Annotated in this window: 53 protein-coding genes (1 of these 53 running past the window's edge); 30 read left to right on the forward strand and 23 right to left on the reverse strand. The window is 39.4% G+C overall.

What is annotated here, in order from left to right; genetic code table 11:
• Positions 1–81 precede the first annotated feature (81 nt).
• The 9 genes from B4Z90_RS05715 (at position 82) to B4Z90_RS05755 (ending at position 13,395) form a co-directional block, all read left to right on the forward strand.
• A complete protein-coding gene (locus tag B4Z90_RS05715; protein ID WP_286778572.1) occupies positions 82–3,027 on the forward strand; it encodes a SusC/RagA family TonB-linked outer membrane protein in 2,946 nt (981 codons plus the stop codon).
• Between the two features lie 11 nt (positions 3,028–3,038).
• Positions 3,039–4,556, forward strand: a complete 1,518-nt coding sequence (locus B4Z90_RS05720) for a RagB/SusD family nutrient uptake outer membrane protein (RefSeq protein WP_286801568.1) — start codon at positions 3,039–3,041, stop codon at positions 4,554–4,556.
• Between the two features lie 78 nt (positions 4,557–4,634).
• Complete coding sequence (locus B4Z90_RS05725; RefSeq protein WP_083295791.1) at positions 4,635–6,107, forward strand: glycoside hydrolase family 30 protein; 1,473 nt, start codon at positions 4,635–4,637, stop codon at positions 6,105–6,107.
• A 57-nt stretch (positions 6,108–6,164) separates the two neighbouring features.
• A complete protein-coding gene (locus B4Z90_RS05730) occupies positions 6,165–7,505 on the forward strand; it encodes a DUF5125 domain-containing protein (RefSeq protein ID WP_070561730.1) in 1,341 nt (446 codons plus the stop codon).
• 190 nt (positions 7,506–7,695) lie between these two features.
• Positions 7,696–8,073: a hypothetical protein gene (locus B4Z90_RS05735; protein ID WP_075990767.1), complete on the forward strand. Its 378-nt coding sequence runs from the start codon at positions 7,696–7,698 to the stop codon at positions 8,071–8,073.
• A 384-nt stretch (positions 8,074–8,457) separates the two neighbouring features.
• Positions 8,458–9,363, forward strand: coding sequence for a hypothetical protein (locus tag B4Z90_RS05740; RefSeq protein WP_070561728.1), 906 nt, complete (start codon positions 8,458–8,460; stop codon positions 9,361–9,363).
• A 5-nt stretch (positions 9,364–9,368) separates the two neighbouring features.
• Positions 9,369–11,357 (forward strand): TonB-dependent receptor plug domain-containing protein, encoded by a 1,989-nt coding sequence (locus B4Z90_RS05745; RefSeq protein WP_070561726.1) that lies wholly within the window; start codon positions 9,369–9,371, stop codon positions 11,355–11,357.
• Positions 11,358–11,380: 23 nt separating this feature from the next.
• Positions 11,381–12,229: an MbnP family protein gene (locus B4Z90_RS05750; protein ID WP_070561724.1), complete on the forward strand. Its 849-nt coding sequence runs from the start codon at positions 11,381–11,383 to the stop codon at positions 12,227–12,229.
• A gap of 143 nt (positions 12,230–12,372) precedes the next feature.
• Positions 12,373–13,395, forward strand: coding sequence for a cytochrome-c peroxidase (locus B4Z90_RS05755; protein ID WP_070561808.1), 1,023 nt, complete (start codon positions 12,373–12,375; stop codon positions 13,393–13,395).
• Positions 13,396–13,402: 7 nt separating this feature from the next.
• On the opposite strand, the gene folP is transcribed toward B4Z90_RS05755, so the two are convergent.
• The 4 genes from folP to B4Z90_RS05775 are packed head-to-tail and all read right to left on the reverse strand — an operon-like array spanning position 13,403 to position 16,178.
• Positions 13,403–14,245, reverse strand: a complete 843-nt coding sequence (gene folP, locus B4Z90_RS05760) for a dihydropteroate synthase (protein WP_070561722.1) — start codon at positions 14,243–14,245, stop codon at positions 13,403–13,405.
• 30 nt (positions 14,246–14,275) lie between these two features.
• The gene (locus tag B4Z90_RS05765; RefSeq protein ID WP_070561720.1) at positions 14,276–14,755 is read right to left on the reverse strand and encodes a DUF4920 domain-containing protein; all 480 of its coding nucleotides are present in this window, start codon (positions 14,753–14,755) and stop codon (positions 14,276–14,278) included.
• 1 nt (position 14,756) lies between these two features.
• Complete coding sequence (locus B4Z90_RS05770; RefSeq protein ID WP_070561718.1) at positions 14,757–15,335, reverse strand: L-threonylcarbamoyladenylate synthase; 579 nt, start codon at positions 15,333–15,335, stop codon at positions 14,757–14,759.
• Positions 15,336–15,359: 24 nt separating this feature from the next.
• Positions 15,360–16,178, reverse strand: a complete 819-nt coding sequence (locus B4Z90_RS05775; RefSeq protein ID WP_070561716.1) for a 2,3,4,5-tetrahydropyridine-2,6-dicarboxylate N-succinyltransferase — start codon at positions 16,176–16,178, stop codon at positions 15,360–15,362.
• A gap of 177 nt (positions 16,179–16,355) precedes the next feature.
• On the opposite strand from B4Z90_RS05775, the gene B4Z90_RS05780 reads away from it, so the two are divergent.
• Together B4Z90_RS05780 and B4Z90_RS05785 are read left to right on the forward strand one after the other, a co-directional pair.
• The gene (locus B4Z90_RS05780; protein WP_070561714.1) at positions 16,356–16,766 is read left to right on the forward strand and encodes an RNA-binding S4 domain-containing protein; all 411 of its coding nucleotides are present in this window, start codon (positions 16,356–16,358) and stop codon (positions 16,764–16,766) included.
• Complete coding sequence (locus B4Z90_RS05785; RefSeq protein WP_286801569.1) at positions 16,759–17,808, forward strand: isoaspartyl peptidase/L-asparaginase family protein; 1,050 nt, start codon at positions 16,759–16,761, stop codon at positions 17,806–17,808. The genes B4Z90_RS05780 and B4Z90_RS05785 overlap by 8 nt, the downstream gene beginning before the upstream one ends.
• Positions 17,809–17,926: 118 nt before the next feature.
• On the opposite strand, the gene ytxJ is transcribed toward B4Z90_RS05785, so the two are convergent.
• From ytxJ to B4Z90_RS05810, 5 genes are all read right to left on the reverse strand, one after another.
• Entirely contained in the window at positions 17,927–18,265 is a 339-nt protein-coding gene (ytxJ, locus tag B4Z90_RS05790; protein WP_197084070.1) for a bacillithiol system redox-active protein YtxJ, read from the reverse strand.
• Between the two features lies 1 nt (position 18,266).
• Positions 18,267–19,007, reverse strand: a complete 741-nt coding sequence (locus tag B4Z90_RS05795) for a hypothetical protein (protein ID WP_070561712.1) — start codon at positions 19,005–19,007, stop codon at positions 18,267–18,269.
• Between the two features lie 287 nt (positions 19,008–19,294).
• The gene (gene ribH, locus B4Z90_RS05800) at positions 19,295–19,783 is read right to left on the reverse strand and encodes a 6,7-dimethyl-8-ribityllumazine synthase (protein WP_070561710.1); all 489 of its coding nucleotides are present in this window, start codon (positions 19,781–19,783) and stop codon (positions 19,295–19,297) included.
• Between the two features lie 88 nt (positions 19,784–19,871).
• Positions 19,872–20,543, reverse strand: coding sequence for a tetratricopeptide repeat protein (locus B4Z90_RS05805; protein WP_046674761.1), 672 nt, complete (start codon positions 20,541–20,543; stop codon positions 19,872–19,874).
• A gap of 78 nt (positions 20,544–20,621) precedes the next feature.
• Positions 20,622–22,547 carry a polysaccharide biosynthesis protein gene (locus tag B4Z90_RS05810; RefSeq protein ID WP_070561708.1) on the reverse strand — a complete coding sequence of 642 codons (1,926 nt, stop codon included), beginning with the start codon at positions 22,545–22,547 and terminating at the stop codon, positions 20,622–20,624.
• Positions 22,548–22,681: 134 nt separating this feature from the next.
• On the opposite strand from B4Z90_RS05810, the gene B4Z90_RS05815 reads away from it, so the two are divergent.
• Together B4Z90_RS05815 and B4Z90_RS05820 are read left to right on the forward strand one after the other, a co-directional pair.
• The gene (locus tag B4Z90_RS05815) at positions 22,682–23,893 is read left to right on the forward strand and encodes an alanine dehydrogenase (RefSeq protein ID WP_286767411.1); all 1,212 of its coding nucleotides are present in this window, start codon (positions 22,682–22,684) and stop codon (positions 23,891–23,893) included.
• A 112-nt stretch (positions 23,894–24,005) separates the two neighbouring features.
• Entirely contained in the window at positions 24,006–24,857 is an 852-nt protein-coding gene (locus B4Z90_RS05820) for an alpha/beta hydrolase (protein ID WP_286801570.1), read from the forward strand.
• Between the two features lie 9 nt (positions 24,858–24,866).
• On the opposite strand, the gene B4Z90_RS05825 is transcribed toward B4Z90_RS05820, so the two are convergent.
• Genes B4Z90_RS05825 through B4Z90_RS05835 form a run of 3 tightly spaced genes read right to left on the reverse strand, consistent with a single transcriptional unit; the run spans position 24,867 to position 27,906 of the window.
• Positions 24,867–25,913, reverse strand: a complete 1,047-nt coding sequence (locus B4Z90_RS05825) for an ABC transporter ATP-binding protein (RefSeq protein WP_075990783.1) — start codon at positions 25,911–25,913, stop codon at positions 24,867–24,869.
• Positions 25,914–25,929: 16 nt separating this feature from the next.
• Positions 25,930–26,340 carry a tRNA (adenosine(37)-N6)-threonylcarbamoyltransferase complex ATPase subunit type 1 TsaE gene (gene tsaE / locus B4Z90_RS05830; RefSeq protein WP_286732256.1) on the reverse strand — a complete coding sequence of 137 codons (411 nt, stop codon included), beginning with the start codon at positions 26,338–26,340 and terminating at the stop codon, positions 25,930–25,932.
• Positions 26,341–26,352: 12 nt separating this feature from the next.
• Entirely contained in the window at positions 26,353–27,906 is a 1,554-nt protein-coding gene (locus tag B4Z90_RS05835; RefSeq protein ID WP_286801574.1) for a PglZ domain-containing protein, read from the reverse strand.
• Between the two features lie 220 nt (positions 27,907–28,126).
• Here B4Z90_RS05835 and B4Z90_RS05840 point away from each other — a divergent pair, with 220 nt between their 5' ends.
• From B4Z90_RS05840 to B4Z90_RS05875, 8 genes are all read left to right on the forward strand, one after another.
• On the forward strand, positions 28,127–29,377 hold the full coding sequence (locus B4Z90_RS05840) for an HD domain-containing protein (RefSeq protein WP_120333046.1): 1,251 nt from the start codon (positions 28,127–28,129) through the stop codon (positions 29,375–29,377).
• 33 nt (positions 29,378–29,410) lie between these two features.
• Positions 29,411–30,451, forward strand: a complete 1,041-nt coding sequence (gene lpxD / locus B4Z90_RS05845; protein ID WP_075990787.1) for a UDP-3-O-(3-hydroxymyristoyl)glucosamine N-acyltransferase — start codon at positions 29,411–29,413, stop codon at positions 30,449–30,451.
• Positions 30,452–30,590: 139 nt separating this feature from the next.
• Positions 30,591–31,991: a bifunctional UDP-3-O-[3-hydroxymyristoyl] N-acetylglucosamine deacetylase/3-hydroxyacyl-ACP dehydratase gene (locus B4Z90_RS05850; protein WP_172840641.1), complete on the forward strand. Its 1,401-nt coding sequence runs from the start codon at positions 30,591–30,593 to the stop codon at positions 31,989–31,991.
• Positions 31,992–32,001: 10 nt separating this feature from the next.
• The gene (gene lpxA, locus B4Z90_RS05855) at positions 32,002–32,790 is read left to right on the forward strand and encodes an acyl-ACP--UDP-N-acetylglucosamine O-acyltransferase (RefSeq protein ID WP_075990789.1); all 789 of its coding nucleotides are present in this window, start codon (positions 32,002–32,004) and stop codon (positions 32,788–32,790) included.
• A gap of 17 nt (positions 32,791–32,807) precedes the next feature.
• Positions 32,808–33,437 carry an ABC transporter ATP-binding protein gene (locus tag B4Z90_RS05860; RefSeq protein WP_312208582.1) on the forward strand — a complete coding sequence of 210 codons (630 nt, stop codon included), beginning with the start codon at positions 32,808–32,810 and terminating at the stop codon, positions 33,435–33,437.
• 257 nt (positions 33,438–33,694) lie between these two features.
• Positions 33,695–34,255: an elongation factor P gene (gene efp / locus B4Z90_RS05865; RefSeq protein WP_046674772.1), complete on the forward strand. Its 561-nt coding sequence runs from the start codon at positions 33,695–33,697 to the stop codon at positions 34,253–34,255.
• A 253-nt stretch (positions 34,256–34,508) separates the two neighbouring features.
• On the forward strand, positions 34,509–35,093 hold the full coding sequence (locus B4Z90_RS05870; protein ID WP_286801576.1) for a 5-formyltetrahydrofolate cyclo-ligase: 585 nt from the start codon (positions 34,509–34,511) through the stop codon (positions 35,091–35,093).
• 327 nt (positions 35,094–35,420) lie between these two features.
• The gene (locus B4Z90_RS05875; protein WP_286801577.1) at positions 35,421–37,091 is read left to right on the forward strand and encodes a helix-turn-helix transcriptional regulator; all 1,671 of its coding nucleotides are present in this window, start codon (positions 35,421–35,423) and stop codon (positions 37,089–37,091) included.
• 122 nt (positions 37,092–37,213) lie between these two features.
• Here the strand turns inward: B4Z90_RS05875 and galE are convergent, their stop codons facing one another.
• A complete protein-coding gene (gene galE, locus B4Z90_RS05880) occupies positions 37,214–38,245 on the reverse strand; it encodes a UDP-glucose 4-epimerase GalE (RefSeq protein ID WP_286801578.1) in 1,032 nt (343 codons plus the stop codon).
• Positions 38,245–39,237, reverse strand: coding sequence for a UDP-glucuronic acid decarboxylase family protein (locus B4Z90_RS05885; protein ID WP_088160001.1), 993 nt, complete (start codon positions 39,235–39,237; stop codon positions 38,245–38,247). Before B4Z90_RS05885 ends, galE begins: the two co-directional genes overlap by 1 nt.
• Positions 39,238–39,302: 65 nt before the next feature.
• Here B4Z90_RS05885 and B4Z90_RS05890 point away from each other — a divergent pair, with 65 nt between their 5' ends.
• Positions 39,303–40,547: a 3-deoxy-D-manno-octulosonic acid transferase gene (locus B4Z90_RS05890; RefSeq protein WP_286801579.1), complete on the forward strand. Its 1,245-nt coding sequence runs from the start codon at positions 39,303–39,305 to the stop codon at positions 40,545–40,547.
• A 47-nt stretch (positions 40,548–40,594) separates the two neighbouring features.
• Here B4Z90_RS05890 and B4Z90_RS05895 read toward each other — a convergent pair whose 3' ends face one another.
• Together B4Z90_RS05895 and hemW are read right to left on the reverse strand one after the other, a co-directional pair.
• Positions 40,595–42,046 carry a glyceraldehyde-3-phosphate dehydrogenase gene (locus B4Z90_RS05895; RefSeq protein WP_286732274.1) on the reverse strand — a complete coding sequence of 484 codons (1,452 nt, stop codon included), beginning with the start codon at positions 42,044–42,046 and terminating at the stop codon, positions 40,595–40,597.
• A 134-nt stretch (positions 42,047–42,180) separates the two neighbouring features.
• A complete protein-coding gene (hemW, locus tag B4Z90_RS05900; protein WP_244294329.1) occupies positions 42,181–43,413 on the reverse strand; it encodes a radical SAM family heme chaperone HemW in 1,233 nt (410 codons plus the stop codon).
• Positions 43,414–43,683: 270 nt separating this feature from the next.
• Here hemW and B4Z90_RS05905 point away from each other — a divergent pair, with 270 nt between their 5' ends.
• Positions 43,684–44,805: a glycoside hydrolase family protein gene (locus B4Z90_RS05905; RefSeq protein ID WP_286801580.1), complete on the forward strand. Its 1,122-nt coding sequence runs from the start codon at positions 43,684–43,686 to the stop codon at positions 44,803–44,805.
• A 101-nt stretch (positions 44,806–44,906) separates the two neighbouring features.
• Here the strand turns inward: B4Z90_RS05905 and B4Z90_RS05910 are convergent, their stop codons facing one another.
• Positions 44,907–46,784 (reverse strand): M1 family metallopeptidase, encoded by a 1,878-nt coding sequence (locus B4Z90_RS05910; protein ID WP_286801581.1) that lies wholly within the window; start codon positions 46,782–46,784, stop codon positions 44,907–44,909.
• A gap of 160 nt (positions 46,785–46,944) precedes the next feature.
• Between B4Z90_RS05910 and B4Z90_RS05915 the strand changes: the two genes are divergently transcribed.
• A complete protein-coding gene (locus B4Z90_RS05915) occupies positions 46,945–47,802 on the forward strand; it encodes a hypothetical protein (protein ID WP_286732277.1) in 858 nt (285 codons plus the stop codon).
• 125 nt (positions 47,803–47,927) lie between these two features.
• On the opposite strand, the gene B4Z90_RS05920 is transcribed toward B4Z90_RS05915, so the two are convergent.
• The 6 genes from B4Z90_RS05920 to B4Z90_RS05945 all read right to left on the reverse strand — a co-directional run bounded on the left by B4Z90_RS05920 (position 47,928) and on the right by B4Z90_RS05945 (position 53,118).
• Positions 47,928–49,325, reverse strand: coding sequence for an MBL fold metallo-hydrolase (locus B4Z90_RS05920; protein WP_286801582.1), 1,398 nt, complete (start codon positions 49,323–49,325; stop codon positions 47,928–47,930).
• An 11-nt stretch (positions 49,326–49,336) separates the two neighbouring features.
• Positions 49,337–50,152: a sulfite exporter TauE/SafE family protein gene (locus B4Z90_RS05925; RefSeq protein WP_088160008.1), complete on the reverse strand. Its 816-nt coding sequence runs from the start codon at positions 50,150–50,152 to the stop codon at positions 49,337–49,339.
• 74 nt (positions 50,153–50,226) lie between these two features.
• The gene (locus tag B4Z90_RS05930; protein WP_088160009.1) at positions 50,227–50,640 is read right to left on the reverse strand and encodes a DUF6691 family protein; all 414 of its coding nucleotides are present in this window, start codon (positions 50,638–50,640) and stop codon (positions 50,227–50,229) included.
• Entirely contained in the window at positions 50,641–51,201 is a 561-nt protein-coding gene (locus B4Z90_RS05935) for a YeeE/YedE family protein (protein ID WP_198386026.1), read from the reverse strand. It lies immediately after the preceding gene.
• A gap of 83 nt (positions 51,202–51,284) precedes the next feature.
• Complete coding sequence (locus B4Z90_RS05940; RefSeq protein WP_286801586.1) at positions 51,285–51,725, reverse strand: hypothetical protein; 441 nt, start codon at positions 51,723–51,725, stop codon at positions 51,285–51,287.
• Positions 51,715–53,118 carry a WG repeat-containing protein gene (locus B4Z90_RS05945; RefSeq protein WP_286801588.1) on the reverse strand — a complete coding sequence of 468 codons (1,404 nt, stop codon included), beginning with the start codon at positions 53,116–53,118 and terminating at the stop codon, positions 51,715–51,717. Before B4Z90_RS05945 ends, B4Z90_RS05940 begins: the two co-directional genes overlap by 11 nt.
• A 400-nt stretch (positions 53,119–53,518) precedes the next feature.
• Between B4Z90_RS05945 and B4Z90_RS05950 the strand changes: the two genes are divergently transcribed.
• From B4Z90_RS05950 to ureC, 6 genes are all read left to right on the forward strand, one after another.
• Entirely contained in the window at positions 53,519–54,199 is a 681-nt protein-coding gene (locus tag B4Z90_RS05950) for a response regulator transcription factor (RefSeq protein WP_075990802.1), read from the forward strand.
• Positions 54,189–55,571, forward strand: a complete 1,383-nt coding sequence (locus tag B4Z90_RS05955; RefSeq protein WP_286732286.1) for a sensor histidine kinase — start codon at positions 54,189–54,191, stop codon at positions 55,569–55,571. Before B4Z90_RS05950 ends, B4Z90_RS05955 begins: the two co-directional genes overlap by 11 nt.
• Before the next feature lie 157 nt (positions 55,572–55,728).
• The gene (locus B4Z90_RS05960; RefSeq protein WP_286801589.1) at positions 55,729–56,919 is read left to right on the forward strand and encodes a porin; all 1,191 of its coding nucleotides are present in this window, start codon (positions 55,729–55,731) and stop codon (positions 56,917–56,919) included.
• 39 nt (positions 56,920–56,958) lie between these two features.
• The gene (gene ureA, locus B4Z90_RS05965) at positions 56,959–57,261 is read left to right on the forward strand and encodes an urease subunit gamma (protein ID WP_205399999.1); all 303 of its coding nucleotides are present in this window, start codon (positions 56,959–56,961) and stop codon (positions 57,259–57,261) included.
• 15 nt (positions 57,262–57,276) lie between these two features.
• Positions 57,277–57,648, forward strand: coding sequence for an urease subunit beta (gene ureB, locus B4Z90_RS05970; RefSeq protein ID WP_075990804.1), 372 nt, complete (start codon positions 57,277–57,279; stop codon positions 57,646–57,648).
• A 2-nt stretch (positions 57,649–57,650) separates the two neighbouring features.
• On the forward strand, positions 57,651–57,671 hold the 5' portion of the coding sequence (ureC, locus tag B4Z90_RS05975) for an urease subunit alpha (protein ID WP_075990805.1). Its footprint extends 1,830 nt past the window's final position; the window shows 21 of its 1,851 coding nt (coding positions 1–21); its start codon is at positions 57,651–57,653; its stop codon lies beyond the right edge, outside the window.

Genomic DNA, 57,671 nt, shown 5'->3' on the forward strand with positions numbered 1-57,671 from the left:
GGGTTTTGTTAAGGAACGACTAAACAATAACCAATTTTTTTATTTCATATGATTTACTTTACACGAAAAGTTGCCTTTTCAATGGGGCTAGCTTTCTTGTTTACTTTGGTGAATTTGGTATTTGCCCAAGACCGAGTTCAAGTCAGTGGACGTATCTTGGATGCTCAAGATCAGAAACCACTCTCTGGAGTAACCATTACACAAAAAGGAAGTAATAATGCAGTCTCCAGTAATGCAGATGGGCGTTTTCAAATTTCTGCTAGCATCGGCAGTATACTCCAATTTACGTTTGTTGGCTACGACAGCAAAGAATTACCTGCCAACAGTACCATGGTCGTCCAATTGAATTCATCAACCAATATGCTGGAGGATGTCATTGTAATCGGTTATGGTAGTGTTAAAAGAAAAGATGTCACGACTGCAATCTCTTCTGTTTCCACGAAAGACCTTGAAAAGCGACCTGTGACTAATTTTGGACAAGCCATTCAAGGTAAGGCTGCCGGCGTCACTGTTATTCAACCGAGTGGCCAGCCTGGTGCAGCACCTCAGATACAAATTCGGGGGATAACGTCTTTTAATAGTAATACCACTCCTTTATATGTTGTTGATGGAGTTCCTGTGGAAGATATTAAGTTCTTGTCTCCCAATGACATCACGGACATTCAAATTCTAAAGGACGCCTCATCGGCAGCGATCTACGGCTCGCGTGGTTCAAACGGTGTCATCTTGGTTACGACAAAATCAGGAAAAGCCGGCGAAGCAAAAATTACGCTTGGAACACAGTGGACGGCCAATGTTGTCAATAACACGGTTAAAGTTTTAAATACCAGTCAATACAAAGACTTACAGGATGAAATAGGTATGATCAATCTGCCGGAGGGATTGTTGGATCAAACGGATTGGTTCAAAGAAACCTACAAGACAGGTATTCAACAAAATCATCAAATATCCATCTCGGATGGTAATGAGAAGCTTCGTTACTATTTAGGTGGAGGGTACTTGAACGAAAAAGGAACATTACAAGGATCCTTTTTTAGACGATATAATTTTCGTGCTAATATTGATAACCAAGTTCGAAAATGGCTAAAGGTGAATGCGAATATCAATTATTCCGATAACAATGATAATGGAATTACCTCCGGATTGGGTTCTAACCGTGGTGGAGTAGTTACATCTGTAATCACAACACCTACTTACGCCCCTGTATGGGATCCAACAAATCCAGATCGATTCTATAATAATTTTTATGGGATCAACAACATCACCAGTCCTTTGGAAAACCTAGCCCGGACAAGAAATAATAATAACCGCGAAAACCGTCTTGTTGCCACAGGAAGTGCATTGATTTCCTTTATGCCTAACTTAACATGGAAAACTTCATTTTCATTAGATCGAAGATCCGGGGTGATGACCACCTTTTTGGATCCTTGGACGACAGCGTGGGGAAGAAATCAATTCGGGGAAGCTTCGGATATTCGTAATACAAATACCGTGTTAACGTGGGACAATTTCTTGACGTACACGAAGAGCTTCGGAAAGCATAATTTGGAAGTAATGGGCGGTTCGTCATGGACGGATTCTAAGTACTCCAGAAGCTATATCTATGGTTCAAACTATGCAAATGGAATCATTGAGACACTTAATGCTGCAAATAAGATCTCTTGGGATAGAACAGGATCTACAGCATCCAATTGGGGGATTATGTCCTATTTCGCACGCGCAATGTACAATTATGATGGCAAGTATTTATTGACCGCAAATATGCGTGCCGATGGTTCTTCCAAGCTAAGTCCAGAACGACGCTGGGGCTATTTTCCATCGGTATCGGCTGCTTGGAGAATCTCTGCTGAAGATTTTATGAAAGATGTAACCTGGATAAACGACTTAAAAATCCGGGGGGGATGGGGACAGACAGGTAATCAATACGGATTAGGCGATTATGCTTACCTGCAATTGAGCGGTATCCAACGTCAACAATGGTTTGTTGAGGGAAAAGACAATGCTGTACCAAATATCAATAAACCAACAATCTTAAGAGCGAAGGATTTAACTTGGGAAACGACAAGCACAACCAGTATCGGTTTTGATGTCACGATGTTGAATAATCGACTCAGCATCAGCGCCGATTACTACAACAAGGATACCAAGAATCTTTTAATGAATGCGAGCTTGCCTGCAGGACAGCAAGCAACTACAATCCAAAGAAATGGTGGAAGGTTGAATAATCATGGTTTTGAATTTGCGGTAAATTCGAAAAATCTGACCGGTAACTTGACTTGGAACACAGATTTTAATATCTCTTTCAACAGAAATAAGCTTCAGCAGCTCGACTTACAACAGGTGTATTATGATGTCAAAACGAACGATTATGTCAATGATTTTGTGGTGAAAAATGAGCCCGGAAGATCGCTTGCAGGATTCTTCGGTTATATTTCAGATGGCGTAAACCCTGAAACCGGTGAGCTCATGTATCGCGACCTGAACGGAGATGGCAAGATCTCGTCAAGCGACCGTACGTATATCGGCAATCCCCTGCCAAAGTTTGTGTATGGTATGACAAATAGTTTCTCCTGGAAAAATTTCGATCTAAGCGTATTCATTCAGGGAACTTATGGAAACGACATCTTCAATGCCAGCCGTATGGAAACAGAAGGGATGTATGATGGTCGAAATCAAACGACAGTTGTATTGGATCGTTGGCGGGTACCGGGACAGATTACCCATGTTCCTAAAGCTGGGTTTGACATGAAGAATTCAACCTATTTTGTTGAAGATGGTAGTTATTTGCGGATGAAAAATGTGTCCTTGGGCTATTCCATTTCTCCGGAGAGACTGAAGCGTATTGGTATCCATAAAATTCAGCCTTATCTATCTGTAAGCAATCTGTTTACCTTGACTAAGTATTCGGGTATGGATCCGGAAGTAAACCAATATTCGGGCGGATCCGATTCGAGAATACAAGGTATAGATTGGGGTACCTATCCACAGAATCGTTCATTTGTTTTAGGTCTTAATATTGAGTTTTAATTGTCTGTATCATGAAAAAATATATAAGTAATGCTCTTTCTTTGCTATCCGGCTCTTTGTTTTTATTTTCTTGCTCTTTGAACCGTGATCCACTTTCAGATTATTCGGATGTGAGTCAAGGGAAGACCGAGACAGGAACGCAGATTGTTTTTAAGAATAGAGCTGAGGTTGAGACCTATTTGGCGGGGATTTATCAGCAAATGAAAGATCGGCAGGAACATTGGTATCTCGATCTGCTCCTAATCGGAGATTCCCATGCCGATAATTCCTATGCGGGAACGACGGGAGCGGAAGTTGTACCTTTTGAAAATAATTCTATTGAAGGGTCTAATTCGGTTGTTGACCGGGATTGGGGAAGATATCTGGAAGATGTTGGACGTGCAAATCGATTGATCATTTACGTTGATAGTGTTGCTGATAAATCGTTGAGCGATACGGATATTAGAACGTATAAGGCACAAGCTAAACTATTCAGAGCATTGGCGATGTTTGATATGGTCCGTATATTCGGATCTATCCCTGTCATTACCACAATTGCACCCGATATTACAGGTGACAATGTCAATGAAGTTTATCCGCAATATTTTCCAAAACAAGCCACAGAAGAAGAAGCCTATAAGCAGATCGAAAAAGACTTGATGGACGGATTGGCTGATACACCAGCCAACAATAATGGGAATAAGACTTTATTTACCAAATCCGTCGCACGAGCGATGCTGGCAAAGATCTATGCCGAAAAACCAATTCGCGATTACGCTAAAGTTATCCAATATGTTGACGCATTGGCTGCGGATGGATTTGATCTGAATACCAATTACTCAGATCTATATGCAATGAATGCAAGCAACACAGATCTTGCACAGCGGAATACGAAAGAATCGATTTTGGAAGCACAGTTTACTTCGGGTGGAGGTAATTGGGCGACTTGGATGTTTGGAAGGGATTTGTCCAATTATGATAATAACTTCACATGGGCCAAATGGATAACCCCATCTCGGGACTTGATTCAAGCGTATACGAATGAAGGGGACCAGGTTCGTTTGGGGCAATCTATTGTTTATTATTCCACTACTTGGAGCAACTATTATCCGTCAAACCATTATCCATTCATGTTTAAATTACGTTCTGCATTTAATAGTATTGTCAAGCTTCGTTACGCAGACCTTTTATTGTTAAAAGCGGAAGCATTAATTCAGCAGGGATCAGATCTATCTGGAGCGGCAGACATTATTGACAAAATTCGCACCCGTGCTAAATTGCCTAAAATATCCGCTGCCGTACGTTCAAATAAGGATGCTTTATTAGACGCTTATTTGAAAGAACGTCGTCTTGAATTGGCCTTCGAAGGACAACGATGGTTTGATCTCGTGCGCTTAGATAAGGTGGAATCTGTCATGAATGCTGTTTATGCTAAAGATGCTGGAAGAAAGGCACAGGTGTATCCCTTCACGAAGAACTCTTACCGTTTACCAATTCCGCAACCAAAAATTGATCAGAATCCTAATCTAGTTCAGAATCCGGGGTATTAACTGATTTAACAACGGAAATCCTCATTTGATGGATGGCGAAAAATTTATTAACAGATGAAACGCAATAATAAAAAAACTATGATATATACATTCTTGTTGTCCTGTCTAGTGACGGCAACATCTTGTAACCGTGACAGCTATATACCTTCACAAGGTGATGAAATTAAAAAAAGTGGTGATGTTACCATTTATACGACGACAGGCAGTCGGTCTTTGGATTTTGGAAAACGCTTTGTTGATTTCAGTTCCAAATTTAACATGTCGCCCAATACAATTACGCTAGATCCAGCTAAGAAATTTCAGACAATGGACGGCTTCGGTGCAGCAGTTACAGGGTCTACCTGCTATAATCTGATGAAGATGAGTAAGGAAGATCGAACAAAATTTCTTACGGAGACTTTCTCAGATAAAGATGGAATGGGAATGAATTACATCCGTATTGCTATTGGATGTTCCGACTTCTCTTTGAGTGAATATACCTGCTGGGATAAGGAAGGAAAGGAAAATTTTGGACTACAGTCGGAAGAAACACAATATATCATTCCAGTGCTGAAAGAAATACTTGCCATCAATCCATCCATAAAAATCATGGGCTCCCCATGGACTCCACCGAAATGGATGAAAGTTAACAACTTAACTGATTTAAAGCCCTTTGATTCGTGGACCAGTGGTCAGTTAAATCCAAAGTATTATCAGGACTATGGTTGGTATTTCGTTCAATGGATCCAAGCAATGAAGAAAGAAGGCATTCATATTTATTCGATTACTGTTCAAAATGAACCATTGAACAGAAAGAATTCCGCTTCGCTTTATATGTCATGGCAAGAGCAACAAGCTTTTGTCAAACAAGCGCTAGGCCCACAGTTAAAAGCGGCTAACTTATCAACAAAGATCTATGCATTTGATCATAATTATAACTATGATAACATTGCTGATCAGGCTGATTACCCTGTAAAGATCTATAACGATGCCGGAGCGGCTTCATTCTTCGCCGGAGCGGCGTACCATAATTATGGTGGGGATAAGGCTGAACTTATCGATATTCATAATCAACGCCCAGATAAGGAACTGGTATTTACAGAAACATCTATTGGGGAATGGAATGATGGACGCAATCTTGAAAAACGTTTGATGGAGGATATGCGTGAAGTTGCATTGGGCACCGTCAACAATTGGAGCAAGGGCGTCATTGTATGGAACCTGATGCTTGATACCGACAAAGGGCCAAATCGCGAAGGTGGCTGTCAGACATGTTATGGCGCCGTGGATATCAGTAAGGCAAATTATAAGAATATAACACGTAATTCGCACTATTATATTGTTGGTCATCTTTCCTCAGTGGTCAAATCAGGGGCCACACGGATTGGCGCTTCTGGATATACAGCGGAAGGGTTGGTTTATACTGCATTCCAAAATACAGACGGAACCTATGCTGTTGTTCTGTTAAACGAATCGGGCGATAGTCGTAAAATTACCTTGGCAGATGGTAAACATCATTTTAGCTATGATGTACCAGCTAAGTCGGTTGTTTCTTACCGCTGGACCTATTAATTGGAGGATGATAAACCTTAAGCGCTATCACATGGATAGCGCATAAATTATGAACAAATGAAAAGATATCTCATCAATATACTATTGGGAACTGCTGCAATTACCGCAGTCAGTTCCTGTAAAAAGGATGAAAAATATACCTATCAAATAGGGGATCCTAAAATCGAATTGAAATCACCTATTTCAGCCGCAAACTTTGGGGACAGTCTCGAATTTCAGCTGCACGTGTCGGATAGTGAAGTAGCGCTGTCTACGGTTAAAGCACAATTGTATTTTACAGACGACAAGGTAACAGAAACCGTCATTCGTACCAAACAAAATGGAGATTATACTGGAAAAATTTATGTTCCGTTCCTGAAAGATATTCCCGATGGAAAAGCAACCCTTAAGTTTGTCTTACAGAATATTAGCCAAAAAATAACGGAACAATCTTTTGATATTAATCTGAGCAGACCCGACTTTCCATATTTAACTTTAGTCACAGCATCTAAGTCCTATCGCATGGAAAGGGTAGGGCGTAATCAATATGCGGCAAAAGAGAATTTTCCATTTTCGGTAAAGGGCTATATTCAAGCACCAAAAGTGGGCGCACAAGGCAATCTGATGAATTTTGGTTGGGTCAATAATGTTATAAACCTAGGGTCTACGGCTGAAATCCCATTTTCAAATTCAACTTCTGGAACCTATAGCATCGCATTTAATACCTCAACTTATCAAGCTTCACCGTTTATTATTGCTTATGCCATTAATGGAACGGTATTCAGTCGCCTTGATGATGAGCACTTTAAGGCAGAGTTGAATATGGTAAAAGGCGAGAAGGTGGTTATTGACGGAATAGAAGATCTGAAGAATTGGTGGATTGATCCGGACTATTTTACACAAGCTCCTGACGGATCAATCGCTTTCAACGGAATGAACGGTAAGTATCGCGTTACTGCGGACTTTACCTTAAAATATTTTGTGGTTGAAGCGATGACAGGTAATGATTTAGCAAAATTACAAGATGACGGAAGTGGGGCGGTTTGGATTATTGGTGAAGGAATCGGAAAACCTAAGGTATCCAGTAATCAGGTAGGCTGGAACACAGATAAAGCGCTTTGTCTGGTGCCGCTAGGCAACAAGAAATACCAGATAACTGTTAAGGCAGGAGAGTCTATAAATTCTGATAACATCAATTTCAAATTTTTCCATCAAAAAGGATGGGGCGGTGAATTTGGTGGCACAGACCTGACAACGACAAGTGATATCGTTTTTGTGGGGGATGGAAAGAATGGACGCGACTCGGGCAATCTTGGCATCAAAACCGCTAAAGTATTAGAGACCGGTAAAACCTATGTTTTTACATTGGATTTAGCTGCAGGCAATAAGAAAGCTGTCTTGACGATTGCAACAAAATAATTATAATTGAGTCTTATAAGTCCTAGGTAGTAGTCTTCCTAGGACTTTTTCTTTTAAATAGCATTTGTTTATTCCAAGATTCATTTGTTATATTTGCCCAAACTCACACAGATTATCATGAGTTGGCCAGTTTACAAGATAATGAAGTAATCTTCCTGATGTAAGCTGCTATTGAGAATAAAATATTCGAATGAAAATCAGACTGTTTATATGGATTCTATTACCCTTGATGCTCCTGCAGAGCTTCTCAACGGTATGGCTATGGACAGTCTTCGAGTTGAATCGAGATTATATCGCACGTTACGAATGTATCAATCGTTTTAACGATAATGCGCTTGCCTGTCGAGGCCAGTGTATTTTGATGAAGAAAATGCGCGAACATGAGGAAAAGGAACAAAAAAATCTTGAATTACGTATCATTGATGTTGTTTTTATAAATAATACGCAAGATTTTACGTTTAAAAACACGGCTCTTTATGAAGACACTGTGGAGCGCCTGCTTCCAGTATATAAAGAAGATTATTCCTATAATCCCATCTTTACAATATTTCATCCCCCTTTGGTTTAAATCCAGCTAGTAATTTATTTGAATAAGTAATCGATCGCTGATGATGATTTACAGTGTATGCTAACGCTAGCATCGCTTTAGAATTGCGTTGTCAAAATGCGTTTAGCGATGTCTTGTCAAAGTAATCAATCTTCCGATTAAACTACTTATTCAGTATTTATTTCAAAGAAACCAATATGGTTATTTGGACTACATTGCGATGTGGCTCTGAATCATTATAATGTTGATCGTGGTTAGTAATCTACTTAAAATCAACAGGATGATTTTATTTCGCTACAAAAATATATCCATTTGTCATATAGGATGCCAGCATGATTTATTTAAACCGGGCTTGCGAGTTCACGAAGTAAATCGGAAAGCTTCCTTATACATGAAATATTATAGATGAGAGATTTATTTATAAAAAAAGCGGGTTTTTATATCGCGATTATAGGTCTTCTTGTAGTCGGCTGTACCAAGGCGAAAACAGACTATGAGGCCGAACGAGGAAATACTGTTGAAGAGAATATGGAGTTTAAAGAGGTTACAAGCCTTATTTCTTCAGGGTACAATATTCATATTGAAGCCCCGGGCGGGGTATTGTACCGCGGTTATAATGATATCCGCGTGAAAATCAATAAGCAGCAAAATAATGAACCTGTAGCCGTTTCCGCAGTCAAATTGCTGCCCATCCAAACCAATATGCAAGGAATGAAAATTGTTTGTCCAAACCAGTCCGTAATGGACCATACGTTGGATGGGAGCTACTTTTCGGGTTACAGTGTGTTTACAGATGAAAGTTCTGCAGCAGCAAACTGGAGTTTGGAAATCGATTTTAAAATTGGCGATCAGACTTTCTCTGCTGCACAGCATGTAACTGTAATGCCGCAGACCAATAAAAATCGTAATATAACCACCTTTACCGGGAAAGATGGCGAACACTATTTAATCGCCTTGATTGCTCCTTGGAAACCAAATGTTGCTGAAAATAAACTGGTCGCAGGTATTTATAAATTAGACACTGCGCAATTGTCTTATACAAGAGTCAACGGATACACCTTGCAGTTAGATCCGCGTATGCCAGAACCTTCGATGGGTAACCATTCTTCCCCCAATAATAAGGACTTGGTCCAACAGGCCAACGGATTGTACCAAGGTGTTGTCAATTACACCATGACAGGCAACTGGACGTTGAATTTTATTTTGGTCAACCAAAATGGAAGGGTAATAGCAGGAACTGAGGTACCCAAAGACTTTACACCTGGGGTAGAAGGGCGTAAAAGTGAGTTATACATCGACATTCTATTTTAGAGGCTATGAAGAAAATAAGTGTTATGCTCTTTATGTTGTCTTTGGGATGGAACGTACACGGACAAAACAATCCTATTACGCGCGATACCACGAGACGTCTAGCGGAGGTTACAGTCACCGCAGCTACTAAAAGGAGGATCGAAAACGATCTAAAGATGACAGTCTCCGTGGATGAATATTTGGCTTCTGCAAGTAATATCAGCTTCATCAAACGTGGTGCCTACGCTTGGGAACCCCTACTCAATAATATGAGTAGCGAGCGTTCGATAATTACGATCGACGGGATGCATGTCTTTGGAGCATGTACGGATAAAATGGACCCGATAACCTCTTATGTAGAAAGTAATAATCTTGCTGCCATCGATATTAAATCGGGGCAGGAGGGTAATCTGCATGGCGCTACGGTCGCGGGCAGTATAGATCTAAAAAGAAGGAATACCTCGTTTGGGCTGCAGAAAAAAATTGGCGGAGCCTATCAGACAGGTTTTGAATTCAATAATAAGCAGACGTTCAATCTTGGAAATTTATATTACTCGAGCGACAAATTTGTGGCAGATGGAAGTATTGCCTTCCGGAAGGCTGGAAATTATTATGATGGAAATGACGATGAAGTACGGCATTCGCAATATAATAAATTCAATGCGTCTTTGGGCTTGGCCTATAAAACAAGTCCGCTCTCTGCCGTTAGGGTGGATGCTATTTTTGATCGGGCAAAAGATGTGGGATTTCCAGCTTTACCAATGGACCTATCCTTATCCAGAGCGATCATCACTTCCGCTACATACAAACAGTTGTTTGAAGAGGGCTTGGTAAAAGTATGGGACACCAAAGTTTATTTTAATGCTGTTGAGCACTATATGGATGATACAACCCGTCCGGAGAATTTGGTCCATATGGATATGCCAGGCTGGAGTACGACCTACGGTCTTTTATCTAAAATTAATCTGCAGAAAGATCGTTATTCTTCGGAAATACAGGTAAATGCTTACGATAATCTATCGATAGCTGAGATGCGTATGTATCCGCAAGATCGATCCAAACAGACCATGTTTGCCTATAGCTGGCCATGGGTGACCACACGATTCGCGAGTGTAGCCATTAATAACTCGTTAGATCTTTCTGATATCAGTAGACTTGTCTTTGGGGGTTCATTGGGTTTGAACTATAACTATTCGAAATACGTTGAATTCAACTGGATCTTCCATCCGGGTTCTCCACAGAAGAAAAATAGAATTCTGCCGAGCCTACATGCTAGCTATCAGTTAAATATTGGTCAGTTTGACTTTTCTCTAGGAACAGGGTTTGGGCATCGTGCTCCTTCTGTTTCGGAAGCGTATGGTTACTACATCTATAACAGTTTCGATCGTTATGACTATATCGGAAATCCAAATTTAAAAAATGAAGTTTCTTATGAAGCCAATGCCAGTGCCGGATTTAAGACCGGAAAGCTAAGCATTGGGGCCAAGGCCAATTATTTCTTTATACAAGACTACATTATTGGCCGGATTTTGAGTTTGGGTAGCCCCATGAACTATCAATCGGTAGGCGTAAAAGGCTATACCTCTTTAGATCATGCGACGCTGTTTAATCTGGCACTCAATGCGCAATATCAAATTTTGCCAGGTCTAGATTGGAAAGCTATACTTACCTATGCCAGAGGGCAAGACAATATGGGCGGAAACCTGCCCTTTATACGTCCCTTAAGTTATCAAACATCAGTGCATTACCGATACAAAATGATCGGCGTGCAAACTTCAATGAACGGGGACTTTAGTCAAGTCAATTTTAGTCCTGAATACGGAGAGGACCAAACTGCATCCTATAAGATTTGGAATGTTTCGGCAGATTATAACTTCAATATTGGGAAATTAAATGCCGCGTTTCAGGTCGGTGCGGAGAACCTTTTCAATGAATACTATAGTACCTATGCGGATTGGGGAAATATACCACGCATGGGTAGGAATATCTTTACATCCTTAAAAATCAATTTTTAAATACCTTAGAACTTAAAAATAAAATGAAAAACAATGCAATTAAACTCCTGATGATCTCTTTGGTTATGGTTTCTTGTAGCAAAAGTGAAGACGTCGCTAACAGTGTTAACTTACATTTCAACAATACATTTAAAAATACAACAATTGTGCTGGGTAGTGCAGATTCCCCAGCTGCCACGACAAATACATCCGCCAGCGGACAACTGTATCAGTTTTCTGAGCTAAAGTATGTAATTAGCAATATCAGACTTATTAAAGCCGACGGGTCTGAGATCCCTTATAATGTAAATGACCTGGATAAAGGGGCTACAGTAATTGATCAGGCGAAAGCAGCAACTTTAAATTATGTACTGAGTAATATACCTGTTGGCGAGTATAAACAGATCAAATTCGGTTTGGGGGTAAAACAGGAAATAAATACTCTGGATCAACTGAGATTCCCAGTTTTCTATGCAACAGCAGGAGCAAATGATACTAAAATGCATTGGGAATGGGGGACAGGTTACCGATTTACGAAATTGGAGGGCTTTTATGGTGTTGATCATAAAGAGTTGTCTATTCACACAGGGAGTACGGTCAACGGTACAAACGGCGATGAATCCACTTATAAACAGGGCGTAGATGCTTACCGGGACATTACCTTGAATTTACCTTCCATAGTTACTGTTGGAAAAAGTATACCACAGATTAACATCAGGGCAGATTTCGATAAGCTCCTAAGCGGTAAAACGAATACCATCACCTTGGGGGCCAATAATGCTACACCTAGTATTCATTCAGCAGTGGAAATGGTGAAGTTTGTTGATAATCTTGGCGGCAACGGAAGCAGCGATACAGCAGGGATGTTCACTGTTGAAGGTGTTTCTAACTAAATATGATGTAAATGGCTATGATCTGGAATGCGATTGTAGCCATTTATGGAAAACACATTAGGCATAAAAGCGAACGGATGCTTTCTGCATCAGACTATTGTGTACATTTTGAATATTCATCAACCCTTGATAAAATTAATAGGATGAAAAAAGTCATCTTAATCCTGACCATTATAGTGATTGCTTTATCCTGTAGTAGGGATGATATTGTTGATTCTAAGCTGGAAGATAACCCTATAGTCACTTTCAACATTCCTGCGGATTTTCCGAGTCTAAATAATGCGTTTAAGAGCAATAAGCCAACAAAATATGGTGTTGAATTGGGGGGAAAGCTGTTTCATGAGAAAAGATTCAGTGGAAATAATACGATATCATGTGCCAGTTGCCATAACCCCGCATTGGCTTTTTCCGATGGAAAAATGCAGGCGGTAGGGATAGATGATCGTGTTGGATTTCGGAATACGCCGCCTTTGCAGAATTTGGCTTTTATGAAATTTTATAATTGGGATGGCAATATACTCGAACTGGAAAAGCAACCTTTAGTTCCAATTATCACGCATGAAGAGATGAACTCTTCTATCTTGGAGGTTATCGGCAAAATTAATGGGGATTTTGACTACAAAGTATTGTTCAAGAAGGCTTTTGGCGATGAGAATATTACACCTGAACGAATTTATAAAAGCATTGGACAATATGAGTATACCCTAATTTCAGCCGACAGTAAATATGACAAGGTAAAACGAGGTGAAGGGGAGCAATTCACTATTGAGGAAGAACGGGGGTATCAGCTGTTTAAATTGAAATGTGAAAGCTGCCATGCATCAGAATTATTTACCGATCAGAGTTTTAGAAATGTCGGGTTTCCGTTAAACAAACATCCAGATGAGGCCGGGCGAGCACGTATCACAGGTATTGATACAGACTATATGGCTTTTCGGGTACCTTCTTTAAGAAATGCGGAGTATACAGCGCCTTATGGAAGTTTTGGGCAGTTCCCAACGTTGAAATCTGTGCTGGATTATTTCGACAAGGGTGTTTTGGATGCAGCTAACCTTGATCCGATTTTGAAAGAAAATGGAAAAAGAATTCCTATGACAGAAGAAGAAAAGGAAGCGATCATCGCTTTTATTAAAACATTAAGTGATCCGAAATTTGTAGGCAAATAATGCTGATTTACGAATAGAAGAGATCAACCAATTGCTTCGTTTCCTTTACATCATGTACGCGGAGAATTTGTACACCTCTTTCGAGAAGTAGCGTATTTAAAGCAGTGGTGCCGTTTAAAGCTTCCTGGGCAGTGATTCCGATTTTTTTATAAATCATGGATTTACGGGATATTCCGCCCAAAATTGGTAATTCAAAGTAATGAAGTTCATTGACACGATAGAGTAACTCATAGTTTTGTTCCACTGTCTTTGCAAAACCAAATCCCGGATCAAGAATAATATCTTTCACCCCCATACTTCTTAGCGTCGCAATGCGGTCACCTAAAAAGGTGGCTACGTCAGTTACAATATCGTTGTAATCGGTTTTTTCCTGCATATTTTCGGGAATACCGCGCATATGCATGAGAATATACGGAACTTGATATTTTGCTACCGTGGCGAACATGTTATCGTCGAGTGTACCTCCCGAAACATCATTTATGATGTGCACTCCCGCATCGATTGCCGCAGCGGCAACGTCTGCCCTAAAGGTATCTATTGATAAAATTGCGTCAGGAAATGCAGTTTTAATCGCCCGAATAGCAGGAAGAGCTCGATCCATTTCCTCCTGTGATGAAATCAATGGAGCACCTGGACGTGAGGAATAGGCGCCAATATCAAGGATTTGAGCACCTTCAAGCAATAGCTTCTTGGCTTTCTCTACCGCAAGTTCGACGGTTGTATTGTCGCCACCATCATAAAATGAATCTGGAGTCACATTGAGTATCCCCATAATAATGGGCTTTTCGAAAGCCATTAAGGTACCATCGACCAGTATGGAATGACAGGGTGAAGGCTGGAATATTTTCATCAGAACAATGCTAGGCTTGGTGAGAAGGGCTTATTTGACAACCAAAACGCCGTCGGCAATAATGCTAATATCTTTTTTAGGTTGAGTAATCTGATCTATTTCAGCCTGTGATTTACCCAGATCCTTTGCCGCATGTTGTAACGACGCTACGGAAACTTCTTTTTTCTTCGCAATACCCTCGACAACAACCGTTTTACCGACAATGTCTGCTGGCATGAAGAAACCATAGTCCTTAAAACGAACGGTAATAGGCTCTTCACCTTCCCGTTGCAACGTCATGAAACAGCCTTTTTTCTTACATACCTCAACGACCTTACCGGCTACCTTTCCGTTGAATGCGTTCTTTTGCGTAAGTTCTTTTTCAAGCTTTGCTACTGAAATCGCATTGGACGCAGAGATTTCTTTCCCATATTTTACACCAGGTTTGGCGCCGGGAATATCCTTTTGCTGTGCCAAAGATATATTGGTAACAGCAAAGGCTAATGCAAAAAATAAAACGATCTTTTTCATGCTATTTTCTAATAAATTCAAATTTACCACTAGGGTCCAGCTTCATGACAGTAGATGATTTCCCATCTGTTGTTACGTTTCTGTCATAGGTAACAATATAGTCTACCCCATCCTTGATGGCATCCGATATTTCGTCAAAATCTTTTGCCGTTGGCTCACCACTGATATTTGCCGAAGTTGAAATGATCGGTTTGCGAAACCGTTGCAAAAGCTGTTCACAAAAAGGGTGTTTGACAATTCGAATGCCAATTGAACCGTCCTCAGCAATTGCATTGGGCGCAAGATTTTTGGCATTCGAATAGACAATTGTCAAGGGTTTTTCTGTATATTCAATAAGTTGATAAGCCACATCCGGGATTTCATTGACATAACTCGCTAATTGATTGTCGTTGTGTAAAAGGACGATCAGACTTTTGGATTTATCTCTTCCTTTTAGTTGGAAAACTTTCTCCACGGCTTCTGGATTGGTGGCATCACAGCCTATCCCCCAAATGGTGTCGGTGGGGTATAGAATTAATCCGCCGTTTTTTAACGTCTCCAAGGCCTTATTCAAATCCTCACGATCTACGAATGCACTCATCTTATCTTTATACTAGTTTTAACTTTATACAGCTACATTATGATCACGTAGTGCGTCATTTAATGAAGTCTTTTTGTCTGTAGACTCTTTACGTTGACCAATGATCAAAGCGCAAGGAACTTGGTATTCCCCCGCTGCAAATTTCTTGGTGTAAGAACCCGGAATAACAACAGAGCGGGCAGGTACATAACCTTTATATTCTACAGGTTCAGGTCCCGTAACGTCGATAATTTTTGTTGAGGCTGTCAATACAACATTGGCACCTAATACAGCCTCTTTTTCTACACGAATGCCTTCTACTACGATCGCTCTTGAACCGATAAAAACATTGTCCTCAATAATAACCGGGGCTGCTTGTACCGGCTCCAATACACCTCCAATTCCGACGCCGCCACTTAAGTGTACATGTTTCCCAATTTGCGCACAAGAGCCAACAGTTGCCCAGGTATCCACCATGGTACCTTCGTCTACATAAGCACCGATATTAACGTAAGAAGGCATCATAATCACTCCTTTAGCCAAATATGCACCTAAACGAGCGGAAGCTCCAGGTACAACACGTACACCTGTGTGCTTGTAGTCTGTTTTTAATTTCATTTTATCATGAAACACAAAAGGACCTGCAGTCATTTCGCGCATATCATTGATTGGAAAATATAAGATGACCGCTTTTTTTATCCAATCATTTACATGCCATCTTGTACCGATCATCTCAGCCACACGGATTTCACCGCTATCCAACTTCATGATAACAGCGCGGATCGCTTCTGTATATTCTTTATACTCCAATAATTGTCTATCTTCCCAAGCTTCCTCAATCAATTTTTTAAGTGGCTCTACCATATTATTTGTTTGCTTATTTGAATTAGTTTATTTTGATGTACAAACTTAGATAAAGTTGCAGTTAAAAGCAACTTTATCCATGGCTCCTTGTGCTTTAAGCATATATTTATAACGGAAATATGTTAATTTACCTGGAAGGGGCCCCGATAGTTTCTGAATATAATTATTTTTGTAAATATGGCTGGAACATCAGAAAAATTGAGAATTGATAAATATTTGTGGTCAATTCGCTTATTTAAGACAAGAACCTTGGCAACAGAGGCCTGTAAGGCTGGACGAGTAAAACTCAAAGGCCAAAATATAAAACCCTCTTATGAAGTTAAGATCGGAGATGTATACCATATCCAAAAGGGAATTGAAAAAAAAGTGGTGCAGGTGACAGGTCTTTTAGACCGTCGTGTTGACGCCAAGACTGCTGTTCAATTCTACGAAGATCAGACGCCTGTAGAAGAAACGGTAGGGTTTAAATCCGTATTTCATGCTCCTGTCCTAAAACGCGATCGCGGTACAGGGCGTCCTACGAAAAAAGACCGTCGTGAGATAGATGATTTACAATCTTCAGAATGGTGGGAGAAAGAAGATGAATAAGCTCAAGATAAGTGCTGTGATAATTGCGGGAGCCCTGTTGGCTATCTCCTGTAAGTCGTATAAAAAATCTGTAAACGTGACAGAGGGCGGATTTGTTTTGGCGATCCATGGTGGAGCGGGGACGATCTTGAAAAAGAATATGACAGATTCGATGGAACAAGCTTATCGGATTGTCTTAGAGCAAGCACTTCGTATAGGCTACCAAAAGTTGCAAGAAGGTAAATCCAGTTTGGATGCCGTCGAATCGGCTATCCATGTGATGGAAGACTCACCTTTGTTTAATGCAGGGAAAGGAGCGGTTTTTACACATGACGGACGCAACGAGCTGGATGCCTCCATTATGGATGGTAAATCCTTGGCTGCGGGCGCAGTTGCAGGAGTGACGACGATCAAAAATCCAATCTCAGCAGCAAAAGCGGTGATGGAACAGTCTGAGCACGTTATGATGGTGGGGAAAGGTGCCGAAGAATTTGCAAGAAAAGTGGGGCTAACCATCGTAGATCCTTCTTATTTTTGGACTAAAGCACGTTGGGATGCTTTGCAGAAAGTGAACAGGGAGGACAGTACGCAAACACAACTAGATCACGATCAAAAACAAAGCTCACGTTTAGGAATCATCAATAAGGATGCTAAATTTGGTACAGTTGGTTGTGTTGCTTTGGATAAAGCAGGTAACCTGGCCGCCGGTACATCTACAGGAGGGATGACAAACAAGAAGTTTGGACGTGTCGGAGATTCGCCAATTATTGGTGCTGGAACGTATGCGAACAATAATACCTGTGCTGTTTCCTGTACTGGATGGGGAGAATATTATATCCGCACCGTGGCTGCATATTCGGTGTCGGCTTTAATGGAATACAAAGGTGAACATGTTGATAAGGCGAGCCGGCAAGTGATCGATCGGATTGGTGAAATGGGCGGAAATGGCGGCCTGATCGCACTGGATAAAAATGGACATGTTGCTATGCCTTTTAATACTGCCGGGATGTACCGGGGTACCGTGACCAAAGAGGGTAAGATAACAGTAGAAATTTATAAATAGCCAGCACAGCTGTTTTCATCATCATAATATATCCCAAGGGATCAATATAACATATTAACCCCTTGGGATAAATTTTGTTAACTATTTTTTATTGAACAGCGATTACGGCCTATACTATTTAAATTGCCGTCAGGTATTGTTCAATCTCATCAAATTGGATATCGCCATGGGAAGCATCATATAGACTTTCTTTTCCTTCAACAATCAGTATCTGAGGGGATTGATGTGTTACATTCCAACGTTGGGCAATCTCATTTGATAATGGACGGTAGCGCAAAAGATCTAAAAGATAGATTGCATAATCATGGTCTGACGTCGCAGACATACGCTCAAGACTGCGCTTAGCCATATTGCTGATACCACAAGTCGTGCTATGTTTAAAGATGGCTGCAACTTTATCAGATTGATAAAGCTCCTGTAACTGTTCCTCTGTATTTAATTCTATCCAGTTAATCATATTATAGTTCTGTAAATTTTTTCTGTTCTACTTGTACAAAAGACGAAATAGCGGAGAATATACAACTCTTTTGGTCATTGCTTGTCGAATTGAAGAAACTAGGTAAACGTATACCATCGCCAATCTCCTTATATTTGCTCACTTCATAAGTGTTTTTTTCGCCCTTATCTGTGTATTCGTAACGTACAATCTCACCGGTATTTTGATCAATGTAAAGCAAACCATCCATCTTTGAACCAAAGATAGGGCCTGACGAGCTGATAGTTGCTATCGTTAATTTTTGTCCAGCGCTGAAACTTTCCTTCTGACTTTTTAGCTGCACATTCTTCTGTCCGATCAAGGTGGGTAAAAGTAGTAGATTGAGATCCGAAAATAGCTGGTTTTTAATTGACTTTTTTAGCTCTGGCCCATCTCCAGCTATATTCCCTTCAATAAAGAGTTTATCGGCCCCTGGATTCTTAAAATTAAACAGATAGGTCACCTGATCTGTGGCGCTATAGCCGTCAAATCGACATGCTCCGGTGCTGCGATTGAACAAGAATTTTCGCTCTTCTTTTGACAATTGGTCGGAGATGGTATTTCCCTTTGCTGAGAATGCCAAATATTGCAAAGAATCCCATTTTTCCTGGCCACCAATACTTTGCCAAATCTGCTTGTTTAGACTATCGTCTTGCGCCACTAGATCCAGCTGACAGAATAACGTCAGCATAACGACCAAGAGTACATTCGATAATGTTTTCATAATCCTATTTTTTTAAGAAACAATCATCAAGTAAGCCGTATCAAAATTGATCGGGATAAACTTCATCATTGCGTCATTGTCTATAAAACTATCGATTGTTGTACATCTGATTTACAATACAATCAAAACAATTCAATAACAATTTATTCCAGTGAAAAAATAAAAATCGATTAATAAGATAACTGAATATGTTATTAATCGATTTGTATAAAATATAAGTAACTGAGTAATAAGCTGTGCTCAGTAATACTTTTCATCATTGAATGGTAGGCAAAATTAATACCAAACTAGAATTTTTTGGCAATATGAGCCATTTGTATTGCTGTAATAGCAGCTTCTTCACCTTTGTTGCCATGTTTTCCACCAGCACGATCCAATGCTTGCTGAAGGTTATCAGTAGTTAATACACCAAAAATGGCCGGTTTATTGTATTTGAGCCCTACATTGGCAATGCCATTTGCAACTGCATCGCAGATAAAATCAAAGTGTCTCGTCTCACCCTGAATGACGCAGCCTAAACAAATAACAGCATCAAAATTCTGGTTTCTGAACACAAGATCTGCTCCCGAAATTAATTCGAAACTTCCAGGAACCTCGATGACTTGGATATTTTTTTCTTGAGCGCCATGCTTCTCTAAGCCTGTAATTGCACCATTCAATAATGCACCTGTGATTTCTGCATTCCATTGTGCAACAACGATTGCAAATTTGAATGGACTTGCATCCGCAACCTGAATATGCGAAAAGTCGGATAAATTTTTAATGCTACTTGCCATAATAGGAACAAAGATAGTGATTTTAGATGGTCACAAAAAAAGAGGCTATCAAATAGCCTCTTTTTAGTATATTTTTATAATTATTCTATTATAAATGTGCTTGTACACGGCCTAATAAACCATCAATTGTTGAAGCTTCTTGGCTCTCCGGAAAATCTGTTTTAATCTTTTTGTAAGCTGTCTCTGCACTTTTGTAGTCATTTTGGGCTTCATATACAAGTCCTAGTTTTTTCAAAAAGAGTGGAGTTGTATACGAGTTGCTTGATTTTTCAGAAGCCTGCTTATAGTAGTCTGCAGCTTTTTTGTAGTCTTTTAATTCTGAATAAGCATCACCTGTTAAACCAATTACGAGTGGATCTAGAATTTGACTTCCTGTCGGAGCATATTTTTCAAGCGCTTTTGCAGCTTCATCGAATTTACCTTGACGCAAATACAAACCTCCTAAATATGCGTTTGCAATATTTGCGGATTTTGTATTGGAATATTCGTCCGCAATTTGTTTAAATCCAAGAAATGCACCATCGCCCATGATTGCTTTGCTTTGTAACGAATCAATTGTAGCAAGCTGTTCTGCTTTGTACATACGATTCGAAGCTTCTTCTGCTCTTGGATCTAGATAAAGCTTTTGATAACCAAAATAAAGTAAGATCAATACAACGATACCACCTAAAATGAACACGACACTTTTTTGGTTATCTTGAAAAAAAGATCCTTTTGAAGGTTTGAAACCTTGATTTGTATTATTTGTGTTTTTAGACATTACTAATCAGTAAAATATGGATTGCAAAAATACACTTTTCGAGCAAATTTGCAAGTGTTTTGCAAATTTTAACGTGAATTAACTTTGGTTTTCCGACTCATTCGATAGTTCAATTTCCTTATCTAGCTGTTCGTAGATGGAGTTTTTACTTTTGAATTCAGGTACAATAATTTTCATTTGATAGACAACTTCGTTTTTGTTCTGCGTCGCTAAACGCTGTTGCAATTCTCCGATTTTCATACACACCCTATCATAATTATTTTCTCTGACTTTGGCGATCATGATTTTCTCGTGGTGCGTCGGTAAGGTATTCTCTAAATCATTTAGTAATTCCTCATATAGTTTTTCACCAGGCCTTAATCCCGTGAATTTTATTTCAATATCTTCATTCGGTTTAAATCCCGAAAGGCGAATCATTTTTTTAGCTAGCTCTACTATTTTTACAGATTTACCCATATCAAAGACAAAAATTTCGCCACCTTGTCCCATTGTTCCAGCTTCAAGGACTAGTCGGCATGCTTCGGGAATGGTCATAAAATACCGTGTAATTTCTGGATGAGTAACGGTTACAGGGCCACCTTTTTGAATCTGGTCCCTGAATCGGGGGATAACAGATCCATTGGAGCCTAAGACATTGCCAAAGCGTGTTGTTATAAATTTGGTGTGAACACTTGCCCCCAATGTATTTTCCAAATGATTGTTTAACGATTGTACATAGATTTCTGCGATACGTTTTGTCGCCCCCATGATATTCGTGGGATTTACAGCTTTATCGGTAGAGACAAAGACAAATTTTTCAACCTGAAATTCTACGGCTAAATCCGCCAAATTCTTTGTTCCCATAACATTGGTCTGTACCGCTTCCAAAGGATGGTTTTCCATCATTGGCACATGTTTGTATGCTGCCGCATGATAAACATAGTGCGGCTTGAACGTGTCAAAAAGCAATTGCATCCTTTTTGTACTTCGGACGTCTGCTATATAAGTATGATAGACTTGATTTGGGAATTCATCTTGAAGGTCAAGCTGGAGATTATGTAAGGGGGACTCTGCTTGGTCACAAAGAATAATCATCTGGGGCTCGTATCTTCCCAATTGGGTTGCAATTTCACTTCCGATAGAACCGGCTGCTCCAGTAACAAGGATTCTTTTGCCCTTCGTCTGGCTTAAGATGTGGTCGTCGTTAATCTTGATCGGCTCCCTTTCCAACAAATCTTCAATTTTTATTTTCTGAATCTGATTGGGGTTAAGGTCGCCATTCATGATCTTTTTAACGGGCGGAAGTGTTAAAATATTGACGTTTTTTTCGAGCGCGACATCTGTTATTTCATTTTTGCGGTCCGAAGGGATGTTGTGTGACGCGATGATGACCTCTTCAATATTTAGTGTGTTGATGAGGTGGCTAAACTTTTGAGAAGAGTAAATTTTGGTCCCATCAATTACTTTGTTGATTTTTTGATCATTATCATCCAAAAATCCTACAATAGCATTTTTGGAACGTACATCATGGTCTAAGGTTCTTTTTACAGCAATCCCCAAATCACCAGCTCCGTAGATCAGTGTTTTTTTTCTGGAACCGTTGACTTTTTTGGTGTATAGAAAGAAAATCTTAATAATTGTTCTATATACAGTTAAAATAAGGAAGGAGAATAGGGCAAAGAAGATAATGAGTGCCGTTGGAATGTTGCGCTCGATTTCATTTGCTTGGATAACTAGTTTTATAACGAGGAGAACAAACACACTGAATGTTATCGTTGATAATATACGTATGGAATCGATGGCGCTTGTGTAACGCACGATCCCAGTATACATTTTAAAGAGATAGAACGACAAAGAACATACACCGATAAATAAAATGTAACGAATGCTAAAATCAATATCGAGTAAAAAATCGAAATTAAAATCATAATAAATGACATTTGCGAGGAGATAAGCGACGGATACACTAAAGATGTCCAATAAAAAAATGATCCACCGTGGCACTATATTGACTTTACTGAGCATGGTATTATATCTGATTAATTTAAAACAAATGTAGATAAATTTGTTTCATTCCAAAGCTGTGCCAAACCAAATTTATCTTCGTTTGATAAGATTGATTATTTATTGTAATTTTAGCTAACGATCAATTTTACAAGATGAATGAGTTAGGAAAGCTTGCGAGTCAGGCTATGATTTCTCCAAAAGAGATGCTGTTTGAGAAGAAAAAGAATGCAAAAAGTTTATTTATTGGCATTCCAAAAGAAATCTCGCTTCAGGAAAAGCGAATTTGCCTGACACCATTAGCGGTTGCATTATTGGTAGAAAATGGGCACGAAGTAATCATTGAGACGGGAGCAGGAGCAGGAGCCAATTTTTTGGATCACCATTATAGTGAGCAGGGAGCCCGTATTGTATCTTCAAGAGAAGAAGTGTACCAAGCGGATCTGATCATCAAGGTTGGCAGCCCTGTAATTAGTGAAGTCAAGCTGATGAAAGAAAGACAGCTTTTATTATCTTCTCAGCAACCTTCACTTATGAACTTGGATGTCTTAAAGGCATTAATGCATAAAAAAATTACCGCAATTTCTTACGAATATTTAAGAGATGAGGGCGGTTGCCTAGCTGTGGTTCGTGCTATGAGTGAAATCGTAGGGGCGACGGCAACTTTAATTGCTGGAGAGTATCTGAGCAATGCATTTGGAGGCAAGGGACTGATGCTCGGCGGCGTTACCGGGGTAGCCTCGACCGAAGTTGTTATTATCGGCGCAGGGACCGTTGGTGAACAAGCTGCTCGGACGGCTTTGGCGCTAGGAGCAGAGGTAAAAGTATTTGATAATTCGATTTATAAACTTAGACGCCTACAAAATAACCTGGGTAGTCTTGTGTTTACATCTGTTATACAACCTATTATTTTAAACAAAGCCGTGATCAGTTCAGACGTTGTTATCGGTGCTTTACGAGCGCTTAATGGACGTTCCGCTTGCGTGATTTCGGAAGAGACCGTTTCTAAAATGAAACCCAATTCCGTTATTATAGATGTAAGCATTGATCAAGGGGGCAATTTTGAAACTTCGGAGGTGACCTCTCACGATAAACCTATCTTTCGGAAATTTGATGTTATTCACTATTGTGTTCCTAATATAGCGTCTCGGGTAGCGCGAACAGCCACCTATGCCATGAGCAATATCTTCACTTCGATTTTACTCGATTTTGCTGAACTCGGGGGATTGAAAAATGCCATTTGGAAGAACCCTGGTATTCGAAGTTCCATTTATTTGTATCAAGGTAATCTGACGAATATAGATATGGCCTCCAGGTTTAATATGACAGCAAAGGATTTAGATTTATTAGTCGTCTCTTCGTTATAAATTCTAAGCGTATCCAGCTGCTTCTTGATCTACTCCATGCAGATGTTGCATGTAAAATGGAAGGATATTTCTAGTAAATATAATTTTGCGATCTTTTTTAAATGTTATTTAAATGAAAAAAGTTTTTATGATTTTATGTTCCTTGATCTCGCTTGTTAAAGCGCAGGAGGCAATCAACCTTTATGCAGATTCTATTCCAAATGCGACTGATAAAGAGCAGGTAAATTTAGAAAAGAACGTCCCCAAGCTATTTGCCTATACAGCAGATAAAAGTGTCGATAAAAATATCGCCGTACTGGTTATTCCTGGGGGCGGGTATGCTCATATCGCAATGGATCATGAGGGACATGCCGTTGCTAAAGAGTTGGTGAAAAATGGGTATTCGGCATATGTTTTGCAATATCGATTGCCTTCGCCGAATATCATGCGTGACAAATCTATAGGGCCTCTTCAGGACGCGCAGCGGGCAATGCAATTGATCAGAACCCTGCACCCCGGACTTCGAAAGGTGGGGGTTATCGGATTTTCCGCAGGCGGACATTTGGCTTCCACTTTAATAACGAAGTTTAAGAAAGACTATATAGTGAATCCTTCACATGTATCCCTAAGACCTGATTTTGCTGGATTAATTTATCCTGTAATCTCTATGCAAAATGATATCACACACAAAGGTTCGCGTATAAATCTCATCGGAGAAAACCCTTCAGAAGACCAAATCAACCTTTTTTCTTCCAATTTGCAGGTATCTCCTGAAGTTTGTCCGGTTTTCTTTGTGCATGCCAAAGACGATATGGCTGTGCCAATAGAAAATAGCTATAGAATGATGGCAGCTTTGGACAAGTCAAAAGTGCCCAACAAGCTTTATACCTTTGAGCAAGGGGGGCACGGCTTTGGGTTAATTAACAAAACCTCAGACAAGTTATGGTTTGACGCATTTTTATCTTGGCTAGACACACAAGACTAGGATATACAATTAATGGTCAAAATGTATCCAGTGAGATATTGTTAGATCGACAGCCTGTAGTTTCTGTGGAATTATCTGCGATGTTATAATCGCATGTAAGTTAATCTCATTATTACTGACGACGATTTCATAATAAAAACCTCTGAATCGCACATCTTTTACAAAAAAAGTAGACTGCTCAGAAGGACTTATTGAAATCCATTCTTGATGTATCGCGACTGGTTTTTCGCTTGTTATGCCTAAATTTTGAGCTTGCTCAACTTGTAATATATTGCTTTTTGCCAGTAATTGCGCCGTATAAGGGTGCGATGGATTGCTATACAATACATGTGGATTGTTTTGATCTAGGATTTTACCAGATTTCATCACGATGAGGTTATCTGCTAAAGCAAGTACTTCCGTAGGATCGTGTGAAACTAAAATGACGGTCAGCCCAGTTTCTTTAACAATATCTTTTATGTCCTGTTGCAAGGTATCCCTAAAAGAGGCATCAACCTGATTGAAGGGTTCATCCATTAGTAAAACTTCAGGCTCGTTGATCAAAGCACGACAGATGGCGACACGTTGTTTTTCTCCGCCACTGATGTCTGCTACTCTTTTTTTAGCGAGGTGATCTATCCGTAGACGTTGTAATATTTCCGCAGTTTTGTCTTGTTTGCGTTTGATATCTGTGTTTGGCAACTGCGATGCAACATTATCCCATACATTGGCATACGTATTCAAATCGTCAAAGCCTTGCGAGACTAATTTCATGGCATCATGTCCGGGGATCAACTTGTCCTTGCGCGTTGGAACCTGCCAACCTTTATAGCGCACAATGCCCCCAGTTGGTTCCAAAAGACCGTAGATAAGTCGCAGTAATGTACTTTTTCCACTGCCAGATTCACCAATGATTGCTGTTATTTTTCCTTCATCGATATCGAAAGAACTATTTTCAACAGCAAACTGCATATTGTTCTCATGAAAGGAAAAGCTAAGGTGCTCGGCGTGTATAGCCGCTAGTCCGGGAACATGGATATCAGATGGAATATATTGACAAGATGATAAATGAGCCATAGTAGAGAAAAGGTAGTTAACGAATAGAAATTTTACGTGTTGTTGCATCTATGATGCTAATATGTATCTCTTTTGCTTCTTCAGGAAGTAAATTGGGGATTTTCTCCGGCCATTCAACAAAGCAATATGCACCTGAATAGAAATATTCCTCATAGCCAAAATCGAATGCCTCCTGCTCATCTTTAATGCGGTAAAAATCAAAGTGATATATGGGGCCTGCGGGAGACTCATATTCATTAACAATGGAGAATGTTGGACTAGATGTACTATCTTGTACATTTAATTGTTTACACAGGTATTTTACAAAAGTTGTTTTTCCTGCTCCCATTGAACCATATAATAGAAAAATCCGGTCCTTTGGAAAACTATTTAAAAGTGTCTGAGCCGCTTGAGATAGATCTGCTGTCGTATTTACAATAATTTCCATGTTGCAAAATTACTATTTCGGTAAGTATGTCGCAAAGGGGATAATCATTTCTTCCAAAGAGATTCCACCATGTTGGAATGTTCCATTAAAGTAATTGACAAATTGATTGTAGTTGTTGGGGTAAACAAAATACGAATCTTCTTTGGCAAAAACGTATGTTGAACTAACATGAAGTTTAGGCAACTGTGCCTCGTGGGGATTTTTGATAGCAAAAACATCTTTGTCAATATAGTTCAGATTTTTCCCTTGCTTATATCTCAAATTTGTATTTGTATTTCGATCACCAACAATTTTACTTGGCTTTTTTACACGGATCGTGCCATGGTCGGTTGTAATAATCACACGAACTTTCTTTTGTGAGAGCCATTTTAAAGCCTCCAATAGAGGTGAGTGTTCAAACCATGACAAAGTGAGGGAGCGATAAGCCGCTTCATCGTTTGCTAATTCACGAATCATAGAGCTGTCCGTACGCGCGTGCGAAAGCATGTCAACAAAGTTATACACCAATACATTCAGTTGATTGTGCATCAAATTGCCGAGATTGTCTAACACGTCTTTTCCTTGTTCCAGGGTCAAAATTTTCGTGTAAGAGTGTTTTATAGACTTGCGGTAAAGTCGCTTGATCTGATCTTCTAAAAATTTATCCTCATATAAATTCTTGCCACCTTCATCTTCATCGTTTTGCCATAATTTAGGGAAGCGTTTTTCCATTTCCAGTGGAGTTAATCCACTAAAGATGGCATTTCTAGCATATTGTGTTGCTGTTGGTAAAATACTGTAATAGTTTATCTCCTCCTCAAGTCTAAAATAGTCGGTGATTACCTCATTGATAATTTTCCATTGATCGAAACGCAAATTGTCTATTAAAAAGAAAAATGTCGGTATATCATCTTCTATGGTCGGAAATACCTTCTTCTTAAATAGCTGGTGTGATAGAATGGGCGCGTTTTCGGGGCGATTAATCCACTGGATATAGTTGTTTTCTATAAATTTGGAGAATTGCATGTTTGCTTCGGATTTTTGCATCGTCAGAATTTCATGCATATTGTTATCTTCAAGCTTTTCGAGGGACAATTCCCAGTAGACAAGTTTTTTGTAAACTTCTGACCATTGGTTGAAATCCAGATTGTCATTCAGGATCATCCCCAAATTGCGGAAGTCTTGTTGATAAGCTATGGATGTTTTCTCATTGACAAGACGTTTGTTTTCCGTTAATTTTTTTATTGTCATCAAGATCTGCTTGGGGTTGACCGGCTTGATAAGATAATCATCTATTTTGGAGCCGATGGCATCTTCCATGACATGTTCTTCTTCATTTTTTGTGACCAGAACAACGGGGACAGTAGGGTTGATCGATTTGAGTATGGCAAGTGTTTCGAGCCCGGTTAGCCCAGGCATATTTTCGTCTAAGAAAACGAGGTGGAAAAAACCATTTTTAAAGGCTTCAACGGCATCATTTCCATTGTTGACTGTGTCAACTTTGTAACCCTTGCTTTCTAAAAATAAAATGTGTGGTTTTAGAAAGTCAATTTCATCGTCAGCCCAAAGAATATGTGTTTTTTGCATCTTGTTATTATATGTCTATTAGTAGTAGAGGGGAGGATCGGATTTTCGATCTCATGCTAACATAAGCAAATATCGTGCTTCAGATTTTATTTTTAACATTTCTTAACGATGAACTAACTATCTTTGTTTTAAGTTTATACTAGTGTTAACCAGGAGTTCACGATTAAAGGGCTCGGTTTCATATTTATAGTGTTGATGATCGTATTAATTTGTTTCCACATTGAACAAAAATAAAATTATTAATGATCCGGTATATGGATTTGTCGCTATTCCTACAGGATTGGTCTTTGACCTAGTGCAACATCCTTATTTCCAAAGGCTCCGCTATATTAAGCAGGTGAGCATGACACATCTCGTCTATCCCGGAGCTTTGCATACTCGTTTTCAGCACGCCATAGGAGCGATGCATTTGATGTCGATGGCATTGGAAACTTTGCGGAGTAAAGGTGTTATAATTTCAGGGGATGAAGAGGAGGCTGTTCTGTCGGCAATATTGCTGCATGATATAGGTCACGGCCCTTTTTCACATTCCTTGGAGCATAGTTTGATTGAAGGTGTTTCTCATGAGCTATTGTCTTCCCTTTTAATGGATCGAATCAACAATGATCTGGGTGGAAGACTAAGTCTTGCAATTACAATCTTTAATAATAAATACGAACGTAAATTTCTTCATCAATTGGTGTCGAGCCAATTGGATGTTGATCGAATGGACTACCTCAATAGAGATAGTTTTTTTACAGGCGTATCGGAAGGCGTCATCTCATTTGACCGGATTATAAAAATGCTCAATGTGGTGGAGGATGAAATAGTGGTGGAGTATAAAGCACTTTATTCTGTAGAGAAATTTCTGATTGCGCGGCGGTTGATGTATTGGCAAGTCTATTTACACAAGACCGTTATCGGTGCGGAACAGTTATTGATTAAAATTCTGCAGCGGGCAAAATATCTGACGGCTGCTGGCCATAAGCTCTTTTCTACTCCGGCGTTTCATTGGTTTTTAAGCCAGCAGGTCAACAAAACTAACTTTTTGGATGACCCGTTACATTTGGATTGGTTTACTCGTTTAGATGATACGGATATTATGTCTGCCATAAAAACATGGGAACGTCATGAGGATCCTATTTTAAGTGCAATGTGCCAACGTGTTATGAAACGTAATTTATATCGATCTGTCATGAGTGATAAGCCATTCTTGCCAGAATATGTTGATTTAGTAAAGGCGAAAGTACAAGCTGAGATGGGGGTGGCTCAAGAGGATATTCATTATTATGTATTTATGCAAGAAATTCAAAACCGGGCCTATAATTCTTCCAGGGATCAAATTAAAATACTATTGAAATCGGGCGAGCTCGTCGATATAACGGAGGCTTCTGATCTAGGTAATTTGGAAGCACTGTCGAAAAATGTAGCTAAATACGCCTTATGTTATCCAAAAGAGGTGGGATATGTTGCAATTACTTCCATCAAGTAGTTATTTTTTAATAAAAAAACATAGATTTGTACCATGCAATTTACTGCGCAACAAATAGGGACATTATTAGAAGGACGGATTGAAGGAAATCCAGAAGTTACTGTAGGTAACCTTGCCAAAATTGAGGAAGGTAAAAAAGGCGATCTTTCTTTTTTGTCAAATCCAAAATATGAGCATTTTATTTATACTACTGATGCCTCGATTGTAATTGTTAATGAAGATTTACAATTGACGCAGGCAACTAAGCCAACATTGACGATCATAAGGGTTAAGAATGCATATGCTGCTTTCTCTACTATTTTGAATATGTATAATGAGTTTCGTCTTGACAAAAGCGGACGTGAGGAACCACATTTTATACATGCTGAAGCGGAGATCGGCCAAGGAGGTTATATTGGTGCATTCGTATATATTGGGCGTGGGGCTTCCATTGGAGATAACGTGAAAATCTACCCACAAGTCTATATTGGCGATAAAGTTACGATTGGCGATAATACAACACTCTACCCAGGCGTAAAGATTTATCATGATTGTAAGATTGGGAAAAATGTGGTAGTACATTCTGGTGTTGTGATTGGATCGGATGGATTTGGATTTGCTCCACAAGAAGACGGAACATATAAAAAAGTACCTCAGATTGGTTATGTGCAAGTGGAGGATAATGTCGAGATTGGCGCCAATACTGTAATCGATAGGGCAACAATGGGCGCTACAATAGTGCGCGATGGTGTTAAGTTGGATAATTTGATTCAAATTGCACATAATGTTGATATTGGAAAGAATACCGTAATCGCAGCGCAAACAGGTATTTCTGGTAGTTCAAAAATTGGAGAACATGTGGTTTTAGGAGGTCAGGTTGGTGTCGTTGGACATATTGTTGTTGCAAAGGGCTCTCAAATCCAAGCCCAATCAGGAGTGAATAGATCGATTAAAGAAGAAGGTAAAAAGTGGGGCGGTACGCCAGTGATGCCTTACCAGCCGCAGTTGCGCTCCAATGTAATTTTTGCACGTCTTCCTGAGTTGGAAAAACGAATCCAAGAGTTAGAAAAGTTAGTAGAAAAAAAATTGAAATAATTATTTTTCATTGAAAATAAACTGTTCTTTAATTGTGATGAAATAATCATTCCTAGCAAGGCGATGGCGAACATCGATATAGCTTAAAGGATAAATGTTTTGTCAAAAGAAGTTTTGATTTAAAAATATGTTATTAGAAATGAATGTAAAACAGAGAACCATCAAAAACGAGGTTGAAATTTCGGGGGTAGGTCTTCATACAGGAAAAATTGTATCGATGACTATTAAACCCGCTCCGGAAAATCACTGGTTTAAGTTCAGACGTGTAGATTTAGAGGGGCAACCAGAAATTTTGGTTGATGCGGATAATGTTACGGATACCTCCAGGGGGACGACAATAACGCAGAATGGAGCAAGTGTGAGTACAATTGAACATTTGATGGCATCGTTAATTGGTTTACAAATTGATAATGTGCTGATTGATATTGATGGTCCTGAAATACCAATTCTAGACGGTAGTTCAGCTATTTTTGTGAAGTTGTTAGAGGAAGCGGGATTTGAGGAACAAGATGCTGATCGGGATTATTATGAGATTTCGAATAATATTCATTATGCAGAGCCAGATCGCAAAGTCGAAATACTGGGCATGCCAATGGATGGTTATCGTTTGACTTGTATGATCGATTTTAATTCGCCTGTGTTGGGAAGTCAACATGCAGCAATAACATCGATTGAGGATTTTAAATCTGAAATAGCCTCTTCGCGTACGTTTTGTTTTTTACACGAATTGGAAATGTTGGTTGATCATGGCCTTATTAAAGGTGGTGATTTAAGTAATGCAATCGTTATTGTGGACAAGGAGACTTCTCCTGAGGAATTGCAAAAATTAGCGCATCTTTTTCATAAAGAAACCGTTGCAGTTGCTAAGGAAGGAATATTAAACAATAATCAATTGCGTTACCAAAATGAACCTGCTCGACATAAATTGTTGGACATGGTTGGAGATTTAGCGCTAGTCGGAAGACCTTTGAAAGGGCATATTATGGCTGCAAGGCCAGGCCATGCAGCGAATGTGGCTTTTGCAAAAAAGATAAAGGAGCAGATCAAGAAAGATAAAACACGTAAAAAAATTAAAGTTTACGATCCCAATATGCCGGCATTATACGATACGGTTGAAATCATGAAGATTTTACCTCATCGTCAACCCATGCTTATGGTCGATAAAATTCTTGAGTTGACAGAAACACATGTTGTGGGTTTGAAGAATGTTACCATGAACGAAGATTTATTTATGGGACATTTTCCTGGTGCACCATTATTCCCTGGTGTTTTGCAAGTAGAGGCTATGGCACAAACAGGGGGAATTTTAGTACTGAAGACGGTTCCTGATCCAGAGAATTGGTTGACCTTATTCCTTAAAATTGAAAATGCACGTTTTAAAGCGCAGGTAACTCCAGGGGATTCTGTTATTTTTAGATGTGACTTGATGGAGCCGATCCGAAGAGGTATCGCAAAAATGAAAGGTGTGGCTATGGTAGGAGAGAAAATCGTGTGTGAAGCGGAGCTTATGGCACAGATCGTAAGAGTAAATAACAACTAAAGTAGTATAGATGATACAGCCATTAGCTTATATTCATCCGGAGGCAAAAATTGCTAAAAATGTGGTCATCGAGCCATTTGTAACCATTTATAAAGATGTCGTCATTGGTGAAGGCACTTGGATAGGATCAAATGTGACGATCATGGATGGAGCTCGAATTGGAAAAAACTGTAAAATATATCCCGGTGCAGTAATCTCTGGGGAACCTCAAGATTTAAAATTTGATGGTGAGATTACCACAGCTGAAATTGGAGACAATACAACCATTCGTGAGTGTGTAACAATCAATAGAGGAACCAAGGATAGGTATAAAACGGTCATTGGAAAAAACTGTTTGATCCAAGCTTATAGTCATGTTGCACATGATTGTGAAGTAGGTGATAATTGTGTTTTTTCGAACAACAGTACACTTGCTGGACATATTACAGTAGGTGATTATGTTGTACTTGCTGGAATGGTTGCTGTTCACCAATTTGTCAAAATTGGTTCGCATGCATTTGTTACCGGTGGTTCATTGGTGCGTAAGGATATTCCTCCTTTTGTTAAGGCCGCACGTGAACCGATTTCTTATGCTGGTATTAATTCTGTTGGATTGAGAAGAAGAGGATTTTCGGAAGAGCAAATTGCCGAGATTCAGAATCTTTATCGAATTCTTTTTGTCCAAAACAGAAACCTGGCTAAAGCAATAGAAATTATAGAAGCTGAATATCAGGCAACGGAAATCCGTGATGAAATTTTGGATTTTATTCGGAACTCCGGCCGGGGTATCATGAAAGGATTCAATAATAGAGCGATGTAGTCGCGTTGTCGATTCTAGTGAATTTGAAAATTACATTAAAAGATATTGGTAGGAGGTATAACAATGAATGGATTTTTAGGCATATAAACTATACCTTCGAGTCCGGCAAGAGTTATGCCATCCTTGGCCATAATGGTTCTGGGAAGTCCACTTTCCTAAAAGTGCTTTCAAGTAGTTTGACACCCTCATCGGGTGAATTGATCTACACGGATGGAGACCAAGTCCTAGGTGTGGAAACTATATATCAGCAGCTGTCTCTCGCAGCTCCTTATGTTGAACTGATCGAGGAGTTTACCTTAAACGAGCTGATTGATTTTCATTTTAAATTTAAAAATTATCTTCCTTCTTTTGATAAAGAAACTGTTGTAAACGTATTGGGATTGGAACATGCGCTTGACAGAGAGATCCGGTTTTTTTCATCAGGCATGCGTCAACGTGTAAAGCTAGCGCTAGCTTGTTGTTCTGCATCTGCCTTGGTTTTGTTGGATGAGCCTACAAGTAATTTGGATAGTGCGGGTGAACAATGGTATCTTCGTTTAATTGAGCGCACAAAAGTGGAATCTAGATTGTTTATCGTCTGTTCCAACCAAAAAAAAGAGTATGAATTCTGCGATGAAAGTATTTCTATCGTCGATTTCAAGTCTTAGGGGATCAACAATTGTTTCTGCCCTATTAAAAATAGGAGAAAAGTTTTTTGTCCTGTATCAAAAATGATTATTTCCCATAAACCATCAAGATTGCATAACCATTAACAGCTACGAAAGTGAACTGAAGGTTCTCTCCGGCCAATAAAAACAAACACTTTCAGAAAAAAAAGTAGCGAATGAAATTTTAATAACACAATTAGTTTTTGTACTTTTGACGACTCAATAATGAGATAACCGTTTAAAGTTCAATTCAAAGAATGGCTAAGGCATCAGAGGTAAAATCAGGAAATATCTTAAGATTTAATGGAGAATTAGTATCCGTAGAAGAATATATACACCGTACACCAGGCAATTTACGTGCGTTTTATCAAGCGAGAATGCGTAATGTTAAAACTGGTAAGTTAGTTGAATACCGTTTTAGAGTTGACGAATCTGTAGAAATTGCACGTGTAGAAACTAGCGATTATCAGTATTTGTATGAGGATGGAGATTTCTTCGTGGTAATGGATAACAATACATACGAGCAATTCAATATTCCTAAATTTTTGTTCGGTGATTCAGCTCGTTTCTTGAAAGAGGGAATGACTGTAATTATTGCTTTTGAAAGTGATGAGCCTATCATGGCAGAAGCTCCAAAAAGTGTTGAGTTAGAAATTACATATACTGAACCGGCTGTAAAAGGAGATACTTCTACAAATGCGTTGAAAAAAGCAACTGTAGAGACTGGTGTTGAAATTATGGTACCGTTGTTCATTAATCAAGGTGAGAAAGTAAGAGTCGATACGCAAACAGGTAATTATATCGAGCGCGTAAAATAATAGAAAGATTTTAGGTTTAGGTTGATTATTCGGTCTTGTTAGCGCTCGCTACAAGGCCGTTTTTTTTATGACTAGACTGCGTTTAACACCTGGTTTTTCTATTCTGAACGAGAATTTCTATTTGCTTTTGAAGCTTAAATAAAAATTGAATTGGAAGGAATGCTATTTTTGATTGATCTTGGCATAAGTGATGGAATTTAATGGGGATTTTGGTAAGAAAGGGAAATAAATTTTAGGAATAACTATTCTACAAATGAAATCGAAACAAGAATTACGACTTGAATATAAAACTAAGCGATGTCAATTGTCTTTAGAGAGAGAAACTGCGCTCAATGAACGATTACTTTCGCAATTTACAAAGCTTGATCTCTCAAGGGTCGAATTTTTGCATATTTTCCTTCCCATAGGGAAATACCACGAACCCAATACATATTTAATAATAAATTATATTCAAGAGTTTTTTCCGCAGATAAAGATCGTTGTTTCGCGATCTAATTTTGATGATTACTCGATGCAACATTTCATATTGGATGAACATACACGATTTGAGACGAACAACTGGGGTATTCCAGAGCCAAGCTCTGGCATTAAGGTAGCTTCATCGCTTATTGATATGATTATAGTGCCGTTGTTAATTTTTGATCTTTTCGGCTATAGAGTAGGTTATGGAAAAGGGTTTTACGACCGTTTTTTCTCGTCTTGTAAAGTTGGTGTACAGCGTGTCGGACTATCTTTTTTTAATCCAATTGATGTTATTGCAGATAAAAATGAATATGATGTCCAATTAACGAAAGCTATTACACCAGATCATATTTATCATTTTTTTGATGACAAGTAATACTATTGGTCAGAAGAAGAATCGCACCGCTTTTTGTGAATAGTCACAAGGCTTTTTAAAAAGCGGCTTCTTTGTTTAATTAGCGAACAATAGTAGCGTATTATTTAATGTACTATTCTTATTTTTAATAAAAGAATGTAAGGTCTAATTACGATCTAAATCTTAACTGTGTTTGTAGTTGGTTGATTTTGTCTCATGATGATTTAATTAAAATTATTTTTTATTTTTATTGCGAAATTCAATGCCTGAGCCGATATGTTTCGATGTCTTCTATTTTTTCTTTTTCTAACAATCATCCCTTGTCGTGTTGTCTATGGGATGGATTTAATGGATTCCAATTCCTCGATAGAAGAGAAGAGCTTTTACGAAACAATTATAAAAGAATCAGCGCAATATCAATCCTCTAGTCTGTCGTTAAGCAAATATCTTGCGCCATATTTTAGCCAAGCGGTACGAAAAAATGATAAGGCACTTTTGGCAATCTATTATTGTTTACTGGCAGATCAGTCGTTTAATGACGAGGGTGCAAGAAATAACTTTAGTGATAAATACTATTTAAAAGCGCTGGACCTTGAAGAAGGCTATAGCTATCAAAACGTACGCGTTTGGGTAAAGGTAATGTATGGCTTTTACCTATATCGAAGTCTGAAAGCCTCTGAGGCATTACCTTTTATCTTGGAAGGAGAGAAAGGGCTCGAAGATATACCGAAAGAACTTGTTTTAGACCTAACACAAACTTACAAGAAGCTTGGCTATTTTTTTGGAACTTTAGGTGATTACACTTCTGGAATTAAATATCTGGATTTAGGGCAACGACAAGAACAAATTTCACCGAAATTGAAAGCTGAAATCTTGGACAATTTAGGTTTACTGACATTGAAAAGTGGTGGTGATACCTTGCAGGCAATGAAAATTTTTGAATTGGCTCAAACTTTAGCACTTTCAGAAAATGACTCATTACGCTACGCGAAGATCTTAGGTAATCAGGCGGCTGTGTTTGAAGGTATGAAGGATTACCATAAGGCTTTATCGCTCCTAGATAAAGATCTTGAGATTTCCAGATCTCTTGGGAATGACCGAAATACAATTTTCGCCTTAGTGATGCGTATTCGATTAAATATAGCGAATAAGGAAACGAAGGATGTTCGTCATATGATTGCGGAAGCTGAATCTCTTTTATTGGGCTCGGATGATAAGAAGACAATACTTGAACTTGAGATTCACAAGTTGAATTTGGCGATGCAAAGTAACGATATAGGTCGTGAGCTGAATGCACGAAGAAGAATAGAACGTCTCCAAGACTCATTACGTTTTTTAGATGGTGATCCAGTATTGTCCCAATTGAAGTTTATGGCCGACAAGCAAAAGTACGCCGATAAATTATCGCTGGCACAAGCTGTTATTAAGAAAAAGCAAGCTGAGAGGCGATTATGGCTAATATTAAGTTTATTGGTATTGGTATTATTCTTTTTTATTTATAATGCTATTCGATCCCGTGCTAGAAAACGGATACGTGACTATGAATATCAGCTTCTTAATTTAAAGTATACAAAAGCAGAATTAGACAGGGAACTGGTGAGTTCTAAAAGCCAAGTTGAAGAATACGTCGCTTATCTTAAGCGGAATAATGAACAGATAAATGTACTTTCTGCGATGCTTGAAGAAAAAGGGAATGTTGTTGAAAAAGATCGCGAGGAGCTAAAAATATTGTTGCAGTCACATCTCATCACTGAAGAGAAATGGCAGGAATTTAAATTATTGATTGTAAAAGAATTTCCCAATTTACTCCAGGATATACAATCTAGATTTCCCGATATAACGGAATCTAATCTGAGGGTAATTGTGCTTATGAAACTGGGGCTAAATAATAAGGAAGTAGCCAACGTATTGGGGGTTACTCCAGACGCGATAAAAAAATCTATGCAGCGCTTGAAAAAGAAGCTCGGAGATCAGGCCGGGATGCTCATGGAATATATTTCCGACAAGGAGTTTGTTTAATGTCGACCTTCAGTTGGCAGAAGGACCCTTTGGGAGCCAAGTTATGACCGTCTACGTTTTTAAGACGGTCATATAAAGTTAAGCTGGGTATAATGCTTTGCTGTAGCAGCAGAGGCTACTGTTTAATCCAATGGATTTTCCTTCAGATTTTTTTCCCATGCCCAGGCAGAAGCCATCATTTCATCAATACCAAGTGCTGCTTTCCAATGCAACTGATTGGCCGATTTAGTGACGTCCCCGTAAACTTTGATGATATCTCCGTCACGACGTGGACCAAATTCGTAATTTAATTTTTGTCCTGAAGTTTTCTCAAAAGCCTTGATCGCTTCAAGGACAGAATATCCATTTCCTGTTCCCACATTAAAGACATCGTATTTTCCGTTCGGGTTGCCTTTTTCCAATAATCTGATTGCTGCAACGTGAGCTTTTGCTAAATCAACAACGTGGATATAGTCGCGGATACAAGATCCGTCCGGTGTGTCGTAATCAGAGCCAAATACCGTCAATTTTTCTCTTTTTCCAATGGCTGTTTGTGTGATAAAAGGAAGCAGGTTCTGAGGAACACCGTTTGGTAATTCACCGATCAGTGCCGACTCATGTGCACCTACAGGGTTGAAATAACGGAGCGCAATAATATTGTAGTTGTCATATGCAGCAGCAGTTTCCTGTAGAATTTCTTCAGCAATTTGTTTTGTATTTCCATAAGGAGAGGTTGCCTTTTTCACGGGAGCACTCTCGTCTACAGGTAAGTAGTCTGGCTCACCATATACGGTACAGCTTGAAGAAAAGACAAAATTAATAGGCTTATTTTGATATGCCTCTAATAAGTTAATTAACGAGAAGAAATTGTTGTGGTAATATTTCAAAGGCTTCTGTACAGATTCACCTACAGCTTTAGAGGCCGCAAAATGGATAATTCCTGAGATATCGGTATTGTTTTTTACAAATTCATTCACGCGTTCTGTGTCACAAAGGTCAAATTGGTGAAATTCAGGTCTAACGCCGATGATCTTTTCAACCTGATCCAAAATTTTGATGTTTGAATTGGACAGATCATCCACGATGACAGGTACATATCCTGCTTGATGTAGTTCGACCACTGTGTGCGAACCGATATAACCTGTTCCTCCTGTGACTAGTATTTTTTTGTTCATTATTGTTGATTATAGTAAGTAAAGTCTTTATGTGATAAGGTATCCAAAGGGATCTTTTTGTAAAATGCTATGGTTTTTTTCAATCCTGTTTTTCGGTCTATTTGAGGTTCCCAGGCTAATTTTGATTTGGCCAAGCCAATATCGGGTTTCCGTTGTTTGGGATCATCAACCGGTAATGGTTCGTAGACGATTTTACTCGAGCTGTCTGTCAATTCGACAATTTCATGGGCCAATTGTAGCAAGCTGATTTCGTCTGGATTACCAATATTTATAGGTGTAGCACATGCCGAATGCAACAAGCGAAAGATGCCTTCGACCTGGTCGTCAATATAACAGAATGATCGTGTTTGTGAACCATCGCCAAAAATCGTGATGTCTTCGCCACGTATCGCTTGTGCGATAAAGGTGGGAATAGCTCTGCCGTCATTGAGACGCATTCTGGAACCAAAGGTGTTAAATATCCTGACAATACGGGTATCCAGACCATGTGCATTGTGATAGGCCATCGTTATTGCCTCTTGGAAGCGCTTCGCTTCATCGTATACACCACGAGGTCCCACGGGATTTACATTGCCCCAGTAGTCCTCGGATTGTGGTGAAACCAGTGGATCGCCATATACCTCAGAGGTGGAGGCTACCAAAATGCGTGCTTGTTTAGCACGCGCTAGGCCCAAGAGATTATGTGTGCCCAAAGATCCTACCTTCAATGTTTGTATGGGAATTTTAAGGTAATCAACGGGACTGGCTGGCGAAGCGAAATGCAGGATATAATCCAAGTGCCCGGGAACGTGCACAAATTTTGAGACATCGTGATGATAGAAGTCAAAATTTTCCAACTTAAATAGATGTGCTATATTCTGTAGATCTCCGGTAATCAGGTTGTCCATTCCAATTACATCGTAATCTTCCGCAATAAAGCGATCGCAAAGGTGAGAACCGAGGAAGCCAGCTGCTCCTGTTATCAAAATCCGTTTGCGATGTTTATTTTCCACTCAATGGTTCCGTTTAATGAAATGGGTTTAATATCTTTGACTAAGATAAACATTATTTTAAAAACATGCGTTTGCTTTATTCAATTGGAATCTTTCTTTATGGACTCTTACTGCGTATTTTGGCTCCTTTTCATGCCAAAGCCAAGCTCATGGTAGAGGGACGAAAAGACTGGTATTCGAGGATGAAACAAACGGTTGATTCTTCCCAAAAACATATTTGGTTTCACTTTGCTTCATTGGGGGAATTTGAGCAAGGAAGACCTGTCCTGGAAGCAGTGAAAAATAATTATTTGGATCATAAAATAATTGTAACATTTTATTCTCCCTCTGGCTATGAAATCAGAAAAAACACTGCTTTGGCCGATTATGTTTTTTATCTCCCCTACGATACTGCTCAGCACGCACGGCTTTTTCTCGACTTGATCAATCCAAGTTTCGCTGTGTTTACGAAATATGAATATTGGTATTATTTTTTTGAAGGCCTGCATAGACGGGGCATTCCCTTGTTTTTGATCTCAGCAATATTTAGACCCGATCAGATTTTCTTTCAGGCCTATGGTACTTTTTTTCTGAAAATTTTAAGTTATGTGACTTACTTCTTTGTGCAAAATGAAGAAAGTGTACGTCTTTTGAAAGAATTTGGGATACGGAATGCCGGGTTAGCCGGAGATACACGTTTTGATCGTGTGGTAGACATTCCTAAAAGCAGAAAAATGATTCCTGAGATCAGCCAATTTATTGGGGAAGATCCGGCCCTGGTTGCAGGAAGTACCTGGCCCGAGGATGAGCTGGCTCTACAGGAATTGCTTTTGGATTATTCAGACTATAAGCTGATCTTGGCTCCGCATGAAATCAATGAATCACATCTGGCGAGCATTTTTAACCTTTGGCCGAAGGCACTCCGCTTTTCGGACATGACTATCTACGATGCCGCAATAATAGCCGATTCAAAGGTACTGGTTATCGATAACATTGGTATGCTTTCGTCTTTGTACGGGTATGGCCAACTGGCCTATATTGGTGGTGGTTTTGGTGTAGGGATACATAACACACTCGAAGCCGCAACTTATGGCATACCGGTTCTATTTGGTCCAAATTTTAAGAAGTTTCAGGAGGCGAAAGATCTTGTGCAAAATGGATCGGGTTTCGCCATTGCCAGTGCTAAAGAATTAAAGAAAGTTTTTGCTGTTTTAGAAGATCAGACTGTCCGTCAAGAGGCCGGAAAATTGGCCCGTGAATATGTTCTGCAGAAAGCAGGAGCAACACCGATCATTATGAAATACCTCAAAAGCAATCCTGTAAAAATATAAACGGTAATTGCACAACGAACTACCGCTTATATTTTTAAAGTTTGATGCTAATAATATGTATACCTTCTTACGCCAGTAATATGACGAGATAAGCGCATTACCTGATGAGAATATCCGTATTCATTGTCGTACCAGACATATAGGATGACATTCCTACCATCTGACGAGACTATCGTCGCTGGAGCATCTATGATCGCAGCAGCAGTGGAGCCGATGATATCTGAAGAAACGAGTTCACTGTCTTTAGAAAATTTAATCTGTTCGACAAGGTCACCCTGTAGTGATGCCTCTTTTAAAAGTGCATTGATTTCTTCGACGGTAGTTTTAGATTTAATTTCGAGATTTAAAATTGCCAATGATCCATTTGGCACGGGAACGCGAATTGCATTGGAGGTCAGTTTGCCCTTCAATGAAGGCAATACTTTTGAAACGGCAGTCCCCGCTCCAGTTTCTGTGATCACCATATTGAGCGCTGCGGCACGCCCTCTTCTGGACTTCTTGTGCATATTGTCGACAAGGTTCTGATCGTTGGTATAGGAATGTATGGTTTCGATATGCCCTTTTTCAATACCTATTCTATTTTCAAGGACCGCCAAAATAGGAGAGATTGCGTTGGTCGTACAGGAAGCGGCGGAAAATATCGCATGCTGTTCCACGTCAATATCATTTTCGTTGACAGCATATACGATATTTGGAACACCTTTTCCGGGTGCTGTCAATAAAACTTGGGCGGCACCTCTGGATTTCAGGTGGCGACTCAGTTCTTGCTCATCTCGAAAAGCACCCGTATTGTCGACGACTAAAGCATGCTGTATTCCATAATAAGTATAATCAATATCCTCTGGCTGTTTGGCAGAGATAAGGTGGACAGTGATGCCATTGATAATAAGAGCCTGATTTGGAATGTCGACCTGTACGTCGCCTTCGAACGCACCATGTATGGAATCTGTTTTTAATAGTGTCGCTCTTTTCAATATGGACTTGCTATCATTGGCGTCCCGTGTTACAATGGCACGAAGGCGAAGCTGCTGTCCAGCACCGGCTTTATGCATAAGCTCTCGGGCGAGTAAACGGCCGATACGGCCAAATCCATAAAGCACAACATCGCGTGGTTTTAATTCCGCTTGTTGATTGATATCTTTTAATTCATTTGTAATAAAACTAGGTAGATCGTTGTTTTCAATAGTCTGTTTCTTGACCTGTAAGGTAAGTTTTCCGATATCGATACGCGCAGGTGATAGGGTTAGTTTTTCCAATACCTGTGCCACGTGGAGGGTGTCAAAAATATTGAATGGCTCGTCGGTAAGGAGGACGCTTTCCTTGATCAGGTTGAGAATTGAACTCGATTTTACATCAATGAGTTGATTTCTAAAAAATACAAGTTCAATAGCGTGGTTATACCACAGGTTACTGACAATTTGAATTAAGCTTACGGCAGCGTTTTGTTGCTCTCTGTAACTTTTGATCTCTAAATCAAAAGATGGCTTGTGTGACATCATAATTTTATAATAGATTATGTTGCAAACATAGTACAAACCGCCTAAAAAATAGATTTATATTTTTATTTTCGTAATTTTTTAAATGTAAATACTTGTAATATTATTATTTTAATAAAATATTAGCGATTTATTTGTTAATCCTCTATTATAAATAATTCGGACATGATATGATCAGCCATTAATTTACCCGGATCTGTCAAGCGTAATTTGTTTTCTTCCAAAACGAGATTTTTCTCTCCTAGAAATGGTTCAGCATCCTTTAGGACTCGGTTTTTGACAGATTGCCCGAATTTGCTTTCCAGCGCAATCAAATCCAGTCCCCACATGGTTCTCAGCGAAGTCATGATACTTTCGTTGATCTGGTCCAGCGTAGAAAGCTCCTCAATTTCCAGGGGAAGTTGGTTTGAATTGATTGAGGTCATATATTTCGCGTTGTTGGAAACATTCCAGGATCTGGAAGTTCCATTGAACGAATGCGCTGAAGGGCCTATACCAAGATAATGTTTACCTTTCCAATAATTTGTGTTGTGACGTGCATAAAGGCCATTTTTTGCAAAATTGGAAATTTCATATTGTTCATATCCCGCGGCTTTCAATGTATGGATAAGAAGACTCATCTGATCCGCTGCCTGATCTGAATCTATAGCTGGACTTAAGCCTTTTTTAATAAAGTGATCCAATGCTGTCTTATTTTCTACGGTCATGGAATACGAAGAAATATGGGGAATTTCAAAGTCAATCAGCTGTTGCATATTGTGGCGCCATTTCTCATCAGTCAACAGTGGGTAGCCATAAATAAGATCACAGGTAATATTTTCAAAGCCCGCATCTTGCACCCGCATGATAGAAGCCAGTGCTTCCTGCTGATTATGTGCTCTGTTCATCCATTTAAGATCCTCTTCAAAGAAAGACTGTATGCCTATGCTGAATCGATTGATTGCTGTATTCCGCAGACTGTTTACTTTGGCCGCATTTAGATCGTCGGGGTTTGCTTCCAGCGTAATTTCAGCCTGATTTACGATGTCAAAATGCATTGCTATCGTATCGATGATCCGTGCGATCTCTTCAGCTTCCAATAAGGATGGCGTGCCACCACCAAAATAGATCGATTCGACCTTTTTGTCTTCCAAATAGGCTGCTCTGAGCTCGATTTCCCGTCGTATGGCATTGATCATCTCACTTTTGTATTGTAGTGAAGTGCTAAAATGGAAGTCACAGTAATGACAAGCCTGTTTACAAAAGGGGATATGGACATAAATCATGGGGACAAATATACCAAGACCTGACCAACTTCGCTTCTTATTCGTATTATTTCTTCTTTCTCGACGATGTATCCAGAAATATTCGTCGGACTCTTCTGTCTGCACACGAAGTGATTTAAAAAGAAAGTGCAATAGGATGGAAGAATCATCTAAAAGAAGATTGACAACAAGCTAGTTATTCTTTATCTTGTCGTCAATATTTGTTAGTAGAAAGCACCAATATAGCACCTAATGTCAGATGAAGGAGGAGTGAATTCAAAGGTTTCCTTCTAGAAATAAAAAAGCTATCGGTACCAGCCGCGTTTAAATTATTTCATGGGAGCCTATCAAATAGATTAAAGAACGAATTATTTTCTTCTAATAAATGTAAAACGTATGAAAACCTCTCGTCGAGACTTTCTAAAAAATGTAGCCGGTGTTTCTGGCTTCTTCCTATTTTCAAACCATGGATATGCTTTGGGGGACAGTCTTGAAGACTCCTTTATAGATAAGTTATTACCGGCGCCAAAAGGAGGAGGATTTGCGATGAAAGATTATTGGATTTGGGATCCATCGGTCATAAAAGGAGAAGATGGACGATATCATATGTTTGCTTCGCGTTGGAGCAAACAATATGGCTTTGGTAATTGGGTGACAAATTCCGAAGTCGTCAGGGCTATTTCAGATACCGCTGAAGGGCCATACGAATTTGTTGAAGTTGTACTGCCTGCTCGGGGGAAGCAATATTTTGATGGCTGTACGACACACAATCCTCGAATTGTAAAAAATGGTGACTATTATGTGCTTTATTACTTTGGCAATAACTATGACAAACCAAATCCCTCTTTTACAGAAAATGTATGGGAGTCGGGCTTAGGCCAGAAAGCCTGGATGCATAAACGTATTGGGATGGCCTATTCCAAGTCAATTGCAGGGCCATGGAAGAGAGTTGATCAACCGATTCTGAATCCCCGTAAAGGGGAATGGGATGCCTCCATTACATCAAATCCTTCGCCAGTTGTCTTACCGAACGGAAAGGTTTATTTAGTTTATAAATCTTCCCCAGTAAATTATAATCCACCACTTTTATTGGGAGCCGCGCAAGCGGATTCTTTCCTCGGACCTTATCGCCGTTTATCGGACAAGCCTATTTTTTCATTTCATACAGACCAAAACCATGAAAACGATGTAGAAGATCCATTTGTCTGGTATAACGGTCAGCAGTTTGAACTTATTATGAAGGACCGTTACGGAAAGATCTGCGGTGAAGAGGGTGGCGGGATACATGCTTATTCCAAAGATGGCATAGATTGGCATCTTTCGAAGTCTGTAAAAGCTTATTCTAAAACAATTCAATGGGATGATGGCACGACGAGTCATCAGGCCAATTTTGAACGACCGTTTTTACTATTTGAAAATGGGAAGCCTACTCATTTGTTTGCGGCAACCGGGGATGGTTCAGAGCCCTATCAATTTGAACGTACATGGAATATGGTTATTCCTCTTAAGAGTATATAAGCCACGGAATTAAAAAACGGCTTCCAAACCGCGTCATATATATTGGGTTTGGAAGCTGTCTTGATTTTCCCATCTGTTCGGATAATGGGAAGTATATTTAGTTACTTACTAAAACTGTTGTTTGCCGATTCTACATCCGCTAATCGCAATGAAGGATCAATTGTTACCGTTTTTGGTGTTTTCGATACATGGATAGTATAGTCGGGTTTGGTCCAGAACCAATCCTCAAGCACGGTTCTTTTAACACCTTTGTAAATGTCAAAATGCTCTTCCGGTTTTTCTCCAAGCATTTCACGCAAAGGGATATAAAATAATTCTTTGCTTCCATCGGTGTATTCTACCAGAACATCCAGTGGCATGGCAAAATTGGACTTATTGGCCAATAGGATTTCTGTATCTGTTACTTTTTCAATGGCGTAATCGATTTGACGTGTTGTATTGATAAACAGATTGAAATACCATTTTAAGTTGATACCGGAAACATCTTCAGCAACGCGTTTGAAATCATTTGGTGTCGGATGTTTAAACTTCCAGATGTCATAGAATTTCAAGAAGGTTTTTTCTAAATTTTCCTGACCAATAATATAACCCAACTGTTCTGCAAGCACGGCACCTTTGTTGTACGCTTCGTTGCTGTAGCCATAGTTGGTGTTATAATAATCTGCCAGTAAACTCATCGGTTCTTCTTTCCCTGAAAGGGCCAATTTATAATATCCACGGTAGGCTGCAATTTGCGGGTTAGATGCTATGGCACCTCTTTTTTCAAAGATATGCTGCATAGCCAACTCCTCGACATAGGATGTGAAGCCTTCATCAAACCATTCATCGACGGTTTCGTTGATTCCAAACAATTGTTGGTACCAAGAGTGTGCCGATTCATGGAATATTACACCGACAAGGCTTTTTAGATTGCGGCCACCTGTGATAAGCGTAGCTGTACCATATTCCATTCCGCCATCTCCACCTTGAATGATGGTATAAGTTGGCCATGGATATTTACCAAACTTCGTACTACAGAAATCAAAGAATTCGGTAGAAAGGCCTATTGCTGTCTTCCAATTCGAGATCACTTCTTTGTCTGTTGGCAAGAACACGGTATACACTCTTATGCCATTTTTACTTGAAGCGGAATCAACGACAAACTTGGGGTCTGCAGCCCATACAAAATCGTGGATATTTTGGGCCTTATAGTGCCAGGTTGCTTTATTGTCGACGGCTTTTACTTTCGCTTTCTGTTGATAACCTTTGACATCTGATGGATTTTGAAGAACACCTGAGGCACCAACGACATAATTTTTATTGAGGTGTATGGTAACGTCAAAGTTGCCAAAAGGGGCAATAAATTCACGGCCCGTATATTCATCCAAATGCCAGCCGAATTCATCGAATTGAGCCATCTTCGGATACCATTGCGCCATAGATAGTGCTACACCTTCGGCTGAATTTCGGCCAGTTCTTCTGATTTGTTCCGGAACTTGTGCAGTCCATTCCATATCAAAACGTGCTGTTTCCCCATCTTGGATTGCAACTGGTAAAGTTACCTCCAAAATAGTTCCATCAATTTTAAATGTTGTGTTGGTACCATTGACTGTTAGGGTTTTAATTTTCTGATAACCAGTTTGATTGGCTTTCAGTTCTCCAATACGGCTTTGATATACCGGTTTTTCTTTTGTACCCAAGTTAGTGACCATTCGCTTGTCGGGGTCACTTATGTTTTTTAATCGATAGTCCATCATCGATCCTGGTTGAAACGCATTGAAATATAAATGGAAATATACCTTTTTTAGTGATTGCCCTGAATTATTGCTGTACTTCAAGGTCATTTTTCCATCGTACTGATATGCTTTTTCATCCACGTTGACATCCATGTTGTAGTCAACTTTCTGTTGCCAGAATCCTTTTCTTTGGGCCTTCGCTACTGCCCCCCAAATATTTAATACACATGCAAGTGTAAAAAAGGATATTATTTTGATTTTCATGCCCCAAACTTACAAAATTGTCTCAATAAATGGCACTTAAACGAATGTAACGAAGTTAATGTCATCAAATCTTGACGAAAATTGACTGGTCTTTGGAGAATTGGCTTGGTTTTGGTTAGGGGATTTATCTGTTAAGTTAAAAATCAATTTTACTGTTTTTATGGAAAATCTATATTATAAGCCCTCGGGAAAGGCTCCTGCTTTGGCATTTATTGGATCTCTTGTGCTAGGTACGGTGGGTGCCGTTGTCCTGGCAATTGTTTACATCGCTTTGCAGTGGTTTATTCCTATTATTTATTTTAATGTATTTATTACATTGGGATTTGGTGCTGGAATATTCTATGTTCTCAACTTCTGTTTCAAACAATGGAAATTAAGAAATAAGGGCATTGCAATATTGATTACTTTGCTGATTGCAATTTTAGGCTTTTATGCTCAATGGGCTCTTTTTGTGTCGCTGATGTACAATGCGGAGGGGACAATGGGCGGAGATACCTGGGTAAAATCGTCTTTTAATCTGGAGGGATTCAAGGCATTTTTCTTACACCCTTCATTTATTTGGGAAGCGATGCAGGGTTTAAATGAAGTCGGCACTTTTACCTTGAAAAAGAGTCCGGTTTCGGGCGGTATGTTGTGGGCCGTGTGGGCGATTGAAATGGGTATTATTTTGATTACCCCAATTATTATGGCATTCAGGGGTATTACTATTTATCCTTTTTCTGAAAAAGACGAAGCATGGATGAATAAGCGGATATTGCCGGGAAGGTTAAAATTCGTGGCGGATAAAGATGCTGTAGTAAGCTCCTTGGGTAATCATGATTTTGCCTATGTGTATGACCATCTTTCGGATGAAGAAGAGCATTTCTCTTTTGCCACTGCCGAATTATATGAATCTGAAACGGACGACCATCAGTACCTGACCATCTATAATCACCAATTTACGGAAAAGAAAGGCAAGATGGAAGAGAAGAAGGACGAGGTTATCGAATTCTTGCGGATCAATAGAAATAGTCTATAAACGAAATATACTGACGAGTTGAATTGCTCTTTATTATATGCAATGGCAGCTCAAATTCGATCGTATAGCTTGGTTTTTTACAAAGAGATCCCAGGAATATTTCCCCTGGGATCTCTTTGTATATGTTATTGTACCAATGTTCCACCCTTTAATTTCCATTCATTGATGGAAGGACTATAAATTTTGACGTCCTTAATACCATTTTTCGCCAATATGGATGCCGCTATGGTTGCTCGGTCTCCGGACTGACAATGCAGGTATAGCTGTTTATTTCGGTCAATTTGGTTAAGATTGTCTGCAATTGTACCAACAAAGATATGAGTCGCATGCGGTAGATGGCCCTCTGAAAACTCACTGGCATTGCGCACATCAAGTATTTGGATATCGGATTTGCCCAATACACTATTCATCTCTTCGAAACCGATGAGTTGCTGATGTTCCAATGCGATCCCCAAAAGAGGAACCGTATCAGGCGTAACATATCCAGCGACATGATCCAATCCAATGCGCATAAGCTTGCGGGCAATGTCGTCCAATTGGCTTTCCTCTACAATGAGTATAAAAGGATCCGTGTAATTAAGGATCCAGCCAGCCCAGGTATTAAACGTTTTGTTATGCTGAATATTGATGCTATTTGGGAGATATCCTTTGGCAAACTCAAACTTATGGCGTGTATCAATGACAGTTGTTCCTTTGTGGTATAAATCCAGAAAAGTTTCGTTCGTTAACTTGTTGTACTGAGGAACTGCTGTTTGCAACGGCCGTGCTATTTTGTTGAGTTTTTTCATCATGGCAAAATAGCGTGGCGGTTCGGGCTGTCCTGATAATAGCTCTTCCACGAAGGCTGTTTTGTTGTTTTGGTATTGAAGCGCCCAGTTTCGTATTTTTTCATAACCAACTGTTGAACTCGGAACGGCGCCTAGCGCCTTTCCACAAGCGGATCCGGCCCCATGTGCGGGCCATACTTGAATATGATCAGGTAGAGCCAAGAAATGTTGCAACGATCGGTACATTTGGTGGGCTCCAATTTCCTTGGTTCCGATCATTCCCGCTGCATTCTCTAACAGATCTGGGCGTCCGATATCTCCAACAAATACAAAATCACCTGTAAATATCATGACTGGCTCCATGGTTGCAGGCGTATCAATCAATATAAAACTGATACTCTCGGGCGTATGTCCGGGGGTATGGATAACTTGGAAAATCAGATTTCCAACTTGAAATTGATCTCCATGTTTTAATCCAATATGTGGAAATTCATATTGCCAATCTTCTCCACCTTCATCGGATAGATAAGGTTGGGCGCCTGTCAATGCGGCTAATTCTAGCGTACCTGAAAGGTAGTCGGCGTGTATATGCGTTTCCGCAATATGGGTTATGGTCAGATTATTCTTTTGTGCAATCTCAAGATAGCTGTCTACATCTCTTTTAGGGTCAATGACTAGCGCTACACCCTTGGCTTGACAACCAATGATATAACTCGAATGTGCTAAAGATGACTCAAAAATGTGTTGAAAAAACATAACGTGTGATTTTAATGATTTACAAATTGAATGAATTCGAAAGCGAAGATTAGGATGCCAATACTAATTAAAAAGTACCCAAAAATACCTTTCAATTTTGCTGCATCTAATTTGTCTTTCCATTTGGAACCAATTTGGAGGCCTATTAAAGTGATTAACGTAAAGGTAACCAATATAAACCAATTCATATGTTCCAGGAACTGATAATTCGCGATCAAACCGAATGAGGCGTTTAAACCGATGATAAACAATGAAGTGGCAATGGCCTGCTTAAGTGGAATTCCTAAGAGTAATACGAGGGCCGGTACAATGATAAAGCCTCCTCCTGCACCCACCAGGCCGGTCATGATACCGACAAGCAATCCGACGAGGACAACGTTGAAAATCTGGCCAATTCCACCCCTGAATCGATCGTGCTGAACCTGTTTACGTCTTCGTACCATTGCTGTCGCAGAAATCAAAATCACAATCGAGAAAAGCAGCATGATGATATGGTTTCTGGAGATTGCTATTTCGCCCAGGTGGAATGACTCTGGTATGGCTACAAGGAGATAACGCTTGGTCAAATAGACCGAAATTAGCGATGGAAAGAGAAAAATGGCCGTAGTTTTCAGGTCAATTTCTCTTTTTTTCAACGGAGAAATTGATCCGACCAAGGCTAATATTCCTATAGAAAACAACGAATAGTCCAATGCATATTGAGGTTCTATATGAAAAATATAAACAAATATTGGCAATGTTAGAATACTTCCGCCGCTCCCCATCAAACCCATTGACAGGCCGACCAGAACAGCTAATATAAAACCAGCTATAAATATTAATTCCATTTTCTCTTTCTAAAATTTTAACTAGTGGTACAGGCGTCAGATTGCGCGTATCGGTATAAAGTAGTTTGTTAAAACTAATGCGGCAACTTATTGCGCAAGACACCATAAAGCCAAGTACCCAACAAAGCGAAAAGCAAGACGATCCCTATAGTCCAATAACCAGCACCGATTAGGGCAAACATTGGTCCCGGACAAGCGCCTGTCAATGCCCAGCCTAAGCCAAAGATTGTTCCCCCGAGCAGGTATCGTGTAATACTTTTGTCTTTATCATGGAATGCTATTTGCATCCCGTTACTATCTTTGATTTGCTTTCTCTTGATGATTTGTACGATTATAATTGCTGTGGTCAGTGCTGTACCGATAATCCCATACATATGAAAGGAACGAAATTGAAACATTTCGTAGATTCTATACCATGATGCGGCTTCTGATTTGTATAAGATGATTCCAAACAATATACCGATGGAAATAAATTTTAGTGCTTTCATTTATGCGAAAATTAGCGGGAATAAAAAATGAACCATGATGATCCCTCCTAGGAAGAAACCTATAACGGCGATCAAAGAAGGAAGCTGAAAATTGCTAAGTCCAGAAATAGCATGGCCGGATGAACATCCACCAGCATAGCGGGTTCCAAACCCAATCAATACACCGCCAATACTTAAAAGTAGAAACTGAAACAAAGATCCATCGAAAATGAAAATGGATTCAGGAAGGTAGCCTTGTAGATGGTCGATAATACCCAGCTCTTTTAAGTCGGCAACACTTTTGGAATTAATCTGGCTTGCAGTGCCATCGCTCAGAAAATTATGTGCAATAAAACCGCCAATGGCTGTCCCGAGTACCACCAATAAATTCCATGACTGGGTCTTCCAATCGAATCTGAAAAAAGAGGAAGTTTTTCCGGCTCCTAATACAGTACACATGGTACGCAGATTATTGGACATGCCAAAATCCTTTCCCTGTTTGAGCAGCAGGTACATGACCAGTGCAATTAAAGGTCCTGAAATATACCAGGGCCATGGTTGTTTAATGTATTCCAATAGCATAACATTGTTCTTAAGTGATGTTACAAAGGTACATACTGCCTTTGCAAAAGCCTGTAACAAATGTTACCGAAGGAAGAAAGAATTTATAGGTCGTAATATTCGATGTCAGCGCCCTTTAGGGCTTCCGTTAGCAGGGGAAGATCATCTTCCTTTTGAAATAATTTGTTGCGCCAGGTACGGAAGGCTGGCCCTTTGTTTTGGTTGATAATGATCAGGTTGCCACCGGAACGTTTGAGATTCCTGATATGAGAAATATTATTCAAAGGGAAAACGATTGTTTTTTTAGCGTTGCTTATCTGAAGTGTATTTTCATCCAAGACCCAAGTCGACGACAAAGTCGAAGACTTTATGGCCAGATACAGTGCTAAAGGAATCATTAAAAGAGCAATAATAATCTTGAGAATTTCCTGTATGGGAACTTTAGACATTCCCATTCCGATCAAAAAGATTGAAATTAGCAAGATTAACATGTATTTTCCACGATGCAATGTCGACAAGTGGAATGTCTGTGGATTACTCTTCATATTTCTTGATAAAATTCCCTTTTGCGTCAATATAATAAAAATTCTCTAGATCCTCCGTTACAAGCGCTAGCCCGTTTTCAAAAGCTTGGGCATTTTGTAATTTAAATGGAACAACGACTTTCCCTGTGTAATCAATGTACCCATATTTATTGTCATTAAATGCCAGTAGAAGTCTTTCACCCGCAAAAGATAGAAACTCATAATCCGTTTTAAGTTGATTATGCCCCGTTTTATTAATAAGCTGGTAGGATTGGTTGACTAGAATTAACGCGAGATTATCGCGATAATCCGAAATGGTTTCATATTTGGCAGGAAGTAAAACAGCGCCTTTTTGGTCCATGATACCCGTATGATCTCCTTCCGTAAAAAGTGCATATTCTGGGCTAGGAACTGAAATAAAGTCATATTTGGCCTGCAGCAATATTTTACCGTTTGTATCCAACAGCCCATACTTAAGATCTCTCATGTAAACCACTGGACCGCCTTCGGTTTCTAAACTGAGCGATTCATATTGACATGGAATAACTTCTCTGCCTTGTATGTCTATTAAGCCAAACATTTGAGCTGCATCAGTTACGATAGCATAATCTCCTACATAGCTATATATTGCCGTATACTTTGCTGGTGTTAATTTGTTCCCTAAGCTGTCCTGTACACCAAAATATGCTGTATTGGAATCTTGATACCAAGATAGATGGTCGTTTAGCGTGGAATCTACAGCTTCCTCAATAGGTTCACCTTCTTCATAATCCGCAGGAATTTCAAAGAGTGATTTGTCGAATGTTATTTCTTCTACCTTGGTCGCTTGGATTCCGAGCCCGGCCGATCCGATATAGAGCGCTGCCCCGGGCACTTTTTCGAGATAATCGTAAGTGCCCCAGTATAACTTTGGCAATTTTGGTGCATACCAAACGGTAATTTCCGTTTGTGGATCTTGGCTACCTGTTAGATTGAATGTTGCTTTTTCGCAGGTGATTCCTGCAATTATCTTCTTTTGATCGGGAACTAAGCTGATCTCAAAATCTCCCGAATAGGCATAATTATCACCCTCGTTTACGGCAGTCTCAATGAGTTTGCCGGTGGCCAACTCTGTTGCAGTATAGGTTTTATTTATTTCATCCAGTAGAAAAGAACTGCCCTCGTGGATATTGCTGATCTGTATCGATTTTCCGAATAATAAACTTTCAATTCGCATCTGGTCTTTGGTGATGAAGGCCTGCATTAATGCTTCATTATTTCCAGCCAATATTTTGATGAATTCTGAAGATGCGGTATCTGTTCCCGTTTCAGGATCAGCAAATTGATATGAAATTTTATATAGCTTTTGCTGAGCGTGTCCTTGTCCGATAAGGAGAAAAAACGCCAACTGTAAACAAAGGATAAATTGTTTCATTGTGTGATTTTAAGCTACAAAAATATTGAAATTCGATTGATTTTTGAAATAATCTTTCGTTGTCTGTGGAAATTCTTTCAAAAATAGATATTATTGTATTTGATTGTTTAAAACCGATTTTTGGTCTGTACTTACGATTCAGTGCTAGCGTCTTATATTTTGAGTAAGGATCTTACGTTGTGGACTATTTTTATACCGAGTGAAATAAATGGTTTAAGGGCGGCGGTTAAGATAGCGGTCTTGGAGTTCTATGTGTTTTTTACTTGTTTTATAAGTTATTATCATATAATCGTCAAGAAAAAGCGAAAATAATTAAGGAATGTCGCTTTTTGGAAAAAGGTGAAATGTTAATTTTGTATTTTACAAACCTCGAATTTTTTACTGTTTAAAAAAGATACCTGTGGAACTATTACTAATAGAGGATGAACCATCCGTCATATCATTGATCGAAAGAGGCTTAAAAGAAGAAGGCTATCATATTAGTATTGCTATGGATGGTTATACTGGTCTAAAAATGGCGGGATTGAACCGTTATGACTTGATCCTATTGGATGTGATGTTGCCTGGTATGAATGGCTTAGATGTCTGTAAAAACATTCGGATGTCTAACAACGAAGTCCCAATTATTATCTTAACAGCATTAAATCAAACGGAGGACATTGTTGAGGCCTTTGACAGGGATGCGGATGATTACTTGACGAAGCCGTTTCGTTTAGAGGAATTAAAAGCTCGAATCAGTCGCTATAGCCGCAAATCCAAAACAGTTACCGAGCAAAAAAATATATTGGTATTTGACGATCTTCAATTGGATAGAGACAGTAAATCGGTTCAACGTGCCAATTCTCCTATTATTCTCACAGCTACTGAATTTCGTTTACTTGAATTTTTAATGCTCAACCGAAATAAGGTATTGAGCCGGATCGATATTCTGGAAGAAGTATGGGGTATGGATGTCGACTTAAGCACCAATGTTGTCGACGTGTATGTGAATTACCTGAGGAAAAAGATCGATAAACAATTTTCACGTAAACTTATCCATACGGTGATCGGTATGGGCTATGTAATCCGTCATGAAAATTAGGACCAAAATAGTTCTCCTATTTTCTATCATCAGCACCCTGCTGCTTGTTGTTTTTGCCATTTATGTGTCTTATTTCACGTACGACAGTCTACAGACCAAATTTTTTCATCGGCTTGAAGAGAATGCCGTTATTGTTGGAGATCATATCGTCCATCAGAAGGATGAAAATAGGGCACTCTATATTCAGGTAAAACGTAAATACCTGAAACAATTATCTGAAGGAACAGACCATCTCATTCGTGTTGTTAAGGGAAGTGATCGTGTTCAATTGCGGCCCGAACTTCCTATGCCGAAAACATTTTATACAGAGGTGATTCGTGACGGGAAAGGAAGATATATGCATGGCGATACTGCATTTGTAGCCGTTTTTTTTCAGGATCATCTTCACCACGAAAATTTGATTGTTGTATCGGAAGGGATTGATGATTACGGCCATGATGAACAGCGTCAATTGGATCGTACCCTGATCACCGGTGGGATTTTGGCGATTTTTTTAATTGTACTGATGTCTTTTTATTTTGCTGACCGATTATTGAAACCCATTAAGGATATCAACAATGATTTAGACAAAGTTGATATCGCACATTTAGACCATCGTCTGTTTAGTAAATTTAGCAATAGCAAAGATGAATTGGGTGTTTTGATTGCGAACTTAAATTCAATGCTTAGCCGATTGGATATCTCGGTTCAGTCGCAACAGAGTTTTATCGGAAATGCCTCTCATTCGCTAAAGACCCCACTTACAATTATCGGAGGAGAAGCCGAATTGGCACAACAGCTCCTGTCGAAAGAGCATGAAGCTTATTATTCACTGGAGACGATCGCAAAATATGCGGATAAAATGGAGTTGATTATCAATAATCTTTTGCAACTATCCCGCATGGGCTTCAAGGGGGAAGTGGACAATAAAGAAATTATTCGAATTGACGAATTACTCTATGAAATTTATAAAGCCGAAAAAAGTATTCATAAGGACCTCAAGCTTTCTTTTGATCTAACAGAAATTCCAGAAGATAGTGATGAGCTTACGGTTTTGGCTAACCCGGATCTGTTTTTTATTGCCTTTAGCAATATTATTTCAAATGCATTTAAGTACGGCAATGGAACGCAGGTTGGCGTAGCCATAAGTAGCGATAGCAAAAATATTACGATAAAAGTGTTTGACCAAGGGATAGGTATTCCTAAAAAAGACCAGCCACATATTTTTACCTCTTTTTACCGCGCTTCTAATGTCGGTGATATCTATGGCAATGGTTTGGGGCTTGTTTTAGCCAAAAATATCTTTGACCTTCATGGTGCTGAATTGTTCCTCAATTCAACGGAAGGTCAAGGCACTCTGGTCGTTGTTACAATCCCAAAAACTCCTTTCTAATTTCATTTTAATCTCATCCTTATTCCATTTTTAGGTGGCTGTGATATACTTGTACCAGAGATAAGTATAACTCATGGATCTATCTTGTTGTTTCGAATCGGATTATGTTTTGAAACCGCGGGATTGCTTCGTTACCATAAAGGAACAAAATATAAGGATGAAAAAAACACTTTCACTTTTTACAACACTGGGGATTAGTATAGCATCATTGCATGCGCAAGAGCAGATCCAAACGGACTCTGTTCAGGCGCAAAGAAGCAGCTTGTTACTGAAAGAACCCGCGCGAGCAAAATCATTTCAATTGGATGTCCTGTTAAGAGCAGGTCTGCAAACGGACAATGGGGAGGGGGAGTCTCAAGCAAAAGCAAACCTTGATGATGCCCGTATTTTGATGAGCGGCGAATACAATGATAGACTGTCGTATAAAGTGCGTTTTCGTTTGAATAGGTCATTTGCTCCAACGAGTCAGGATAATGGCTCGCGTGCATTGGACATGGCATTGATCAAGTACAAGTTTGGCAAGGATCTCAAATGGTCCGTTACGGCCGGTAAGCAAAGTGCGATGGTCGGGAGTTATGAATTTGAAAATAACCCAATTTACGAATATAAGTTCACAGACTATGTCGACCGCATATTGAATCTCTTTGTTGTCGGTGGAATGTTATCCTATGAAGTCAATCCGAATCATTCGTTACATGCCCAAGTTTACAACACGACCAATGATAGTTTTATGGAGCTTCATGCAAAAAATGGTTTTGCTGTAGGTGATTTGGAACGCTCTAGTGTACCAATGGGAGCCTATTTCACTTGGGTGGGGGCATTTATGGATAAGCGTTTTAATACGAAATGGTCTTACAACATCTCTCAGTTTGCAAAGGGACATACTAATCATGCCGTTTCATTAGCGAATAAATTCAAAACAGCAAAACAGATGCTATATCTTGATTTACAGTACTCTTATCTTGCTGTTGATCATGCGATGATTGCATCTTCCGCGATCAACGAATTTTATGGTAGAACTGGCGCGAACCGTGTATTGGCCAAAGATGTGAACTACAGCTCTGCCATATTGCGCTATGATCAATTTTTGAGTAAAAAATGGGAGGTGGCTTTGAAAGGTGGGTATGAGATCGCGGGATCGAGAGATGATAACCAACTCGGTAAGAATTTTCGCCAAAACTGGACCTATTTTGCGGCTTTGCAACATAAGCCGTTTCACAACCAGGATCTTCGGTTTTATTTAGGTTACCTTGGTAACACCGTAAACTATAAGGGCTATATGGATATGGCCAAGAGTCAGTACAACCGCTTAGCCTTTGGGGCATATTTTACCATTCCAGTTTTATAATAATTCCTTTAACAAATTAACAAATAATTATTTTTTTTTATGCGTTTAACACCGAGAGAAACAGAAAAGCTGTTGTTGCATTTGGCCGGCGAATTGGCGGCTAAGCGATTGAAACGCGGGGTAAAATTAAATTATCCAGAGTGTATCGCTTACATCAGTGCCCAGATTATGGAGGAGGCTAGGGACGGAAGGTCTGTGGCGGACTTAATGTCTTATGGTACTACCTTATTGAAGAGGAACCAAGTCATGGAAGGAGTCCCCGAGATGATCCATGATGTACAGATCGAAGTTACTTTTCCGGACGGAACTAAATTGGTGACTGTCCATGATCCTATTCGTTAATAAATATTGAATGATATGATTCCAGGAGAATACATTTTAAAAAAAGAGGAAATCAAAGCTAATGTTGGGCACAGAACCACAAGCATTGTTGTGAAAAATGAAGGTGATCGACCGATTCAGGTGGGTTCACACTATCATTTCTTTGAAGCGAACAAGTTGCTTTCCTTCGACAGGGAGAAAGCGTTTGGGATGCGCTTGAATATTCCAGCCAGCACCGCTGTTCGTTTTGAACCAGGGGAACAAAAATCGGTTGTTTTGGTTGAATTTGGCGGAAGTAAGGAAATCCATGGTTTTAATGGATTGACAAATGGGAAGTATACAGATCAATCGGTGAAAACCAAAGCCATTGATAAAATGAAAAAATTGAAATTCAGACAATCTAAGTAAATATGGGAGGATGGAATAGACGC

Source organism: Sphingobacterium sp. UBA5639, from assembly GCF_002421245.1.
Classification (GTDB): Bacteria; Bacteroidota; Bacteroidia; order Sphingobacteriales; family Sphingobacteriaceae; genus Sphingobacterium; species Sphingobacterium multivorum.

What these genes read in the sequence shown, in the direction of transcription:
- B4Z90_RS05905 (WP_286801580.1), top strand. Translation starts at nt 43,684, where the DNA reads ATGAAAACCTCTCGTCGAGACTTTCTAAAAAATGTAGCCGGTGTTTCT.
- B4Z90_RS05755 (WP_070561808.1), top strand. Translation starts at nt 12,373, where the DNA reads ATGAAAAAAGTCATCTTAATCCTGACCATTATAGTGATTGCTTTATCC.
- B4Z90_RS05745 (WP_070561726.1), top strand. Translation starts at nt 9,369, where the DNA reads ATGAAGAAAATAAGTGTTATGCTCTTTATGTTGTCTTTGGGATGGAAC.
- B4Z90_RS05910 (WP_286801581.1), bottom strand. Translation starts at nt 46,784, where the DNA reads ATGAAAATCAAAATAATATCCTTTTTTACACTTGCATGTGTATTAAAT.
- B4Z90_RS05720 (WP_286801568.1), top strand. Translation starts at nt 3,039, where the DNA reads ATGAAAAAATATATAAGTAATGCTCTTTCTTTGCTATCCGGCTCTTTG.
- B4Z90_RS05955 (WP_286732286.1), top strand. Translation starts at nt 54,189, where the DNA reads ATGAAAATTAGGACCAAAATAGTTCTCCTATTTTCTATCATCAGCACC.
- B4Z90_RS05750 (WP_070561724.1), top strand. Translation starts at nt 11,381, where the DNA reads ATGAAAAACAATGCAATTAAACTCCTGATGATCTCTTTGGTTATGGTT.
- B4Z90_RS05795 (WP_070561712.1), bottom strand. Translation starts at nt 19,007, where the DNA reads ATGAAAACATTATCGAATGTACTCTTGGTCGTTATGCTGACGTTATTC.
- ribH (WP_070561710.1), bottom strand. Translation starts at nt 19,783, where the DNA reads ATGGCAAGTAGCATTAAAAATTTATCCGACTTTTCGCATATTCAGGTT.
- B4Z90_RS05835 (WP_286801574.1), bottom strand. Translation starts at nt 27,906, where the DNA reads ATGCAAAAAACACATATTCTTTGGGCTGACGATGAAATTGACTTTCTA.
- efp (WP_046674772.1), top strand. Translation starts at nt 33,695, where the DNA reads ATGGCTAAGGCATCAGAGGTAAAATCAGGAAATATCTTAAGATTTAAT.
- B4Z90_RS05915 (WP_286732277.1), top strand. Translation starts at nt 46,945, where the DNA reads ATGGAAAATCTATATTATAAGCCCTCGGGAAAGGCTCCTGCTTTGGCA.
- tsaE (WP_286732256.1), bottom strand. Translation starts at nt 26,340, where the DNA reads ATGGAAATTATTGTAAATACGACAGCAGATCTATCTCAAGCGGCTCAG.
- B4Z90_RS05725 (WP_083295791.1), top strand. Translation starts at nt 4,635, where the DNA reads ATGATATATACATTCTTGTTGTCCTGTCTAGTGACGGCAACATCTTGT.
- B4Z90_RS05785 (WP_286801569.1), top strand. Translation starts at nt 16,759, where the DNA reads ATGAATAAGCTCAAGATAAGTGCTGTGATAATTGCGGGAGCCCTGTTG.
- B4Z90_RS05960 (WP_286801589.1), top strand. Translation starts at nt 55,729, where the DNA reads ATGAAAAAAACACTTTCACTTTTTACAACACTGGGGATTAGTATAGCA.
- folP (WP_070561722.1), bottom strand. Translation starts at nt 14,245, where the DNA reads ATGAAAATATTCCAGCCTTCACCCTGTCATTCCATACTGGTCGATGGT.
- B4Z90_RS05825 (WP_075990783.1), bottom strand. Translation starts at nt 25,913, where the DNA reads ATGGCTCATTTATCATCTTGTCAATATATTCCATCTGATATCCATGTT.
- ureA (WP_205399999.1), top strand. Translation starts at nt 56,959, where the DNA reads ATGCGTTTAACACCGAGAGAAACAGAAAAGCTGTTGTTGCATTTGGCC.
- B4Z90_RS05920 (WP_286801582.1), bottom strand. Translation starts at nt 49,325, where the DNA reads ATGTTTTTTCAACACATTTTTGAGTCATCTTTAGCACATTCGAGTTAT.
- galE (WP_286801578.1), bottom strand. Translation starts at nt 38,245, where the DNA reads ATGAACAAAAAAATACTAGTCACAGGAGGAACAGGTTATATCGGTTCG.
- B4Z90_RS05875 (WP_286801577.1), top strand. Translation starts at nt 35,421, where the DNA reads ATGGATTCCAATTCCTCGATAGAAGAGAAGAGCTTTTACGAAACAATT.
- B4Z90_RS05935 (WP_198386026.1), bottom strand. Translation starts at nt 51,201, where the DNA reads ATGCTATTGGAATACATTAAACAACCATGGCCCTGGTATATTTCAGGA.
- B4Z90_RS05895 (WP_286732274.1), bottom strand. Translation starts at nt 42,046, where the DNA reads ATGATGTCACACAAGCCATCTTTTGATTTAGAGATCAAAAGTTACAGA.
- B4Z90_RS05850 (WP_172840641.1), top strand. Translation starts at nt 30,591, where the DNA reads ATGAATGTAAAACAGAGAACCATCAAAAACGAGGTTGAAATTTCGGGG.
- B4Z90_RS05930 (WP_088160009.1), bottom strand. Translation starts at nt 50,640, where the DNA reads ATGAAAGCACTAAAATTTATTTCCATCGGTATATTGTTTGGAATCATC.
- B4Z90_RS05805 (WP_046674761.1), bottom strand. Translation starts at nt 20,543, where the DNA reads ATGTCTAAAAACACAAATAATACAAATCAAGGTTTCAAACCTTCAAAA.
- B4Z90_RS05765 (WP_070561720.1), bottom strand. Translation starts at nt 14,755, where the DNA reads ATGAAAAAGATCGTTTTATTTTTTGCATTAGCCTTTGCTGTTACCAAT.
- B4Z90_RS05940 (WP_286801586.1), bottom strand. Translation starts at nt 51,725, where the DNA reads ATGAAGAGTAATCCACAGACATTCCACTTGTCGACATTGCATCGTGGA.
- B4Z90_RS05715 (WP_286778572.1), top strand. Translation starts at nt 82, where the DNA reads ATGGGGCTAGCTTTCTTGTTTACTTTGGTGAATTTGGTATTTGCCCAA.
- B4Z90_RS05815 (WP_286767411.1), top strand. Translation starts at nt 22,682, where the DNA reads ATGAATGAGTTAGGAAAGCTTGCGAGTCAGGCTATGATTTCTCCAAAA.
- lpxA (WP_075990789.1), top strand. Translation starts at nt 32,002, where the DNA reads ATGATACAGCCATTAGCTTATATTCATCCGGAGGCAAAAATTGCTAAA.
- B4Z90_RS05740 (WP_070561728.1), top strand. Translation starts at nt 8,458, where the DNA reads ATGAGAGATTTATTTATAAAAAAAGCGGGTTTTTATATCGCGATTATA.
- ureB (WP_075990804.1), top strand. Translation starts at nt 57,277, where the DNA reads ATGATTCCAGGAGAATACATTTTAAAAAAAGAGGAAATCAAAGCTAAT.
- lpxD (WP_075990787.1), top strand. Translation starts at nt 29,411, where the DNA reads ATGCAATTTACTGCGCAACAAATAGGGACATTATTAGAAGGACGGATT.
- B4Z90_RS05770 (WP_070561718.1), bottom strand. Translation starts at nt 15,335, where the DNA reads ATGAGTGCATTCGTAGATCGTGAGGATTTGAATAAGGCCTTGGAGACG.
- B4Z90_RS05820 (WP_286801570.1), top strand. Translation starts at nt 24,006, where the DNA reads ATGAAAAAAGTTTTTATGATTTTATGTTCCTTGATCTCGCTTGTTAAA.
- B4Z90_RS05775 (WP_070561716.1), bottom strand. Translation starts at nt 16,178, where the DNA reads ATGGTAGAGCCACTTAAAAAATTGATTGAGGAAGCTTGGGAAGATAGA.
- B4Z90_RS05810 (WP_070561708.1), bottom strand. Translation starts at nt 22,547, where the DNA reads ATGCTCAGTAAAGTCAATATAGTGCCACGGTGGATCATTTTTTTATTG.
- ytxJ (WP_197084070.1), bottom strand. Translation starts at nt 18,265, where the DNA reads ATGATTAACTGGATAGAATTAAATACAGAGGAACAGTTACAGGAGCTT.
- B4Z90_RS05730 (WP_070561730.1), top strand. Translation starts at nt 6,165, where the DNA reads ATGAAAAGATATCTCATCAATATACTATTGGGAACTGCTGCAATTACC.
- B4Z90_RS05890 (WP_286801579.1), top strand. Translation starts at nt 39,303, where the DNA reads ATGCGTTTGCTTTATTCAATTGGAATCTTTCTTTATGGACTCTTACTG.
- B4Z90_RS05780 (WP_070561714.1), top strand. Translation starts at nt 16,356, where the DNA reads ATGGCTGGAACATCAGAAAAATTGAGAATTGATAAATATTTGTGGTCA.
- B4Z90_RS05945 (WP_286801588.1), bottom strand. Translation starts at nt 53,118, where the DNA reads ATGAAACAATTTATCCTTTGTTTACAGTTGGCGTTTTTTCTCCTTATC.
- B4Z90_RS05870 (WP_286801576.1), top strand. Translation starts at nt 34,509, where the DNA reads ATGAAATCGAAACAAGAATTACGACTTGAATATAAAACTAAGCGATGT.
- B4Z90_RS05735 (WP_075990767.1), top strand. Translation starts at nt 7,696, where the DNA reads ATGAAAATCAGACTGTTTATATGGATTCTATTACCCTTGATGCTCCTG.
- B4Z90_RS05925 (WP_088160008.1), bottom strand. Translation starts at nt 50,152, where the DNA reads ATGGAATTAATATTTATAGCTGGTTTTATATTAGCTGTTCTGGTCGGC.